Consider the following 49,560-nt stretch of genomic DNA (forward strand, 5'->3'; position numbering starts at 1 on the left):
CCAGCAGCAGCGATGGCCTCGCCGACCAGGATGGCACTGCCCAGCAAGGGCTCCAGCAGCAGGCCGCGGCCGATTTCTTCAAACACCACGGCGATGTCGAAACCGCCACCGCCGTAGCCGCCATCTTCCTCGCGGAAGAGCGCGCCGATCACGCCCATCTCTGCCAGCTGCGACCACATGTCGCGGCTCATGCCAGGTGCGGATTGCAGCAGGTGCTTGCGGGCTTCAAAACCATACTGTTCGGTAATGAGACGGCGCAGGCTGTCGGCCAGCATGCGCCGTTCTTCGGTGTGCTCGAAATTCATGGGCGTTTCCTCACAGGCCAAGGATCATCTTGGAGATGATGTTCTTCTGGATTTCATTGGAGCCGCCGAAGATCGACAGCTTGCGATTGTTGAAGTAATGCGCGGCCGCACCGGCAGCGGCTTGCGGACCCAGCGTGCCGCCGTCGTGACCTTCTTCCAGCGAATGCCACTGATACGGGCGCGCATAGGGGCCCATGGCGCGGCGGGTGAGGGCGGTGATTTCCTGGCGGATCTCGGTGCCGCGTATCTTGAGCATGGAGCTTTCCGCACCGGGCGCACCACCGCCGGCGACCGCCGAGATGACGCGCAGGTTGGTGGTCTTCATGTTCTCCAGATCGATTTCCACCCGGGCCATGCGGGACGCGAAGAGCGGATCTTCAGCCAGCGGACGGCCATGGCTGCGTTGCGTGGCGGCGATGTTCTTCAAGCGTTGCAGTGCGGCCACCGAGAAGCCGATGCCGGCGATGTTGGTGCGCTCATAGGTCAGCAGGTACTTGGCGCAACTCCAGCCGCGATCTTCCTCGCCGACCAGGTTTTGTACCGGCACGCGCACATCGGTGAAGAAGACCTCGTTGACTTCGTGCTCGCCGTCCAGCGTGATGATGGGGCGCACTTCCACACCCGGCGCGTTCATGTCGATCAGCAGGAAGCTGATGCCTTCCTGTTTCTTGGCTTCGCGGTTGGTTCGCACCAGGCAGAAGATCATGTTGGCGTAGTGGCCCAGCGTGGTCCAGGTCTTCTGGCCGTTGACGACGTAATGATCGCCGTCGCGTACCGCATGCGTCTTCACGGCCGCCAGATCGGAACCCGCGCCCGGTTCCGAATAGCCCTGGCACCACCAGTCCTCGCCATTGAGGATGCGCGGCAGCCAATACTGCTTCTGCGCTTCGTTGCCGTATTTGATCAGCACCGGCCCCAGCATGTTGACGCCGAAGGGCACCACGCGCGGCGCATGCGCCAGGCAACACTCATGTTCGAAGATGAATTTCTCGATCACGGTCCAGCCGGTGCCGCCATATTCCTTGGGCCAGTGATTGGCCAGCCAGCCGCGCTCGTTGAGGATGGCATGCCATTGTTCCATCTCGTCGCGGCTCAGGTGCTTGCCGCTGGCCACCTTGTCAGACAAGGCCTTGGGCAGCTTCTCGGCGAGGAAGGCGCGCACGCTGTCGCGGAAGGCTTCTTCGGCCGGGGTGAAATTCAGATCCATTCCAGTCTCCTTGGGGATGCAGCGAAGCGACGCTGCGCTTCAATAGATTTCAAACAGGCCGGCCGCGCCCATGCCGCCGGCGATGCACATGGTCACCACGGCGTAGCGCGCACCGCGCCGCTTGCCCTCGATGAGCACGTGGCCGGCCAGACGGGCCCCGGTCATGCCGAAGGGATGGCCGATGGAAATGGCGCCGCCGTTGACGTTGAGCAGTTCTTCCGGAATGCCCAGGCGGCGCTGGCAGTACAGGGCTTGCGAGGCGAAGGCTTCGTTGAGTTCCCACAGGCCGATGTCTTCCATGCGCAGGCCGTGCCGCTGCAGCAGGCGCGGCACCGCAAAGACCGGGCCGATGCCCATTTCATCGGGCTCGCAACCGGCCACGGCAAGACCACGGAATGCGCCCAGCACCGGCAATCCCGCACGTTCTGCGGCACGCGCTTCCATCATCACGCAGGCCGAGGCCCCGTCGGAGAGCTGCGAGGAATTGCCTGCGGTGATGAACTTGTCCGCGCCCATCACCGGGGCCAGCTTGGCCAGCGCCTCATGGGTGGTACCGGGGCGGTTGCAGTTGTCGGCCTCCACCGTCACCTCGCGCAGACTGGTCTGGCCGCTGGCCTTGTCGGTCACTTGCATGGTGGTGGTGCAGGCCACGATCTCGTCGCGGTAGCGTCCGGCTTCCTGCGCTTCGGCGGTCTTGCGCTGGCTGGCTTCGGAGAAGCGGTCCTGGTCTTCGCGCGAGATGCCGTAGCGCGCGGCCACGATGTCGGCGGTCTCGATCATGGGCAGGTAGAGGCCGGGCTTGTGCTCGACGATCCACGGGTCCATGCCGCTGTCGCCGCTGTCGGTGGCGCTGCGGCTGCGGATCTGCGAGATGCTTTCCACACCGCCTGCGATCATGGCATCGGCGCCATCGACCACGATGCGGCCGGCGGCCATCGCAATGGCTTGCAGGCCCGAGGCACAGAAACGATTGACGGTGGTGCCGGCGATGCTGATGGGCAGCCCTGCGCGCACGATGGCCTGGCGCGCGATGTTGCGGCCGGTGGTGCCTTCCGGATAGCCGCAGCCGAGGATGGCATCCTCGATCTGGCCCGGATCGATGCGCGCACGTTCGACGGCGGCGCGCACGGCGAAGGCCGCCAGGGTCGGGCCGGGCGTGACGTTGAATTCGCCGCGATGGGCCTTGGTCAAGGGAGTACGCGCAGTGGATACGATGACGGCTTCCCGCATCATGGAATTCTCCTGGAAGGATGGTGCAAGGGGGAGACCGGCAATACGCGCGGTCTCCGGTGAGTGCGGTCGAACGTTCAGCCGGCCTGGTTCAGCGATTCAAAATTGGCGCCGCGTTCGACCAGTTCCACCAGCAGCGGCGAGGGCGTCCAGAACAGCGGGTCTTCTGCAGCAAAGGCGCGGATGTCGGCCAGCACATTGGGCAGGCCGACCATGTCGGCGTATTTCATGGGACCGCCACGATGGCGCGGGAAACCGTAGCCATAGAGGAAGGTGACATCCACATCCAGCGGGCGCAGCGCAATGCGCTGGTGCACGACATTGGCACCTTCATTGATCATGGCCGCCAGGTAGCGGCGCTGGATGTCTTCCTTGCTGAAGCTGCGCGGGGTGATGCCGGCACGCGCACGTTCTTCGTCGATGAGCGCGAGCACTTCCGGGTCCGGCGCGCCGCTACGCGGTCCATCCGGATAGCGATAGAAACCGCGTCCGCTCTTCTGGCCGAACCAGCCGCGCTCGCACAGGCGGTCGGCAATGTGGACGTAGCGCGCACGCGGATCGCGCGTGGCGGCGCGGCGCTTGCGGGTGGCCCAGCCAATGTCGCCACCGGCCAGGTCCACCACCTGGTACGGCCCCATGGCAAAACCGAAGTCGCGCACCGCGGCATCGATCTCATAGGGCGACGCGCCATCTTCCATCAGGGCATCGGCCGCCTGGCGATACACGGCCAGGATGCGATTGCCGATGAAGCCATCGCAGACCCCGGCGCGCACCGGCACCTTGCGCAGGCGCTTGGCCAGTTCGAAAGCGGTGGCCACCACGTCGCCTGCGACCTGGCGCGGCACCACGATTTCCAGCAGCTTCATCACATTGGCCGGGGAGAAGAAATGCAGGCCGATCACGTCCTCAGGACGGGAGATGCTGGTGGCAATCGCATCGATGTCGAGGTAGGAAGTGTTGGTCGCCAGCACGGCGCCGGGTTTGCAGACGCGGTCCAGTTCGGCGAAGACGGCTTGCTTCACCGTCAGATCTTCGAAGACGGCTTCGATCACTACATCGGCGGCGGACAAGTCTTCATAACGGGTGCTGCCCTGCAAGCGCGCTAGTACGGCATCGCGGGCTTCTTGCGTGAGACGGCCCTTGGCCACCTGGGCGTCGTAAGTTTTTTCCACATGGCCGCGTCCACGTGCGAGCGCTTCGTCGTCGCGTTCGATCATGGTCACCGGCAAACCGGCATCGAGCACCGCCACGGCAATGCCCGCACCCATGGTGCCGCCGCCGACCACGCCGATCTGTTCGATGCGGCGTGGCTGGGCGTTGCGGGTCTCGGGGGCTTTCTGGACCTCGCGTTCGGCGAAGAAGGCGTGGATCAGGCCGGCGCGTTGCGGGCTGTCCAGGCATTGCAGGAAGAACTGGCGTTCCAGTGCGAGTCCTTCGTCGAAGGGGAGAGTGGTGGCGGCTTCCACCGCATCGATGATCTTGTGCGGGGAGAACAGGCCGCGCGATTTCTTGCCGGCCTCGGCGCGTGCGGCCGCAATGGCCGCTTGCGTGGCGGCGGTATCGACCAGCCCTTTGCCATCGCGGCTGCGGCGTACCGGGGCGTGCGTGTCGAGCAGGGCCTGCAGTTCGCGCAGGCCGGCCGCGCGTGCCTGGTCGGCGCTGTCGCCCTCGGCCAGCTGGTCTACCAGACCGAGCGAAAGGGCTTCCTTGGCGCTGAGATGGCGTCCGGTCAGCATCATGTCCAGCGCGGCCTGCGCACCGATCAGGCGCGGCGTGCGCTGGGTGCCGCCGGCACCGGGCAGCAGGCCCAGTTGTACTTCGGGCAGTCCCAGGCGGGCGTTGCCGAGGGCCACGCGGTAATGCGCAGCCAGCGCCACTTCCAGCCCGCCGCCCAAGGCCGCACCGTGGATGGCCGCCAGCACCGGCTTGTTGCAGGCTTCGATGCGATTGCACAGTTCGGTCAGCAGGGGCGATTGCGGCGGCTTGCCGAATTCGCGGATGTCGGCCCCGCCGATGAAGTTGCGGCCCGCGCCGGTCACCAGGATGGCGGCCACGCCTGCATCGGCCTCGCCCTCCTCGATGGCGGACATCAGGCCCCGACGCACCGCCACCCCCAGCGCATTGACCGGCGGGTTGTCGATGGTCACCACCAGGATGGCGCCTTCACGCGCCAGATGGACCGGGGGCGTTTCGCCCGCCGCCGTGGATTGCTTGGACATGCAGCAGTCTCCTGTTCTAGTCGGTTCGCATAGCGAAACTCAAGTTCGCAAATGGCTTTTGTCGGCAACGATACCGCATTTGCGCCGGATGTGTAAACCGTGCATACCGCAGCGGCCCGATCTGCACAATTGTCAGCAAGGGTCAGGCGGGGCGGGCGTTTGCGGCCGATGGCGAAAAAGGCAGGTTGAGCCGGGGGCCTCTGTTGGCGCTGTTGAAACGCCACATCCGGACTGCTTGTTTTGCACAGCGGAACACGCGTTCGCAAATAATTGACACTGCGATTTCAGGTGTGTACATTCCACAGCCAATGAGGGGCGACGTGACCATGCGGCACGGCCCTGCCACGCGGAGATGTGACGGATGGATGAGATTGTGTCGTTCAAGGGTGAGGATGAGAGCCACGACCGGCAGTTCGTCAATGCTCTGGCGCGTGGATTGGAGATCCTGCGGTGTTTCCGCCCCGGGGAGATCTACCTCACCAACACCGAACTGGCCAAGCGCACCGGCCTGCCCAAGCCGACCATCTCGCGCCTCACGCACACCCTGACCCGGCTGGGCTATCTCGAATATTCCGAAGACCAGGGCCGCTATCAGCTCGGCTCCGGCGTGCTCGCGCTGGGCTACTCGCTGCTCTCCGGCATGGATGTGCGCAAGCTGGCGCGTCCGGCCATGCAGGAGCTGGCCGACTATTCGCAGTGCAATGTGGCGCTGGGCATCCGCGATCGCCTGAGCATGGTCTACATCGAAGCCACGCGCGGCCAGTCCGCCGTGACCTTGCGCCGCGACGTCGGCTCGCGCATTCCGCTGGCCACCACCTCCATGGGCCGCGCGCTGCTGTGCGCCTTGCCCCAGAACGAACGCGATTTCCTGATGGACCACATCCGCCTGCGCAATGAAGAGCAATGGCCCAAGGTCAAGGCCGGCATCGAGCAGGCCTTCAAGGATTACCAGGATCATGGTTTCTGCATTTCCGTCGGCGAATGGGAAAAGACCATCAGCGCCGTGGGCGTGCCCATGATCGATGCCAACGAAGAAAAGATCATGGCCTTCAATTGCGGCGGCCCGGCCTTCATGCTGACGCGCGAGATGCTGATGGAAGACCTCGGCCCGCGCCTGGTGAACGTGGTGCGCACGGTGGAAGCGAGCATGGGCCGCCATTGAGCGGCAGGCAGCAACGAACAAGTCACAACGAGCAACAACGAGCACGGAGACAGACGCGCCGCCATGCCGCAGGCATGAGCGGTGCGCAGCAAGGCAGTACCGCAGTTCCATCACAACAAAAAACAGAAGTCAGCGCCATCGGGGTCATGCAGACCCGTTTCAGCCATGGGTGTCCGGTGCCGTCCGGCCGGGATGCGCACGTTCGCAGGCAGCATCGTGCGCCTGGCATCCATCGCTGAAGCGGGACGTCCCCGGCCAGGACAGACATCAACATCACTCAGATTCACTCAGAGGAAAAAGGTGGAGACAATGACGAACAAGCATCAAGGCATCAAGCGACTGGCCCTGCTGGCCTGTGTGGCCTCGGCACTGGCCGGTGGCGCGGGCAGCGCGGCCGCCGACGAACTCAAGGTCGGGGTGGAAATTCCGCTGACCGGCAGCCTGGCACGCGTGGGCTCGGGCATGCAGGAGGGCATCAACGTGGCGGCCGATGTCTTCAACAAGACCAACGGCAAGCACAAGATCAAGCTGGTCACCATCGATGACGAATCGGCCCCGGCCAAGGCCATTGCCGCCGTCGAGAAGCTGGCTGGCGAAGGCGTGCTGGCCATCACCGGTGGCTACGGCTCCAACAACATCGCACCGGCCGCCGATGCGGCGGGCAAGGCCGGACTGGTCTACATGACCTCCGGCGGCGTGGACGACAACCTGGTCAACAGCGGCCGCAAGAACTTCTTCCGCATCAACAACGTGGCCGGCTACCAGAAGGCCATGGTGGGCCTGCTGGACGACATGAATGCACGCTCGGTCTCCATTGTCTATTCCACCAAGGAAGCCACGGCTGCGCTGGCCAAGGACCTGGAAAAAGCCTGGGGTGCCAAGGGACTGAAGGTGACCGCGCACGCCTTTGATCCGGCCATCAGCGACTTCAAGCCCATCGTCAACAAGATCAAGCTGCAGGACAAGCCGGAAGTCATCGCCATGATCGGCTACGAGAATGACTACGTCGGCATCCTGCGTGCAGCGCGCGTGTTGAAGCCGGCGGTCAAGGCCATGGTCGGCGTGTGGTCGCTGGCCACCCCGAAGATGGCGCAGGACTTCCCGGACCTGGTGCCCAATGTGTATGGCACGGCGCTGCTGCCGTATCCGGCGCAGTTCACCACGGCCGATGGCAAGCTCTTTGAAGAAACCTATCGCCGCCTCTACAAGAAGGACCCTGACTACCTGGGCCAGTTCGGTTACGTGCAATCGATGCTGCTGTTCGAAGCCATCGCCCGCGCCGCCGACAAGGGCACGCTCAAGAAGGATGGCGTGGCCGAAGAAATGCGCAAGACCGATCGTGAAACCCTGATCGGCCGCGTGCAGTTCGGTGCCAATGGCGACAACCTGAACTTCACCCACCACATGGGCCAGCACCAGGGCGACAAGGTCGCCATCGTCTGGCCCAAGGCGGCTGCTACCAACAAGATGAATTATCCGGCCGTGCCTTGGTAATGTCCGGGCGGCGCGCACGCTGCACGGGCGTGCGCGCCGTTGCCCACTCCAACGGAATGCAGACATGAATGAACTGATACTGCAAGCCCTGTACTCCGGGCTGCTGCAGGGGGGCTCCTACGCTCTCATTGCCCTGGGCCTGGCGCTGGTGTTCGGCGCCATGCGGGTCATCAACCTGGCGCAGGGCGAGCTGGTCTTGCTGGCGGCCTATATCGCCTACTCGGTGGAATCGGGCCTGGGCCTGAACCCGGTACTGGCCATCCCCATCGCGCTGGTGGTGGTGTGCCTGACCTCGGCCATCGTGTATTTCGTGGTCAGCCGCATCAAGAAGGACCGCGAGATCAATTCGCTCATCCTCACCTATGGCATCGGCGTCATCCTCACCAACGGCATGCTGCTGATCTGGAAGGCCGACATCCGTTCCACCAGTTCCGAATGGCTGCAGGAAGCCTTCGTGCTCGGCCCCTTCTACAGCATGCGCAGCGAAGTGCTGTTCTTCGGCGTGAGCCTGCTGATGATGGCCGCGCTCTGGTGGTGGCTCTCGCGCAGCTGGTATGGCCGCGCGGTGCGCGCCGTCTCCAGCAACCGCGATGCGGCCAAGCTCATGGGCATCAATCCCGGTTATACCGAACTGGTGTCCTTCATCGTGGCGGGCATCCTGGCGTCCTTCGCCGGGGTGGCCTTGTTCAGTTACGGTGTTATCAGCCCAGCTTATGGCGGGGTGCTCACGGTCAAGGCTTTCATTATTACTGTATTGGCCGGTGTGGGCTCGATTCCGGGCGTGCTGATCGGCGCGATCCTGCTGGGCGTGGCCGAGGCGCTGACCGTGACCCTGGCCAGCTCGGCCCTGCAGGAACTGGCGGGCATGGGGCTGTTCCTGCTGGTGCTGTTCATCATGCCCAACGGCTTGTTCGGCGTGCGCGCAAGAAGGGGATGAGATCATGACGATGAACAAGAACAAGCTGCCCGCATTGCTGCTGCCCTTGCTGCTGATCGGCGCACCGCTGCTGCTGGCGCAGGACCATTACGTGATGAGCCTGCTGGTGGCCGCGATGGTGATCGGCGGCATCGCGCTGTCGTGGGCGCTGTTGGGCAACCTGGGCGGCATGATCAGTTTCGGTCACGCGGCTTTCTTTGGTGTGGGGGCTTATACCTCGGCGGTATTGAGCATGAAATTCGGCGTGCCGGTATTGCTGGGGATGCTGCTGGGCGGCGTCGGCGCACTGGTCGCGGCGCTGGCGATGTTGCCGGTATTACGACTGCGCGGTCCGTATTTCGCGCTGGCGATCCTGGCGTATGCACACATCTTCCGCATCCTGGCCACCGAGTGGACCTCGATGACCGGCGGCTCGGGCGGGCTCTCCAACATTGCGCGCCTGCCGACGGTGATGGGCGTCGACCTGTCGAGCAAGATCGGCGCGTATTTCGTGATCCTGCTGATCGTGGCGGTATTCGCGTTGGTATATGCGCGAGTGCGCGAGAGCCACTATGGATTGGCCCTGCGCGCCATGCACGAGAGCGAGGACGCGACCCGCGTGGTGGGCGTCAACAGCACCGTGCTCAAGGGCATGATGCTGCTGCTCTCGGCCTTCATGTGCGGCGTGGTCGGTGCCTTCAATGCGCACTACATCAGCTTCCTGGAACCGGACTATGCCTTCAGCGCCCTGTGGGTCACCATCCCCATCGTGGCTGCCATCTTCGGAGGTTATCGCAGCATCACCGGACCGGTGGTCGGGGCGGTGGTGGTCTACCTGCTGGATCAGCTGGTGTTCAAGAACATCATTCCTTCCGGCCATCAGCTGGTGCTGGGGGCCTTGCTCGTGGCGATGATCGTCTTCAGTCCGGACGGCTTGCTGCCGCTGCTGCGCAAGCTGGGCAAAGGCAAATCCGCAGGAGGCAAGCATGCTGCAACTTGAAAAAGTCTCGGTGCGCTTCGGCGGCCTGACGGCGGTCGATGAAGTCACGCTGCAGGTCGGCACCGGCGACGTGGTCGGACTGGTCGGCGCCAATGGCGCGGGCAAGACCACGCTCTTCAATGCCATCTCCGGACTGGTGCGTCCGACCAGCGGCAGCATCCGCTTCAATGGCGCCGATATCCTGCATGCGCCGCTGCACCGCCGTGCGCGGCTGGGCATCGGCCGCACCTTCCAGATTCCGCAGCCCATGCATGAACTGACGGTGCGGCAGAACCTGATCGTGGCGCAGCGCTTTGCCACCGGCAAGGTGGATGCGGCCAGGATCGACGAAGTGCTGGCCTTCACGGGCCTGGCCGAAAAGGCCGAGCGCGATGCCGCCACCGAACTGGCGCTGACCGAACTGAAAGCGCTGGAAGTGGCCAAGGCGCTCGCCACCCAGCCCAAGCTGCTGCTGCTCGATGAAGTGCTGGCCGGGCTGGAGACCAATGGCAAGCGCCGCTTCATGCAGATGCTCAAGGGCCTGCATGAGGCCTTTGCGGTGGGCATCGTCATCATCGAACACGACATCGAGACCATCAGCAACCTGTGCCCGCGCGTGGCCGTGCTCAATTTCGGCCAGCTCATCGCCGAGGGCGCGCCGGCGCGGGTGTTCAATGATCCTGCAGTCATCAAGAGTTATACGGGAGCGTGAATGCTTGAAGTCACCAACCTGCGCGCCGGCTACGGTGCCATCAATGTGCTGTGGGATGTCTCCCTGACGGTGGGGCAGGGCCAGCTGACCACCATCATCGGGCCCAACGGTGCCGGCAAAACCACGCTGCTGCGCGCCATCATGGGCCTGATTCCGATCGGGCAGGGCCAGGTCACGCTGGATGGCAAAGTGCTCAATGGCATGCCGACCTGGGAAATGTCCAAGGTCTCGATGGCGATGATCCCGGAAGGGCGCATGATCTTCCGCGCCATGAGCATCGAGGAAAACCTCATCGTCGGTGCCTTCGCCCCGCAGCACCGCGCGCGCGTGAAGGACAACCTGGAGCGCGCCTACACCATGTTCCCAAAGCTGCGCGAACGTCGCCGCCAGCTGGCCGGGTCACTCTCGGGTGGCGAGGCGCAGATGCTGGCGATGGCGCGCGGGCTGATGTCTGAACCCAAGCTGCTCATCATCGATGAACCCTCATTGGGATTGGCCCCGGTGGTGGTCAACGAACTCTTCGAGATCCTGGCGCGATTGAAGGCAGAGGGCCGCACCATCATCCTGGTGGAGCAGAACACCGAACGCGCCGTGGGCGTGGCTGATCACGTCTACCTGATGCAGGGCGGCAAGGTGATCCTGTCGCAGAAGGCCAGCGAGGTGGCGCTGGATCATCTGCATGATCTTTACTTCGCACGATGAGGCCATGACGGCGCGCTGCGGCTGACCGGTGTGCGCCAGCGTGAAGTTTTGTCCCAAAACAAAACGCCCCGCTATCTCACGACAGCGGGGCGTTGTTCATGCTACCTGCGGGACTCAGGCCTTGGACTTGCCGTCCTGTGCCTTGGCCGCTGCCAGCGCGGTCATGTTGATGACACGGCGCACGGTGCTCGACGGGGTCAGCACGTGCACGGGGGCCGCCGCACCCAGCAGGATCGGGCCGATGGTGGTGCCCTGGCCGCTGCTGGTCTTCAAGACGTTGAAGAGAATGTTGGCGGCATCCAGGTTGGGGCAGACCAGCACGTTGGCGGCACCCGTCAGGCCGCTGTCGGCCAGGCCCGCATTGTTGCGGATCTTTTCCGACAGGGCGGCGTCGCCGTGCAGTTCACCGGCGGATTCGACCTCCGGTGCCAGCTTCTTGAAGGCTTCATGCGCGGCGGCCATCTTGCGGGCCGAGGGACGCGAGGAGCTACCATGGTTGGAGTGCGACAGGAAGGCCACCTTCGGCGGCACACCAAAGCGCGCCACTTCTTCGGCGGCTGCCTTGGCGATGCGCGCCAGCTGCTCGGCGTCCGGAGTGTCGTTGACGTAGGTGTCGGTGATGAAGAGCGTCTGTTCCGGCAGCAGCACCGCGTTCAGGGCGGCGAATTCCTGCGCGCCGTCCTTCAGGCCAATCACCTTTTCCACATGGGCCAGGTGGCCGTCGTAGTTGCCATCCAGGCCGCACAGCATGGCGTCGGCGTCACCGGCCTTGACCATCAGCGCCGCCAGCAGGCTGCCGCTGGCACGCACGTCGGCTTCGCTGCCGTCCTTGTACTGGGCGGCGTACTGCGCCACGCGGGCGTCGCTGGCTGGGTCGATCACTTGCACGTTCTGGCCGATCTTGATGCGCAGGCCGGCCTTCTTGATGCCGGCTTCGATGGCGGCGGGCTGGCCGACCAGGATCGGTGCGGCCAGGCCTTCGTCGGCCACGAACTGCACGGCGCGCAGCACGCGCTCATCCTGGCCATCGGCGTAGACCACGCGTTGCGGCGCGACCTTGGCGGTGTTGAAGACGGGCTGCATGAACATGCCGGTCTGGTAGATGAAGCGGGTCAGTTCTTCGCGGTAGGCGGCGTAGTCCTTGATGGGACGCGTCGCCACGCCGGACTCGGCAGCCGCCTTGGCCACGGCCGGGGCGATCTTCAGGATCAGGCGCGAATCGAACGGGGTCGGGATCAGGTAGTCGGCACCGAACACCAGTTCCTTGCCGGGATAGGCGGCGCTGACTTCGGCGCTGGTCTCGGCCTTGGCCAGGTCGGCGATCTCGCGCACGCAGGCCAGCTTCATGGCTTCGGTGATCTTGGTGGCACCGCAGTCCAGCGCGCCACGGAAGATGTAGGGGAAGCACAGCACGTTGTTGACCTGGTTCGGGTAGTCCGAACGGCCGGTGGCGATGATGCAGTCCGGACGGACCGACTTGGCCAGCTCGGGGCGGATTTCCGGTTCCGGGTTGGCCAGCGCCAGGATGATGGGCTTGTCGGCCATGGTCTTGACCATCTCGGCGGTCAGCACGCCAGGGGCCGAGCAGCCCAGGAAGACGTCGGCGCCATTGACCACGTCGGCCAGGGTGCGCGCCTCGGTCTTGATGGCGTAGCGCTGCTTGGAGGCGTCCAGTCCACCGGGGCGGCCTTCGTAGATGACGCCCTTGCTGTCGACCATGTAGACGTTCTCGCGCTTCACACCCAGGCCGATCATCACTTCCACGCAGGCGATGGCGGCTGCGCCCGCGCCGGAGACGGCGATCTTGACGGCGCCGATGTCCTTGCCGACCAGTTCCAGGCCGTTCAGCAGGGCGGCCGAGGAGATGATGGCGGTACCGTGCTGGTCATCGTGGAAGACCGGGATGTTCATGCGGGCCGAGAGCTTCTGTTCGATGTAGAAGCATTCCGGGGCCTTGATGTCTTCCAGGTTGATGCCGCCCAGGGTCGGCTCCAGTGCGGCGATGATCTCGACCAGCTTGTCCGGGTCGTTCTCGGCCAGTTCGATGTCGAACACGTCGACGCCGGCAAATTTCTTGAACAGGCAGCCCTTGCCTTCCATCACCGGCTTGGAGGCCAGCGGACCGATGTTGCCCAGGCCCAGCACGGCGGTGCCGTTGCTGATGACGGCCACCAGATTGCCGCGCGAGGTGTAGTCGAAGGCCTTCAGCGGATCGGCTTCGATGTCCAGGCAGGGATAGGCCACGCCCGGCGAATAGGCCAGCGACAGGTCGCGCTGGTTAGACAGCGGCTTGGTGGGGCGGACTTCGATCTTGCCGCGCGACGGGGTGCGGTGGTATTCGCGGGCGGCGTCACGCAGGAGTTGCTCGGCGGCAGAAATTTGTTGGGTCATGGTCTGGTTGAGGGATGAAAAACGGTCTTGAAAAAGCGGTCTGCGCAACGACTTGCGTTGCTGCGGCCAGCTTGTACTGTTCTGGTTTCCTGGTCTTGAATGCGGCGGGCCGATCGGGAAGGATGGTGTTTCTCGTCGGTCCGGAGTGGGGTACGGAAAGCGGCCTCCAGTGATGGTGGCCGATAGTCCGCGCCTGCCTCCGCCTGCTCCGGGCTTGTGGCCGCCGGAACGGGTGCGGGGAGGGGGATATTACCTAAAAATTCACGCTTCGGGTTTTTTGCGGCGATGCCGTTTGATATCAAGGGGGCGCCGGTGGCTGTTACAAGCTGTTTCCAAGTTGACGATTGTTGACACAAATCTGCAAGCAAGGCGCGCGCATAATGCCATTGAGCCTGCTGATGAGTCTGATGCCAGTCATCGGTGGGAGCGGTTGGACGCGTTGTGTCTACAGTCTGCGTTTCAATCGCGATTCAAGCGTGTTCATCGTTTTTTGATTTTTCATTTTCGTTGGGAGCGTCATCATGAGTCCGCAAGAAACCCAAGCCCTTCAGGATTTTCTCCAGCAACTGACGCAGGTGCAGGGCATCAGCAAGGATGCCCAGGCCGATGCCATGATCCAGGCGGCGGTGGCGCGCCAGCCGGATGCGGCGTATCTGCTGGTGCAACGGGCCTTGTTGATGGAACAGGCCCTCAACGCGACCAAGGCCCAGGTGGCGGCCCTGCAGAACCAGGTGCAGTCGTTGCAGGCCAATGCTGCAGGTGGCGCGCGGAGCTCGGGCTTTCTCGATGGCAACGCCTGGGGCAATGCGCCCGCGGCAGCCTCGGCACGCCCGCAGCCTGCGGTCCCGGCTTATATGCCGGCCCCTGCACAGCCCTATCCCGCGCCCCAGCAGGCCGTGCCTGCCTATCAGGCAGCCCCGGCGGCAGCGCCTTCATCCGGGTTCTTTGGCGGCGGCATGGGCAGCATGCTCGGCACCGTGGCGGCGACCGCAGCGGGCGTGGCCGGTGGCGCCTTCCTGTATCAAGGCATCGAGCACCTCTTCAATGGCAACAGCGGATCGGGACTGGCGCATCAGAACGGCTTGAGCGCGCCGGTGGAAAATATCGAGAACACTACCGTCAACAACTATTACGGCAGTGATGGGGATCGCAAATCGGATTTCGCCAGCAATGACAGTGGCAGCGACTCCGGTAGCAGCAGCGATCTTGCCGATCTGAGCAATTTCGATGTGGATGACGGCGGGGGATACGACGATACGCTGGTGTAAGCCGCAATCCCCCTCGGAGAAGCCTGCGCGAGCAGGCTTTTTTTATGGCCCGCTGTTGCGCACGTGCATTCCCGTGCCGTGGAGATGCCCTGGTCTCGCTTGACTTCACTCAGTGCACTCCCTATGATGCGCATACATCGATGCATATGCATTGTTTTGTGCGATCCCCGGCGCGGCCTCGTTGACGCCGGATTGTCATCCCTCGCCAACCGGATTCCCCATGAGCAAGGACATCTGCACCTGCGCCCCCCTGCGTCGTCTCACCCGCAGGATCACCATCATCTATGACCATCACCTGCAGGACAGCGAACTGAGCATCACCCAGTATTCGTTGTTGAGCCGCATCGGCCGCAAGGGACCGATCGCCAATATCGTGCTGGCGCAGGACATGGGCATGGACCGCAGCACCCTGAGCCGCACCCTGAAACCCCTGGTGGCCGCCGGCTGGATCGAGACCGTCGACCTGCCCGACGATGCCCTGCTGGACAAGCGCTCTTTCGCCCTGCAACTCTCCCGCACCGGCCGCGCCAAGCTGGAGGAAGCCCGGCCGCGTTGGCGGCGTGCCCAGGACGAGATCGACCGCCGTCTCGGTCCCAAGCTCGCGCGCGAATTCAATGACCTCATCGAAGACGCCTATGCCCGCCTGCAGGACGCGTGACGCGCCCGCAGGCCCGGTTTAAGGGGGCAATGAACCTTGCTTCACCCGACGATTCGCTCCCACCCATCCAACAAGCTCGCACTGCCCTCCCGACAGGATCGCCATGAACAAACTGACCCAATCGCTGGCCAACGCCGTCACGCCCCGCTTCCACTATGCCTGGGTGGTGGTGGGCGTGATCTTCCTCGTGCTGCTGTGTTCGGCCGGCATCCGCGCCACGCCTTCGGTGATGATCCTGCCGCTGGAACAGGAGTTCGGCTGGAACCGCTCCACCATCTCGGTGGTGATCTCGGTCAACATCGCCTTGTATGGCCTGATCGGCCCGTTCTCGGCGGCAGCCATGCAGCGCTTCGGCATCCGCCGCGTGGTGCTGGGGGCGCTGGTGCTGCTGGCCAGCGGCACGGCCCTGTCGACCCTCATGCACATGCCCTGGCACATGCTGCTGTCGTGGGGTTTGCTGGTCGGTGCCGGTACCGGCGTGGCGGCCAACACCCTGGGGGCCACCATCGTCAGCCGCTGGTTCGAGACCCGGCGCGGCCTGGCCATGGGCTTGCTCACCGCCAGTGCGGCCACCGGGCAGATGGTGTTCCTGCCGCTGATGGCCTCCATGGTGGGCAGCTACGGCTGGCGCTCGGTGGCTTTCCTGGTGTCGGCGGTGGCGCTGCTGGCCATTCCGCTGGTGTGGCTGCTGCTGCCGGAAGGCCCGGCGGCCATCGGCCAGAAGATGCTCGGCCAGACCAGCGAGACCGCCGATGATGGCCGCTCCAGGCGCAATCCGTTGGCCATCGCCTTCGATGCGTTGCGCACGTCGGTGCGCATGCCGGACTTCTGGCTGCTGTTCATGAGCTTCTTCGTCTGCGGGCTCTCCACCAATGGCTACATCGGCACGCAGTTCATCGCCATGTGCAATGACTACGGCATCAATGAAGTCAAAGGCGCTTCCATCCTGGCGGCCATGGGCATGCTGGACCTGGTCGGTACCACGCTCTCGGGCTGGCTCTCGGACCGCTACAATCCGCGCGTGCTGCTGTTCTGGTATTACGGCCTGCGCGGACTGGCGCTGATCTTCCTGCCGTATGCCTTCGGCTTGCAGTATTACGGACTGGCCATCTTCGCGATTTTCTATGGCCTGGACTGGATCGCCACCGTGCCGCCGACCGTGCGCCTGGCCAATGACGTCTTCGGCCGCCTGGCCGCGCCCATCGTGTTCGGCTGGATCGTGGCCGGGCACCAGCTCGGCGCCGCTACTGCCACCACGGTGGCCGGCTACATGCGGGCGACGCTGGGCAATTACACGCTGTCGTCGATCATGATGGGCGTGGCCTGTCTGATCGGCGCGGTGCTGGTGTTGCGCATCAAGGGACATCAGGGATCGCAGCCGCAACCGGCCAGCGCGTAAATCATTTCACCTGTGTCTTTTGGAGAAGGCCAGCTTTCTTGTGGAAGCTGGCCTTTTTTTCCTATATCGGGCATTTGGGACAATCGCGGAGACCGTCGGCAGCATGCCAGAATGCGCTCTTTCGCCAGCCGGGGCGCTGGCCCATTTTCCTAGCTCGATGATGAACAAGACTCTCCGGCTGCTCCTGCAGCGCCGTCTGGCGCGGCTGCCTCTTCAGCTCGCGCTGTTCGCTTGCACTCTCTCCCTGATGCGTGGCGTGCAGGCCGCCGAAGCGATCATGCCCACCGTCGAAGACAAGACCCCGCTGCTGATGCCGCGGCAAGCCGCCGCGCGGCCAGCCTACCTCGCGGCTGCGCAGCGCCGCTTCGAGCAGGGCAGCCAGGGCAACCAGATCATCGGGCAACTGCAGGGCGGGCTGTTCTGTACCCGCAGGAACGAGATCGTCTGGAACCAGAACAGTGCCGAAGTGATGTTGCCGACCAATGCGCTGTTCCTGCGCTTTCGCAGCGAGCTGCAGCAGCACGGCTATCCGGTGCCGGCGTCCCCGGCCGAACCGCTGTTCCGGGAACAAGACGCTGCCCGCGAACGCGCCCGGCCGGCCGACTTCAACCTCCAGGTAGGCGTGATCATCAGCCAGTTCCAGACCAATCTCTGCGCCAAGGGCGGCGACAGCTGGACCGGCGAGGCCTATCTCCGCCTGGAATGGCAGGTGTTCGCGCCGGAGCAGCGCAAGGTGATCTATCGCGGCATGAGCGAAGGCGTATTCCGTTCGCGTGAGCGCAGTCTTGATGGCAGCGTGCCGCCGATTCCGATGGAAGCCTTCGGCGCGGCGGTCCGCAATCTGCTGGCCGATCCCCGCTTTGCGCTGGCGCTGCAATCGCCCTATGACAGCCTGGCCGCGGCTGCAATTGGCGGTGCCGGCAGCGACGTTGCGCGCGCACCGGAGGCCATGCCGGCAGGCAGCCCGCTGGCCATCGACAACCAGCCCGCCGAACGGGGCAATGGCGAAATTGCCAGGGTGATGCCGGAGTTGCGTTCGGCGGTGGTCACGGTGCTGACCGAGCGCGGCTCCGGTACCGGTTTCTACATCGGCAGTTCCGGCTGGCTGCTGACCAACCAGCATGTGATCGGGCAGGCGCGCGCGGTACGGGTGCGCCTGCCGACCGGACGAGAACTGCTTGCTGAAGTCGTGCGGGTGGATGCGGCGCGTGACATCGCGCTGCTCAAGACCGAAGCGCCGGGTGTGCGGCCAATGCCGCTGCGCATGGGCGAGCCGGGCATCGGCGAGGATGTGTATGCGCTGGGTTCTCCGCTGGGCGATGCCTTCAATACCACGCTCACGCGCGGCATCCTCAGTGGCGTGCGCAAGGTGCGCGATCTGGATTTCCTGCAGAGCGATGTGGCGATCCTGCCGGGCAGCAGCGGCGGTCCCTTGCTGGACAAGTCAGGCCAGGTGATCGGCATCACCGTGGCCGGGCTGGGGGCCAAGGGACTGGCCGGGATGAACTTCTTCATCCCGGTCGGCAGTGCCATCGAGCGCCTGCAATTGCAGTTGCAGAACCGCGATCAGCGCAAGCCCTGATCCGTTCTGCTGCTGCACGCAGCGGGCAGCAGCGTTCAATCCCACTGCGGCGCAAATCCCGGATTGGCAAGCCGCTCGCCGCGGTCGAGCGCAGCGATGGCCTGCATCTCCGCCTCGGAGAGCGTCAACTGTTGCGCCTGCAAATTGGCGGCCAGGTTCTCGCGTCGCGTCGAGGAGGGGATCACCGCAAAGCCCTGCTGCAGCGACCAGGCCAGCGCCACTTGTGCGGCCGACACTCCATGGCGGGCGGCGATCTCCAGCAGCGTCGCGTCCTCCATCACCTTGCCATACGCCAGCGGCATGTAGGCCGTCAGGTGGATGCCCTTGGCACGGGCAAAATCGACCACCTTGCGGTTCTGCAGGAAGGGATGGATCTCGACCTGATTGGTGGCAATGGCTTCCGCACCGACGGCGGCGATGGCCTGCTCCATGTGCGCGATGGTGAAGTTGGAAATGCCGATCAGGCGCGTGAGCCCCTGTGCCTTGGCCTCGGCCAGTGCCTGAAGGTAGTCGGCCACCGGCAGTTCATCCTGGGGGGAAGGCCAGTGGATCAGCGTCAGGTCGAGCTGATCGAGGCGCAGCTTGTGCAGGCTTTCCTTGAGACTGGGGAGGAGCTTGTCGCGGGAGAGGTTCTCGGTCCAGATCTTGGTGGTCACGAAGAGATCATCGCGGGCCACGCCGCTGTCGGCCATGGCTTGGCCGACTTCGGCTTCGTTGCCGTAGATCTGCGCGGTATCGATGTGGCGATAGCCGAGGTCCAGGCCGTTGCGGACCGAATCGATGACCTGCTGGTCCTTGAGACGGAAGGTGCCCAGGCCCAGGGCGGGGAGGGTGGAGGTGTGCATGACTTGTCCTTTGCGTTGATGATGAGGCCCGGCAGGCCAGTGCTGCCGGGGCGATCAGGATCAGAGCGATTGAGTATCGGACAATTCCTTTTTCGCTTGAAGTGCCGCACGGACAAATCATTGTTGAATTCAAGTCAATAATGCATGCGCGGCATTTGCCGGTCTGCCTCGCTCTTCCCTGCGACGGGTGAGGCGATGCGCATCGTCCACTGCGTCTTTCCGAGACGCTGTCCGAGGCAACTGCCAAAGCTGACGCCCAGCTTGCCAGCTTGGTAACGCTACCAGCCGCAATGCTAGAATGCCGCCATGTCCGAAAAGCGTATGCCTCCTCCAGATTCTCCGATGCAAATCACCAGTGCCGAGCGCGACGACGACAGCGCCGAACCGCGCCGCCGTGCTGCCCGCAAGAGCGCCGGTGGCATCACGCTGCGCGATGTGGCGCAGCTGGCGGGCGTGGCACCGATCACCGCATCGCGTGCGCTCAATACACCGTCGGCAGTCTCGCCCAAGGTCTTGCAGAAGGTGCGTGAGGCGGTCGAGAAAACCGGTTACGTGCCCAACCTGCTGGCCGGCGGACTGGCCTCCAACAAGAGCCGGCTGGTGGCGGTGGTGGTGCCGACCGTCATCGGTCCGGTGTTCCAGGAAATCGTCCATACCCTGACCGAAACGCTGGCTGCGGCCGGCTACCAGGTCATGCTGGGCCAGAGCGGCTACGAGAATTCGCGCGAAGATGCGCTGCTGGAAGCCATCATCGGGCGCCGTCCCGATGGCGTGGTGCTGACCGGCATCATGCGCTCGGCAGAAGCGCGCAAGCGGCTGCTGGCCAGCGGTATCCCGGTGGTGGAGACCTGGGACCTGACACCGACCCCCATCGACATGCTGGTGGGCTTCTCGCACGAAGCCATCGGCCGTGAGGTGGCGCGCTACCTGCATGCGCGCGGACGCCGCAAGGTGGCCGTGGTGGGCGGACGCGATGAGCGCAGCCAGCGGCGCATGAATGCCTTCGCGCAGGAGTGCGCGGCGCTGGGCATGCAGCAGGGCAGGGGCGAGGTTCCCATGTATCACGTCGTCGCCCCGACTACGCTGGGGCAAGGCCGCCAAGGCTTGGCCGAACTGCTGCAGGCGCAGCCTGATCTGGATGCCATCTTCTGCAGCTCCGACCTGCTGGCGCTGGGCGTGATGATCGAAGCGCAGAGCCGCGGCATCGCCATTCCCGGCCAACTGGCCGTGGTCGGTTTCGGCGATCTGGAATTCTCGCGCGACCTGCAGCCGCGTCTGACCACGGTGCGCATCGATGGCACCGGCATCGGGCAGCGCGCCGCGCGCTTCATCATCGAGCGCGCCTCGGGCGGCGAAGTCAGCGAGCGTATTGTCGATGTCGGCTTCTCCATCATCGCGCGCGACAGCGCCTGAGTTTTCGCCGAAGCGCCTCATCTTTTCTGATCTTTCCTCATCCTTCCTGATGTGCTGATGCCTTGAGGCAATCAACGCTTCCCCATTGACAGTCAAAATTGGTACCGCTACCATGCATTCAATTCAAATTTGGTACCGCTACCAATTTGCAGTCTGATCGTTTCCGTTTCCGGAGAAAACCCGCCATGACCCAGAACCCAGCTTCCGCATCGTCCCCGACATCGTCGTCATCCCAGCACAAGGGCGCGCCGCGCGTGACCGACATGCGCGTCATCCCGGTGGCCGGGCATGACAGCATGCTCTTGAACCTCTCGGGGGCGCATGGTCCGTATTTCACGCGCAATATCGTCATCCTCACCGACAGTGCCGGCAACACCGGCGTGGGCGAAGTGCCGGGCGGGGAGGGTATCCGCCAGACGCTCGACGATGCGCGCTCGCTGGTGGTGGGCCAGTCCATCGGCAATGTGCAGGCCATCCTCAATCGTGCGCGTACCGCTTTCGCCGACCGCGATGTGGGTGGACGCGGCCTGCAGACCTTTGACCTGCGCATCGCCATCCACGCCGTCACCGCGCTGGAGGCGGCCCTGCTGGATCTGCTGGGCAAGTGCCTCGACGTGCCGGTGGCGGCCTTGCTGGGCGAGGGCCAGCAGCGCGATGAGGTGGAGATGCTGGGGTATCTGTTCTACGTGGCCGATCGCCGCAAGACTGACCTGCCGTACCTGGCCGCGGCGGATGCGGACGATGACTGGCTGCGCCTGCGCCACGAAGCCGCGCTCACGCCGGAGGCGGTGGTGCGCCTGGCCGAGGCGGCCTATGCGCGCTACGGTTTCAATGACTTCAAGCTCAAGGGGGGCGTGATGCGCGGCGAGGAGGAGATCGCCGCCGTCACCGCCCTGGCCGAGCGCTTCCCCAAGGCACGCATCACGCTCGATCCGAATGGCGGCTGGCTGCTCAAGGATGCCATTCGCCTGTGCCGCGACCAGCATGATGTACTGGCCTATGCGGAAGATCCCTGTGGTGCTGAGGACGGCTACTCGGGCCGCGAAGTGATGGCCGAATTCCGCCGTGCCACCGGCCTGCAGACCGCTACCAACATGGTAGCGACCGATTGGCGCCAGATGGGCCATGCGATCTCGCTGCAATCGGTGGATATCCCGCTGGCCGATCCGCATTTCTGGACCATGCAGGGTTCGGTGCGGGTGGCGCAGATGTGCCATGAATGGGGGCTGACCTGGGGTTCGCATTCGAACAACCACTTCGATATTTCCCTGGCCATGTTCACTCACGTGGCTGCGGCCGCACCCGGCAAGATCACCGCCATCGATACCCACTGGATCTGGCAGGACGGCCAGCGCCTTACGCGCGAACCGCTGCAGATCGTGGGCGGCAAGGTCAAGGTGCCGGCCAAGCCGGGGCTGGGCGTGGAGCTGGATATGGAGCAGGTCGAGGCGGCGCACCAGACCTACCGCAACATGGGGCTGGGCGCGCGCGATGATGCGGTGGCCATGCAATACCTGATCCCTGGCTGGAAATTCGATCCCAAGAAACCTTGCCTGGTGCGTTGAGCAAGGGTCTTCATCTGTTTTGACGAGGCTGCGAGAAGAGCGCGATCGACGCGTCGGCGGCCTGCACTTTCTTTCATCAACCGGCAGTACGGGCTCATACGAGGAGACAACCCGTGAATCCATCCCAGTCCTCCCCCGCAACGAACCAGGTCCTCACCTCGGCGGTGAGCAAGATCAAGTGGCGCATCCTGCCGCTGTTCGTGGCCATGTTCATCATCAACTACATCGACCGCGTCAACATCGGTTTCGTGCGCAGTCATCTCGCGACCGATCTCGGCATCGGCGCAGCAGCCTTTGGCCTGGGCGCGGGGCTGTTCTTCGTCGGCTATGCCATCTTCGAAGTCCCTTCCAACATGCTGCTGCAACGCTATGGGGCCCGCGCCTGGCTCACGCGGATCATGTTCACCTGGGGCCTGGTGGCGGCTTGCATGGCCTTCGTGCATAGCGAGACCAGCTTTTATTTCATGCGCTTTTTGCTGGGCGTGACCGAGGCCGGTTTCTTCCCCGGCGTGGTGTATTACTTCACGCAATGGCTGCCCAATCATGAGCGTGGCCGGGCCATGGCGGTGTTCCTGTCGGGCTCGGCGATTGCATCGATTCTCTCCGGTCCGATCACCGGCGCGCTGCTGTTGATTGAAGGTGGCGGACTGCATGGATGGCAATGGATGTTCCTCATCGAGGGCGGTGCGTCGATGCTGTTCTGCGTGGTGGTGTGGAAGGTGCTGGACTCCACGCCGCGCGATGCCAAGTGGCTCTCGCCGGAACAACGCGAGGCGCTGGCCACGGTCATCGCGGCCGAACAGGAGCAGCGTGCGGCCAATCGTCCGCCGCACGTCTCGGCGCTGAGCTTGTTGCGTGATCCGCAGATCGTGCTGTTCTGCCTGATCTATTTCGCCATCCAGCTGACCATCTATGGCGCCACCTTCTGGCTGCCGACCATCATCAAGAAGATGGGCCATTTCAATGATTTCCAGGTCGGCCTGTTCAACTCGATTCCGTGGATCGTGGCGATTGCGGCGATGTATGTCTTTGCCGTGCTGGCCGCGCGCTACAAGAAGCCGCAGTTCTGGGTGGCGACCACACTGGTGATTTCGGCCATCGGCATGGCGGTCTCGGCTTCGGCCGGTCCGGTGATCGGCTTCGTGGCGGTGTGCTTTGCGGGCATCGGTTTCAAGGCGGCTTCGTCCTTGTTCTGGCCCATTCCGCAGGCCTATCTGGATGCGCGCATTGCGGCAGCGGTGCTGGCGTTGATCAATTCGCTGGGCAACCTGGGCGGCTTCTTCGCACCGGCTACCTTCGGTTACCTGGAGCAGAAGACCGGTTCCATCCAGGGCGGCTTGTATGCATTGTCGGCGGCTTCGCTGGTGGCGGCAGTGCTGGTATTTCTGGCACGGACCCGGCCGTCGGTGCAGGACGGCGGCGGTTCGGCTGAAGGCCGCACAGAACCGGTGGCCAAGCACGCGGTGTGAGCACGGCGCGCGATTGATTTCTCCGAGGTCTTCCTCGTTTGCGTCCGCCCGCCCGTGATCTCACGGTGCGCCGGGCGCATTTTTACGCGGGTGGAGCGCGCCGGTTTTGTCCAAGCAGAGGGGCCGGCCACACGCCTATAATGGCAGCCTGCACACCGCCATCACGGCGGAACAGTCGCCGCCTCCCAGGCGGCGAGACATCAAGGCAGCCCGTCCATGGAAACCCTCTACCACCTGATCGAGCAATACGGTCTGATCCTCGTTTTCGTCAACGTGCTGGTCGAGCAACTGGGCGCGCCGGTGCCGGCCTATCCCACGCTGATCATCACCGGTGCGCTCTCGGCGACCGGACGCTACTCGCCGGCGCTGTTGCTGCTGCTGGCGGTGAGTGCGGCACTCATTGCCGACTATTGCTGGTATCTTGCCGGCCGCCGCTACGGCCGCCAGATCATGTCGCGCCTGTGCCGTATTTCGCTCTCGCCGGACTCCTGTGTGCGTCAGACCGAATCGATCTACCTGCGCTGGGGCGCGCGTTCGCTCTTGCTGGCCAAGTTCATTCCGGGCTTCGCCTCGATTGCCAGTGCGCTCTCCGGCACCATGGGCACGCGCCGCATCAGCTTCCTGCTGTGGGATGCGGCGGGCAGCGCCCTGTGGGCGGGACTGGGGATTTTCCTCGGTTCGCTCTTCAGCTCGGCCGTGGATGACCTGCTCAATGTGCTGGCGCAATTGGGCCATTACGGCATGCTCCTGATCGCCGTGGCGCTGGCAGCCTTCGTGGCCAACAAATGGTGGCAGCGCCGGCGTTTCCGCAAGTCGCTGGAGATGGCGCGTATTTCAGTGGATGAATTGAATACCATGCTCGAAGAGGGCAATGCGCCCACCATCATCGATGTGCGTTCGCCGATGTCGCAGCAGGATGGCCGCATTCCGGGTGCGGTCACGATTTCCAACCAGGAGATCCAGACCTTCGTCTTCGATGGCCCCGTCGAGGGTGAGGTGGTGGTGTATTGCGCCTGTCCCAACGAGGCCTCGGCGGCCATGGTGGCGCGCCAGCTGATGCGGCGCGGCTATACGCGCGTGCGGCCGCTCACGGGCGGCATCGATGCCTGGCGCGCCGCAGGTTACGCCATCGATGTCTGAATCGCGGTGCCCTGGCGGATGGTCTTGGTGACCGGGGTCTTTTCGCAGATCTCGGCCAGGCGCGTGAGCTGTTCTTGCGACAGGGCATTGCCGAAGCTGATCTTGCGGGTGATGGTTTCCAGGCCGCTGTCGTCGCGCCCGAAGTGGGCGTCCACCGAGATGCTGCCCAGATCCCAGCCCTTGCGGTCGGCGTACATGCGCAACGTGAGCGAGGTGCAGGAGGCCAGCGCGGCCAGCAGCAATTCATAGGGGGCCGGACCGGTGTCCTTGCCACCATTGCTCTCGGGTTCGTCGGACTTGATCTGGTGGATGCGCGCCTTGATGTCCTGGGCGTAGCCGGCGGCGTTGTGCAGGGTGACGTGGGCCATGAGGGTCTCCTTATAAGTGCAGTCAGGGAAGCGGTGATTGTGGCACAGCCACGCACGCACTTGCTGAGCACTTAACGCGATAGCTACGGAAACACGCGATAGCCGTCTGAGATCACACGGCAATTGGGTTGTTGTTCGCTCTCGCAACGCTGCAGTGCTCTAACGGCAGGTGGATCTTGGTCGGCAGTCTGTCCGGAGGCATAAAAATACCGGTTGCCGCCGACCACGAAAGCCTTCGGTGAAATCATCTTCTTGAAATTGGCGAAGCCCTCCAGTTGCCCCGGCGTCAGTGGTGGAGATTTCTTGTTGCCATTCGTGATCGGTTCGTGCCTGGATGCCAGAATCAGGTCAGAGAAAAGATGGTCTGTATTCATCGCCTCGGCGATGTTGCCTGCCACGATTTTACCGAGATTCTCTGTAAGAATTGTGGAACTACCGCCTACGAATATATTACCGGCCCAGATGGGGTCATTGCTGGTGAGCTCGGTCAGTTCCAGTGCGAAGAAGGCGCCACTGCCGGAGGTGCCAACGAATCCACTCTTGAAACTGACTTTGAGCAGGTAGTCCCCAGGGGTGACTGGTCGCAAGCGCAGTTCGTCCTCCATGTGGAGGAGGCGCGCTTCTACACCGTAGGCACTGAAGGCCGGTGCGAGCGCCTCCTCGAATCCGGATTGCTCTACATGCGGCCAAGTATTGGAAACTCTGAGGCCGCGCGCGGCTGAGGTATCGATATAAAGAGTCTTGATGCGCTCGGAGGAATGTCTTATGACCAAGCTGTTTCTGACTTTTGGGTGAGAGCACGCCGATATCAGACAGGCAAGGGAGACGACAAGAAATATCTGCCAGCCCTTTCCCAGTTTGCTTCCGATTAAATATAGCACTGCCGGACTCCATCGAATGCCGCCCTCAGGCGCAGTAGGTATGCGAAAAATTGGTCTTCACATTGTGCCTGATACGAGCGGCGGCAGGCTGACACAGACCTGACCAAGTTCTAACATGGGACCGAAGCCTGACCATGCCAGATATCGGTAGTGGATGGCCTGCGGGGCAAGGAGCAGAAAATCTCACAGACAAGAAAAAGCTTGTTGATAAAAGAAAAAACCACGCTCGCGCGTGGTTTTTTCTTGCCGGGAGGCAGGGTGATCAAGCGAAGTTCTTGGCCACGAAGTCCCAGTTGATGATGCCCCAGTAGTTCTCGACGTACTTGGCGCGTGCATTGCGGTAGTCGATGTAATACGCGTGTTCCCACACGTCCACGGTCAGCAGCGGCTTGCTGTCGGTGGTCAGCGGGGTGCCGGCACCGGTGGTGTTGACGATGTCCAGGGAACCGTCAGCCTTCTTGACCAGCCAGGTCCAGCCGGAACCGAAGTTGGCCAGGCCTTGCTTGGTGAACTCGGCCTTGAAGGCGTCGAAGGAACCCCACTTGGCATTGATGGCGTCAGCCAGCGCGCCGCTCGGAGCGCCTTGGCCCTTCGGGGTCAGGCCGTTCCAGTAGAAGGTGTGGTTCCACACCTGGGCAGCGTTGTTGAAGATGCCGCCGGAGGATTTCTTGATGATCTCTTCCAGGGACAGGTGTTCGAATTCGGTACCCGGGATCAGGTTGTTCAGGTTGGTCACATAGGTCTGATGGTGCTTGCCATAGTGATATTCCAGGGTTTCCTTGGAAATCGTGGGCGCCAGCGCGTCCAGATCGTAAGGCAGTGCCGGAAGGGTATGTGCCATGATGAATCCTTTCAGTCTTGTTGGTTTGCTACGAAGGGGTCTTTTCCGAACCTGCGATTCTAAAGCGGAAGACAATTCTTTGCACTCGGTCAAATCTGGCGCGCGTCAGTCGCGCATCGGCCTCCAGTGCGGCAATGCGAATGGTTCCCAATGGGAGACGCTGGTCGCCAGCGCAGGCAAGACCGTAGATGCCAGTCCCCGCAAGACGTTCCAGCTCATCCGCGCACTGGCTTCCGATGGTCCCACCCGTAATACGGCGCGCCGCGCTGTATTGCGCCGGAAAATGCTTATGCCAAAAAAGTCTGCCACAGCTGTCAAGCAGGGCGACAGCATCGCCTCAATCCAGCCGTGGCTGCACGCTGGCAATGCCGACCTCGGCACTGCCTTCGGCCAGGCGGATGGTGACCTCACTGCGCGCGGCCAGCTCGGCCGGGGCGTGCAATACACGGCCCTGGCGGTCGCTGACGATGGCGTAGCCGCGCTCCAGCGTGCGCTGCGGATTGAGTAATTCCAGCTGCGTACTCAGCCCGGCCAGCGCCTGCCGCTGGCGCAACTGCCGTGCGGCCTGCGCTCCTTGCAGGCGCCGCGTCAGGTCCAGCAGGTCGCGCCGGGCGTGGGCAGTGTCGGGAATCTGGTGCGACAGGTGGGTGGCGAGTTGCTGCAGGCGATGGCGCATGCGGGTCAGCGGCACGCGGGTGGCGTGGGCGAGCCGGGTCTGCAGTGCGGCCAGTTTGACGCGCTCATGCTGTATATACGCACTCGGGTTGACCAGGCGGCGCGAGAGCCAGTCCACGGTCTGCGCTTTTTCGGTGAGGCTGCGGCGCAGGGCGCGCGTGAGGTCATTGGCGTGGCCGTGCAGTTCAGCCAGCCAGTCCTCGCGCGCAGTGGCGGCCAGCTCGGCGGCGGCCGTGGGGGTGGGCGCGCGCAGGTCGGCGGCGAAGTCGGCGATGGTGAAGTCGGTTTCATGGCCGACACCGGAAATCACCGGCATGCTGGCCTCCACGATGGCGCGCGCCACCACTTCTTCATTGAAGGACCACAGGTCCTCGATGCTGCCGCCGCCACGGCACACCAGCAGCACATCGCATTCGGCGCGCGCGGAGGCGGTGCGGATGGCATTGGCGATGCGCTGGGCTGCGCCTTCGCCCTGCACGGGCGTGGGGTAGAGGATCACTTCCACATGCGGGGCGCGGCGGCGCAGGGTGGTCAGCACATCGCGCAAGGCGGCGGCCTGCGGGCTGGTGACGATGCCGATGCGGCGCGGGAAGCCCGGCAGGGGGCGCTTGCGGTCGCGGTCGAACAGGCCTTCGCGTTCCAGTCTTTCCTTCAGCTGCACGAAGGCGGCGTAGAGGTCGCCCACGCCGGAGCGACGGATGGCTTCCACGTTGAGCTGGTAATCGCCGCGCGGCGCGTAGAGCGTCACCAGGGTGCGCACTTCGACCTTGTCGCCTTCGCGCGGCATGAAGCCGGCGTATTGCGCGCGGCCCTTGAACATGACCGCACGCACCTGCGCCCCGTCATCCTTGAGGTTGAAATACCAGTGGCCGGAGGCCGCACGGGTGAAATTGGAAATCTCGCCCTTGACCCAGATCAGCGGGAAATTGCGCTCCAGCATGCGTGCCACCGCCTGGTTCAGGCCGGAGACGGTCAGGATGGGCGGGCCGCCGTCGGTAGTGGCGGCGGCCGGCATGGCCTCCGGACGCGGGCGGGCAGCGGGGAAGGGCGGGAACTTGTCGGCAGGCATGGGACGCGGGGACTCCAGGGGCGATACAATGCCGCATTGTAAAGCCAAGCTGGCTGCGCTTGCCGAGCCGCGCGCAACCGGCTACATTCTGCACCGCAGAAACGGGCGTGCCGGAAAGGCCGTCGGCTGCACCAGATTCACCGCTCATCCGCATTTCTTAGGAGTACGTTTTGCTCGCCATCATCCTCGCCGCCGGCTGGCCGATCTGGCCCTTGCTGATCGCTTCCATCATCGGCCTGGCGCTGGTCATCGAAAGACTGGCCTACCTGCGCCGCGCGCGCATCCTGCCGCCGGACCTGCTGGGCGAAGTGGTCCGGGTCTACCAGAGCGGACGCGTCAACGAGGACGTCATCGACAAGCTGGAACAGAATTCGCCGCTGGGCCAGGTGCTGGCTGCCGGCCTGCGCAACGTCGATGCCCCGCGCGAAGTGATGAAGGAAGCCATCGAAGAAGCCGGCCAGGCCGCCGCGCATCGCCTGGAGCGCTTCCTGACCACGCTGGGGACGATCGCTTCGCTGGCGCCGCTCATGGGACTGTTTGGCACGGTGGTCGGGATGATCGAGATCTTTGCGTCGCAGAACGCCGCCGGGACCAATCCGGCGCAGCTGGCGCACGGTATCTCCATTGCGCTCTACAACACCGGTTTCGGCCTGGCCATTGCAATGCCGGCGCTGGTGTTCTATCGCCACTTCCGCGCCCAGGTCGACGGCTTCGTGGTTGACATGGAGCAGCAGGCCGTCAAGTTCGTGGACATCGTCCACGATGTGCGCCGCTGATCCTTCACGCCGGAGAACCGCATGAACTTCCGCAAGGGCCGTCCCCGCGAAGACCTGGAGATCAACCTGATCCCTTTCATCGACGTGCTGCTGGTGATCGTGATCTTCCTGATGGTGACCACCACCTACAGCAAGTTCACCGCCCTGCAGGTCACGTTGCCCACGGCCGATGCCCAGAAGGCGCTGGAACAGCCCTTCGAGATCAACATCGCCATCGACGCCAATGGCCGCTACGCCATCAACAACAAGCGCATCGCCGCGCGCGATGCGCAGGGGCTGTCGGAAGAGATGCTGGCTGCGGTGCGCAGCAGCGGCAGCAAGGCTGATCCGGTCATCATCATCAATGCCGACGCGCTGGCCACGCACCAGACCGTGGTCAACGTGATGGAGGCGGCACGCATGGCGGGTTATCCCAAGCTGACCTTCGCGGCGCAGTCGAGCAGCAAGTAGCCGGCCGCGAGCCGCACTGAAAATTTGCCAATAGCTTCATGTCATCCAGCAGCGATGGCGCGCCGGCCAGGTCCCGCCTGGCCCGCGTTTTTTTTATTCACTGGAACCCGAAAATGGCCGAATCCAGGCCCACTGCCGAAGCCATCCTGACCCGCGCCTGGCAACAGCGCGGTCCGCTGGCCTGCCTGCTGTGGCCGCTGTCGCTGCTCTTCGGCGCACTGGCGGCGCTGCGCCGCGCGCTCTTCGCGCTGGGCATCAAGCGCGCCGAACGGCTGCCGGTGCCGGTGATCGTGGTGGGCAACGTCTTCGTCGGCGGCACCGGCAAGACCCCGTTTGCGATCTGGCTCATCGAGGCCTTGCGTGCGGCAGGCCTGCATCCCGGCGTGATTTCGCGCGGCTATGGCGGCGGTGCCGGGCAGACGCTGGAGGTCACGGCCGATGCGGCGGCAGCCCAGGTGGGAGACGAACCCTTGCTGATCGTCCAGCGCACCGGCGTGCCGCTGGTGGTCGGACGGCGTCGGGCCGAGGCCGGGCGCGCCTTGCTGGCGGCGCATCCCGAGGTGGATGTGATCATTTCCGACGATGGCTTGCAGCATTACGCGCTGGCGCGCGACATCGAGATCGTGCTGTCCGATGCGCGCGGTGTCGGCAACGGCTGGCTGCTGCCGGCCGGACCGCTGCGGGAGCCGGCTTCGCGCCGACGGGATTTCTCGGTGGTCAATGTCGGCGCGCAGGGCAGCGCATCCGGCGGCGCGCATGCCATGCGGCTGCAGGCGGACCAGGCCGTGCAACTGGCCCCGCCCGCTGCGCACAAGCCGCTGGACCGGATGGGCGAGGGTGGCGTGCGGCTGGCGGCGGTGGCGGGGATTGGCAATCCCGGGCGGTTTTTTGCGACGCTGGAAGCGGCGGGTCTGTCCTTTGCGCGCCATCCCTTGCCCGACCATTTTGATTTCGCCATCGATCCTTTTGCAGGCCTTGCGGCCGATGTCATCCTGATCACGGAAAAGGATGCAGTAAAATGCAGGGCTATCGAGGCCATCCGAAACGACCCGCGCATCTGGGTCGTGCCTGTCTCGGCGCGCATTGACGGCGCGCTGGCTGAACATATAGTGGAGAAACTCCGTGAACGCCCGACTGCTTGATATCCTGGTTTGCCCCATCTGCAAGGGCCCGCTGGACTACGACAAAAAAGCCCAGGAACTGATCTGCAAGGCAGACAAGCTGGCTTATCCCATCCGCGATGGCATCCCCATCATGTGGGCCGATGAAGCGCGCGAACTGACGGCCGTGCCGGCAGCGCCTGCGGCCTGACGCGAGTCCCCGGTCTCTTGATTCCTGATTTCTGCCTTCCTGCTGCGGTTGATTCCATGACCTTTACCGTCATCATCCCTGCGCGCCTGGCTTCCACGCGCCTGCCCAACAAGCCGCTGGCCGACCTCGGCGGCAAGCCCATGATCGTGCGCGTGGCCGAGCGGGCCGCGCTGTCCGGGGCCACCCGCATCATCGTGGCCACCGACCACCACGACATCCACGCCGCCTGCGAGCAGCATGGCATCGAAGTGGCCATGACCCGCGCCGATCACCCCTCCGGCACCGACCGCATCGCCGAAGTGGCCGCCGCGCTGGGGCTCACCGAGGATGAGGTGGTGGTCAACGTGCAGGGCGATGAACCCCTGATCGATCCGGGCCTGATTGCTGCCACCGCCGCCCACATCAAGGACGGCGTACCCATGGCCACGGCCGCGCACGCCATCGGGACTGCCGAGGATGCCTTCAATCCCAACGTGGTCAAGGTAGTGCTCAACAAGGACGGCTGCGCCATGTATTTCTCGCGCGCCACGATTCCGTGGCATCGCGATGCTTTTGCCAGGTCGCGTGAGTCGCTGCCCGACGCCAGCGGTCCCGATCACGCCAATGAATACGTGCCGCTGCGCCATATCGGCCTGTATGCCTACAGCAACCGTTTCCTGCAGCTCTACCCGACCCTGGCCCCGGCCCCGCTGGAACGCATCGAGGCGCTGGAGCAATTGCGCGTGCTGTGGCATGGCCACGCCATTGCCGTGCACGTGACCTCGATGGTGCCCGAAGCCGGGGTGGATACCCCCGAAGACCTGTTGCGCGTGCGCAAGCATTTCGAGGCGCCGCCGGACAGCCCGCTGGTGCAGACCATCTCCGCGCTCTGATCTCTCGTCTGCGTGGCAGGCATGATCCGGCGCAAGGCTGTGCGGATCGGCTTGCTGTAAGTTCCATGTCAAGCTGACACGACACAATCAGAGTCCGGAGACTGCTTAAAAATCAGGCGTTTGTCATGGTTCGGTAAGATTTTGTGGTAAGTTTCGTCCCAGAGCTGATGCAAACGGCGCGCAAACAAGCTGCATAACCGTCCAGATGGTAGCGATCCTCTGCCATCACGTCGCAAAAGAATTCAAGCATTCATATTCAGAAACCCTCAATTTAGGAAACGACATGCGCCTCATCCTTTTAGGAGCGCCTGGTGCCGGTAAAGGCACGCAAGCCACTTTTATCAAGGAAAAATTCAACATTCCGCAGATCTCCACCGGCGACATGCTGCGCGCGGCCGTGGCTGCGGGCACCGAGCTTGGCATCGCTGCCAAGAAGGTGATGGATGCGGGCGGTCTGGTTTCCGACGACATCATCATTGGCCTCGTCAAGGATCGCCTGAAACAGGCTGACTGTGCCAATGGCTACCTCTTCGACGGCTTCCCGCGCACCACGCGCCAGGCCGATGCGATGAAGGAAGCCGGCGTGGCCATCGACTACGTGCTGGAAATCGACGTGCCCGACAGCGCCATCGTCGAGCGCATGAGCGGCCGCCGCGTGCACCCGGGTTCGGGCCGCACCTATCACGTCAAGTTCAACCCGCCCAAGGTCGAAGGCAAGGATGACCTGACCGGCGAGGCGCTGATCCAGCGTGACGACGACAAGGAAGAAACCGTCAAGAAGCGTCTGGCCGTGTATCACGAGCAGACTGAAGTGCTGGTGGGCTACTACGGTGATTGGGCCAAGTCGGGCCAGCCGGGTGCGCCGAAGTATCGCAAGATCGCCGGCGTCGGTCCGGTGGAAGAAATCAGGGATCGTGCATTTGCCGCCCTGGCGGAGTAAAGTGAAGCGGACTTCGGTCCGCTTTTTTTATGCTGTCGCGCTGGAGGCCATTGGCTCGACAGTCAGCAAAAACTAAGTAAACCGATCACCGGCAGTGACGCCCGCCCGAGGGCGTGGCACCGGCGGCCCGGCAAGACACAACAACTCCAATAAAAAAGGGCGACGCAATTTGCAGGCGCAGTATCGGCCGCGACGAACCGGAACAGCAGCACCCGGACGGCGCGGCGGATGTTCGTGATTGTTGATGAGTCGTGATAACAAAGGAGACGATGATGGCACTTGCCCTGTGGTTTGCCATTGCCTGCGGCTTGGTCGCGGTGATCTATGGCCTGGTTTCTCGACGCTGGATTCTCAAGCAGGACCCCGGCAACCCCCGCATGCAGGAAATCGCCCTGGCCATCCAGCAGGGCGCGGCGGCCTATCTGGCGCGGCAGTACCGTACCATCGCCATGGTGGGGGTGGTGCTGCTGATCCTCATTGCCCTCATTCCCGGTTTGGGCTGGCTGACCGCCATCGGCTTCCTGCTGGGGGCGGTACTGTCCGGCGCCTGCGGTTTCATCGGGATGAACGTGTCCGTGCGCGCCAATGTGCGTACTGCCCAGGCCGCCACGCGCGGCATGAACGAGGCGCTGGGCGTGGCTTTCCGGGGCGGGGCGATCACCGGGATGCTGGTGGTGGGGCTGGGACTGCTGGGGGTGTCGCTGTTCTTCTGGATCCTCTATGTCTATGGACAGGGACGTGCCGCCAGCCTGCACGATGCCATCCAGCCTTTGATCGGACTGGCTTTCGGGGCGTCCCTTATCTCTATCTTTGCGCGGCTGGGCGGGGGCATCTTCACCAAGGGCGCGGATGTGGGAGCCGATCTGGTGGGCAAGGTCGAGGCAGGCATTCCCGAAGATGATCCGCGCAATCCTGCAGTCATCGCCGACAACGTCGGGGACAACGTGGGCGATTGCGCCGGCATGGCCGCCGACCTGTTCGAGACCTATGTCGTTACGCTGGTGGCGACCATGCTCTTGGGCAGCCTCATGCTCAAGGGCCTGGAAACCCTCGCGGTACTCTATCCGCTGGCGCTGGGCGGGGTGTCGATCCTGGCTTCCATCGTCGGTTGCGCGATGGTCAAGGCGCAGCCGGGCAAGAAGATCATGTCGGCACTCTATACCGGGCTGTGGTGGTCGGCTGGCTTGTCGTTGGTCGGCTTTGCGGCGGTCACCTGGCTGCTGTTACCGCCTGAATTGCGCGCGCCCCTGATGGGCGCAGCCGTGGTGGGCATCGTGCTCACCGGTCTCATGGTCTACATCACCGAGTACTACACCGGCACCGACTTCAAGCCGGTGCGCCATATCGCCGAAGCCTCCACCACCGGACATGGCACCAATATCATCGCCGGTCTCGGGGTATCGATGAAGTCCACCGCCTATCCCGTGCTGGCGGTGTGCGCGGCGATCCTGGCGTCGTACTGGCTGGCAGGCTTGTACGGCATTGCGATTGCGGCGACCTCCATGCTGTCCATGGCCGGTATCGTGGTGGCTTTGGATGCTTACGGGCCCATCACTGACAATGCGGGCGGTATCGCAGAGATGTCGGGGCTGCCCGATTCGGTGCGCGCCATCACCGATCCGCTCGATGCCGTGGGCAATACCACCAAGGCGGTCACCAAGGGCTATGCGATCGGCTCGGCAGGACTGGCCGCACTGGTGCTTTTTGCCGATTACACGCATGCGCTGGAGTCCGTGGGCAAGACCGCCAGCTTCGACTTGTCCAGCCCGGCGGTGATCATCGGGCTCTTCATCGGCGGGCTGATTCCTTATCTGTTCGGTGCCATGGCGATGGAAGCGGTGGGACGCGCGGCCGGTGCAGTGGTGGTGGAAGTGCGTCGCCAGTTCCGCGACATCGCCGGCATCATGGACGGCAGCGGGCGTCCCAAATATGACCGCGCGGTGGACATGCTGACCTCGTCGGCCATCCGGGAAATGATCCTGCCGTCGCTGCTGCCGGTGATCGTGCCTATCTTGGTCGGGTTGCTGCTGGGGCCGTCGGCGCTGGGTGGGCTGCTGATGGGGACGATCGTCACCGGGCTCTTCGTGGCCATCTCGATGACCACCGGCGGCGGCGCCTGGGACAACGCCAAGAAATACATCGAGGACGGCCACCACGGCGGCAAGGGCTCGGACGCCCACAAGGCCGCCGTCACGGGCGACACCGTGGGCGATCCCTACAAGGATACGGCCGGGCCGGCGGTCAATCCGCTCATCAAGATCATCAACATCGTGGCGCTGCTGCTGGTGCCCTTGCTGCCGACGGTGTCCTGACCCGATCTGACTGCAGCCCTGATTGTCGCCGCACGGATAGTCTGCCGTGCGGCGACCTGCGCATAATCCCCGCACCGCGAAGGGAAAGCCTGCATTGCCAGGCTGGCCGATTCGTCAAATAATGCCCCCTGATGTATCCCATCATCATTGGCTCGCCGGCCAGGCCATCCGCCTGGCTGCGCGCAGATAAAAAACAGGAGACTCCATGCGTATCGAAGGAAATGTATTCATCGTCACCGGCGCAGCATCCGGTCTGGGTGCGGCCACTGCCCGCATGATCGCCGCCGCTGGTGGCAAGCCGGTGCTGGCCGATCTCAACGAGGAGGCTGGCAGTGCGCTGGCCCGCGAACTGGGCGGCGTCTTCGTGCGCTGCGATGTCAGTTCGGAAGACGATGCCCAGGCCGTGGTGCGTGCCGCGCAAGCGGCCGGCAGCCTGCGCGGACTGGTCAATTGCGCCGGCATCGCCCCGGCCGAGAAGCTGGTCGGCAAGAACGGCCCGCACAGCATGGCGCTGTTCATGAAGACGCTCAACATCAACCTGGTCGGCAGCTTCAACATGGCCCGCTTTGCGGCCGATGCCATGGCCAAGACCGAGGCGCAGGAAGAGGGCGAGCGCGGCATCATCATCCACACCGCCTCGGTGGCCGCCTACGATGGCCAGATCGGGCAGACGGCCTATTCGGCTTCCAAGGGGGCCATCGTCGCGATGACCCTGCCGATGGCGCGGGACCTCTCGCGCAGCGGCATCCGCGTCATGACCATCGCCCCGGGTATCTTCGAGACCCCCATGATGCTGGCCATGCCGCAGGAAGTGCGCGATTCGCTGGGGCAGGCCGTCCCTTTCCCGCCGCGCCTGGGCCGTGCCACCGAATACGCACAGCTGGCCCGGACCATCATCGAGAACGTGATGTTGAACGGCGAGACCATCCGCCTCGATGGTGCCATCCGCATGCAGCCCAAATAGACGGCATTTGCCTGCCAATTCTCTTGTCCACGGTGAGGGGGCTACTGATAAGCTCCCCTCATGGAGACCATGGAACACAAAACAGGCTTGATCCTGACCGGCGGTGGCGCACGGGCGGCTTACCAGGTGGGTGTGCTCAACGCCCTCTCGATGATCCTGCTCGAAGCCGGCTGGCCGGTACACAGCAATCCATTCCCCATCATCTGCGGCACCTCGGCCGGGGCCATCAACGGCACCGCCCTGGCCTGCCGGGCGGACGACTTCGGCGAAGCCGTGCGCGAGCTGATGGCGGTGTGGAGCAATTTCCAGGTGGAGCAGGTGTACCGCGCCGATTCGCTGGGCGTGATCCGCTCGGGGGCGCGCTGGCTGTCGCTGTTTTCCTTCGGCTGGCTGCTGCGCAAGTGGCGCGCCAATCCGCCCAATTCCCTGCTGGACAACACCCCGCTGGTGAGCATGCTGCATCGCCTGCTGGACCTGCCACGGCTGGATGCTGCCCTGGCCGAAGGACAGTTGCATGCGCTGGCGGTGACTGCCTCGTCCTACACCAGCGGCCAGCACATCACCTTCTACCAGTGTGCGCAAGAGATCGAACCGTGGCGGCGCACCCAGCGCCTGGCCATGCGGGATCAGATCGGCATCGATCACCTGCTGGCCTCTTCTGCCATTCCCTTCATCTTTCCGGCCATTCCGGTGTACATCGACGGCCGCTGCGAGTATTGCGGCGATGGCTCGATGCGCCAGATCGCCCCGATTTCCCCGGCCATCCACCTCGGTGCCACCAAGGTCCTCATCATCGGTGCCGGACGCATGGGCGAGAAGGGCGAGCAGGCCCCTACCAATACGCCGCATTACCCCAGCCTGGCGCAGGTGGCCGGACATGCGATGTCGGGCATTTTCCTCGACGGCTTGTCGGCCGACATCGAACGCATCAACCGGGTCAACCAGACCTTGTCGGTCCTGAACGAGGAGCAGCGCCGGCATACGCCCCTGAAACCCATCCGTACCCTGGTGATCTCGCCCTCGCAGCGCATCGACAGCATCGCCAGCCGCCACGTCGGCAGTCTGCCGCGCCCGATCCGCACCATGCTGGGTGGCATCGGGGCCACCGAGGCGCGCGGTTCGGCACTGGCGTCCTATCTGCTGTTTGAACAAAGCTTCACACGCGAGCTGATCGCTCTGGGCGAAAGTGATACCTACGCCAAGCGCGAGGAGGTGCTGGCCTTTTTTGAACCGGATACCGCCCAGCTGCTCCAAGCCTCTGCCTGATTTGCTGCCGGTCAAGTTCCTGGCCTGCCGTGGTTGCCTAGCCGAAAGCAACGCGTTAATCTACCGAGTGCTGTTGCCATTAATTGACAAAATTGCAATTAACAGAATCAATGCAGACGATGCAGATGCGAGCCCGCTTCATTTCTTCCTTCTTCACCCGTTACTGGCTGGTGCTGCTGACGGCGTTGATGCTGTCCGTGCCGGTGCAAGCCAAGGGGCCGGTGCCGGGCAACTTGCCGGAGGTCAACCTTGACCAGCTGCCGCGCGAAGCCCAGCAGACCATGGCCCTGATCCGTCAGGGTGGGCCCTTCCCGTATGAAAAGGATGGCGCGGTCTTCGGCAACTATGAAGGGGTTTTGCCCAAGCAAAAGCGCGGGTATTATCGCGAATACACGGTCAAGACGCCGCGCGCCCGCAATCGCGGGGCCCGTCGCATCGTCAGCGGGGGAGAACCGGCCACGTCGGGCGAATACTATTACACCAGTGACCATTACAAGACCTTCCGCCGGATACGCGACTGATCTTGTACAGCGCAGGGCAGGGCGCGCGAGTCCTGTTGCAGCAAGCCACACAGCAGGCCAGCCATCACCATCACGACAATTACGACAACCACGACAGCCACACAGCCCCGCCTATGAATACTGAAGGCAAAATGAGTTTGTTCAAAACGGTGCCGCCCAATATCGTGCAATCGATCCGCGCCTTCCGCGTGACCGAGCTGCAGCAGGAGGCCGCGCACCTGCAGCAGCACTTTCTCTATGCCTATTGCGCCGAGGCCGTGACCAAGCAGCAGGTGCTGACCACCATCGCCACTGCCTTCCAGTTTCCCCGGCACTTCGGCAAGAACTTCGATGCCCTGCATGACTGCCTGACCGACCTGACCCACAAGGCCGGCAAGCAGATCGGTTTCGTCGTGGTGCTGGAGCAACTGCCCAACACCCAGAAATTCGACAAGGAAGCGCGCGAGACCTTGCTCGACGTCTTCCGCGATGCGGCCGATTACTGGGCTGAGAAGAAGGTGCCGTTCCGCGTTTTTTATTCCTTCCAGTAAATTTTCTTCACATTTTGATAAACCTTTTACGCCACGCCGGACCTTTCACATCGTGAAAACCGGCGGCGGAGGGGCCGTCAGCAGGTACAATGCGCACACCATGAGAAGCATTGTCATCCTGATTTCCGGACGAGGCAGCAATATGGAAGCCATCGTCCGCGCTGCACAGGCCGAGCGGTGGCCTGCCCGAATCGCCGCCGTCATCAGCAACCGCGCCGACGCCAGCGGCCTCGAATTCGCCGCCAGCCACGGCATTGCCACGGCCGTCGTGGCCAACCGCGACTATCCCACGCGCGACCAGTTCGATGCCGCCCTGCGCGAGCAGATCGACGCGTTCGCGCCGGACCTGGTGGTGCTGGCCGGCTTCATGCGGATCCTGACGGCGCCGTTCGTCAATCATTACCAGGGCCGCATGCTCAATATCCACCCGTCGCTCTTGCCCAGTTTCCCCGGGTTGGCGACGCACCGGCAGGCACTGGCGGCCGGCGTCAAGCTGCACGGCGCGACCGTGCACTTCGTCACGCCCGACCTCGACCACGGCCCCATCGTGGCCCAGGCCGCCGTGCCGGTGCTGGAAGAGGATAGCGAGGAGACGCTCGCCGAGCGTGTCCTGGAACAGGAGCATGTGATCTATCCGCGCGCCGTGCGCTGGTTCGTGCAAGGCCGTCTGGCACTGGACGGCGCGCGCGCGCGCCTGGCCGCCGAAGCCTGAGGCGCAACGAGCCAACGCTGCCGCGCAACCCTTATCTTGAATTGAATTGAATCTGAAGGACCTAGCATGAGATTGCCTCCCGCGATCATCCCCCATACCGAAGAACTGCTGCGCGAAGTGCTGCGCTTCACCGGCCCGGCCGACGTCACCCTGTCGCGCTACTTCCGCGACAATCCGCGCCTGGGCAGTCGTGAGCGCGGCGTGATCGCTGAAGCGGTTTACGGGCTGCTGCGCAACAAGACGGTCCTGACCAACTTCGCCGAATCCGGCAGTGGCCCGATGATGCGCCGCCTGGCCCTGCTGGGCCTGGCCGATGCGGTCGGTGCCGAATCCATCGCCGGCCTGCAGGAAGGCGAAGCCGAGTGGCTGGAGCGTGTGGCCCAGATCGACCGCACCCAGCTGGCCCCCCAGATGCGCAGCAATCTGCCGCCCTGGCTGTGGGAAAAGCTGGTCGCCCGCATGGGCGAGGAAGCCACCCTGCAACTGGCTGATGCCATGAACCGTCCGGCTCCGCTGGACCTGCGCGTCAATGCCCTCAAGGCCGACCGCGATACCGTCATCGCCGAACTGGCCAAGGCCCCGGTGGCCTGCGAGCCGACCCCGTATTCTCCGCTGGGCCTGCGCGTGTTCAAGAAGCCGGCCCTGCAGAACCTGCCGCTGTTCAAGGACGGTGCCATCGAAGTGCAGGATGAAGGCAGCCAGCTGCTGGCCCAGATCGTCGGTGCCAAGCGCGGCGAGATGGTGGTCGATTTCTGTGCCGGTGCCGGTGGCAAGACCCTGGCACTGGGCGCGCTGATGCGCAATACCGGCCGCCTGTATGCCTTCGACGTGTCCGAAAAGCGCCTGGCCAAGCTGAAACCTCGCCTGGCGCGCAGTGGCCTGTCCAACGTGCATCCGGTGGTGATCGCCCATGAGAACGACGCCAAGGTCAAGCGCCTGGCTGGCAAGCTCGATCGCGTGCTGGTGGATGCCCCTTGCAGCGGCCTGGGCACCCTGCGCCGCAATCCCGACATGAAGTGGCGCCAGAGCGTGGAAACGCTGACCGAGATGCGCGCCAAGCAAGGCTCGATTCTCGCCAGCGCCGCGCGCCTGGTGCGTCCGGGCGGCCGTCTGGTGTATGGCACCTGCAGCTTCCTGGAAGAAGAGAACGATGAAGTCATCGCTGACTTCCTGGCTTCGCATCCCGACTTCACGCTGCGTCCCATGAGCGAAGTGCTGGCCGAGCAGAAGATTGCGCTGGATACCGGCGACTACCTGAAACTGTTGCCGCACCAGCACCAGACGGACGGTTTCTTCGCTGCCGTCCTGGAGCGCCGCGCCGCTGCATGATGCGCCGGCGCTTGCTGCCTTGCCTCGCCGCCGCCCTGCTGGCAGCGGCCGCTCCTGGCCTGCAGGCCAGGGAGGCGCTGCCGCCACCGCCGGTGATGGCAGCGCAGGGCACGGTGCAAACCGCCTTTGCGCCCTGGGATGACATCGAAGCGCTGATCGTCGGCCAGCTTCACTCTGCGCAGCGCCAGATCCTGATGCAAGCCTATCTGCTCACCAGTCGTCCGATTACGGATGAACTGGTGGCGGCCCGCAAGCGCGGCATCGATGTGCGCGTGCTGATGGATGCCGGCCAGCTCGACAAGAATTCCGAAGACCGCCTGCGCCAGCTGCGCGCGGCCGGCATTCCGGTCTGGCTGGAAACCGATTACCGCAATGCCCACAACAAGGTCATCATCATCGATGCGGCCTTGCCGACGGCCACCGTCATCACGGGCAGCTACAACTTCACCTGGTCGGCCCAGCACAAGAACGCCGAGAACGTGCTCATCCTGGGCAAGAACCCGCCACTGGCTGCGCGCTACGCCAGCAACTGGCAGCGCCACCGCCAGGATGCCCAGGCGGCACCCTGATTTGCCCTGATTCTTCACCCGGCCAGCCATGACCGATCATTTCCTTTCCCTCTTCACCGATATCAGCACCGTCGACCTGCTGCGCCAGCTGGTGGTGATTGCACTTTCGCTGGTGGGCGGCATCGGCCTCTCGCGCTGGCTGCGTGCGCGTTTCGTGCTGCCGGGCGATGGCGAGGCGCAGTCGCTGGTCATGCAAATCGGCGTCAAGAGCTTCGCCCGCGTGCTCTCGCCGCTGCTGGCCCTGGGCCTGTTGACGGGAGCCTATTACATTCTCAAGCGCGGCCACCATGCCGTCACGCTCTGGGAAATCATGTTCCCCCTGACCATCGCCCAGGTGGCGATGCGTTTCGTTTTCTACGTATTGCGCGGCATCTTCGTGAAGGATGCGACCGTGGGCGCGCTGCTGCACCTGTCGGAAAAGGTGATCGCGCTGCTGGTCTGGCTGTGCGTGGTGCTGTGGATTACCGGCCTGTGGCCGGATTTCGTCGACTATCTGGATACCACGACCTTCCCGCTGGCGCGCCACAAGGTGTCCTTGTTGACGATGTTGCAAGGTGCGGCCTCCGTGCTGGTGACGCTCATCATTGCCCTGTGGATAGGCACGGTGGTGGAAAACCGCCTCATGAAGTTCAGCGGCATGCATTCCTCCCTGCGCACGGTGGTGGCGCGCATGATGCGGGCCTTGCTGATCCTGATTGCCTTCCTGGTCAGCCTGTCGCTGGTCGGCATCGACCTGACCGTGCTGTCTGTCTTCGGTGGTGCGCTGGGCGTGGGTATCGGCCTGGGTTTGCAGAAGATTGCCAGCAGCTATGTCTCCGGCTTCGTGATCCTGCTGGAGCGCAGTATGGTCATCGGCGACATGGTTGCCGTGGATAAATATTTTGGCAAGGTCACCCAGATCAATACCCGCTACACCATCCTGGAAGGGCTGGACGGGATCGAATCGGTGTTGCCAAATGAACTATTTGTCTCCAATCCGGTACAAAACTATTCCTTGACCCATCGCATTGTACGTTTGGCTACACAGCTTACAATTCTGTACCAGGACGATGTGGAAACGGTCTTGTCCATCATGGAACAGGCCGCACTTGGGGTACAACGGGTCTCCCAGCAGACCGCCCCGCAAGCCCTGCTGATCAAGATCGGGGCCGACGGACTGGATCTGGAACTGGGGTTCTGGATCACCGACCCGGAAAATGGACGGCTCAATGTGCTGTCCGACGTCAACCGGGCCATCTGGGCCGCCTTCAAACAGCATGGCATTCAGGTGGCACATCCCAAGCGCGACATTCGTATCATGGATGAGCGCAGCTTCCGCCAAAGTACGCGCCAGGAAATTCCTGATGTCCCAGAGGCACAGAATTCGCGTACAATGCCCGGCAATTAAAAGAAAATAAAACCATTTTCGCGGAACAAGTAATAATCCTGTTTTGTAGTCCGATAGTTGTTTTCTATTTGGAGTTGTACTGATGACCCTTGATGCGATCCTCGACTTTGTTGCCAACGGCCTGCTGCACGCGTCCGGTTGGCAGATTGTCATTTACACACTGGTGATGACCCACATCACCATCGTGGGCGTGACTCTCTACCTGCATCGTTGCCAGGCGCATCGCGCGCTCGAACTGCACGCGATCCCCAGCCACTTCTTCCGTCTCTGGCTGTGGATGACCACCGGCATGGTGACCAAGGAATGGGCCGCCATCCACCGCAAGCACCACGCCAAGTGCGAGACCGAAGAAGATCCGCACAGCCCGCAGACCCGCGGCATCCACAAGGTGATGTGGCAGGGTGCCGAGCTGTACCGCAGTGAGTCCAAGAACGCCGAGACCATGGAGAAGTTCGGTCACGGCACTCCGGATGACTGGATTGAACACAACATCTACAGCAAGTACGGCTGGCAGGGTGTGGGCATCATGCTGATCATCGACGTGCTGCTGTTCGGCGCCATCGGTCTGACCGTGTGGGCCGTGCAGATGGCCTGGATCCCGTTCTGGGCGGCTGGCGTGGTCAACGGCCTGGGCCACTTCTGGGGCTATCGCAACTACGATTGCAACGATGCAGCGACCAACCTGTTCCCGATCGGCATCATCATCGGCGGCGAGGAAATGCACAACAATCACCACACCTTCGGCACCTCGGCCAAGTTCTCGGCCAAGTGGTATGAATTTGACATCGGCTGGATGTACATCCGCATCCTGGAGACCTTCGGCCTGGCCAAGGTCAAGAAGGTGGCACCGGTGCCCAAGTTCGACAGCCAGAAATCGGTGATCGACTTCGATACCCTGCAGTCCGTGATCGCCAACCGTTACGACGTGACCGCCAAGTACGCCCGTTCGCTCAAGAGCGCCTGGAAGGACGAGCTGGATCACCTGATCGAGAAGGCCCAGCTGGAATCGCGCTTCCTGAAGTCCTCCAGGAAGCTGCTGCAGCGTGAGCCGGCCCGTCTGGAAGATGGCCAGAAGCAGCAACTGTCGGAACTGTTCGCCCACAGCAAGGCGCTGCAGACCATGCATGAGATGCGCATCGAACTGAGCGCCATCTGGGAGCGTTCGCACTCGACCCGCGAACAGCTGCTGCAGCAACTGCAGGACTGGTGCACCCGCGCCGAGGCATCCGGCGTGAAGGCCTTGCGTGACTTCGCCCTGCGCCTGCGCAGCTACGCCTGATCGGCTTTGACCAGGCCGCTGCTCCGGGGTAAAAGCCGGAAGTGAAGGAAAAGCATGAAGACATCCCCGCAGAGCGATCTGCGGGGATTTTTTTCGTCATCGGCCAGTACAGGCCTGAAGGTTTTTGTCAAAAAACCGAAACGGGAGGGGAGGGCTGCGGTGCGCAGCGGGCTGACCGGCGCAATGCGTTCAACGTGAGCAGGCAATAAAAAACCCGCAGAGTATTCTGCGGGTCTTTCATCGGGAGACCGGGATCAATTACTTGATCTTGGTTTCCTTGTATTCGACGTGCTTGCGCGCCTTGGGATCGAACTTCATGATGCTGATCTTTTCGGGCGTAGTACGCTTGTTCTTGGTGGTGGTGTAGAAGTGACCAGTACCTGCGGTCGACTCCAGTTTGATTTTGTCGCGGCCGGATTTCGCCATGATAGATTTCCTTTACTCTGCTAATTAGACTTTTTCGCCACGAGCACGCAGATCGGCCAGAACGGCATCGATGCCGATCTTGTCGATCACGCGCAGGCCGGCGTTGGACAAACGCAGCGAAACCCAGCGGTTCTCGGATTCGACGAAAATGCGGCGGTTCTGCAGGTTGGGCAGAAAACGACGCTTGGTCTTGTTGTTTGCATGGGAAACGTTGTTGCCGACCATCGGCCCCTTCCCGGTGACTTGGCAGACACGTGCCATGTGAGACTCCTTAAAAATTTCCGAATTTGGGAAAAACGAGAGTATATGGAAAAAACTCTGCTTTTTCAATGACTTGCGAAAAACAATTGTGTCTTGATGTGGCTCATTGATTTAACAATTGAAGAAACATGGTTTTTCCGCTGTCACCCTCAATGGCGCAATCCCCGTCCTGTACAGGCTTTGCGGCCGATCTGGCTGGTTACGGTTCACACCTTACCGTGGTCGGCAAAGGAATACAGGCGTGTTCCGGCCACCACGATGTGGTCCAGCAATTCCACCTCGATGAGCTCCAGGGCTTGCTTGAGTGTCTTGGTCAGGCGCAGATCGGAGTCACTGGGCCGCGGGTCGCCTGAAGGGTGGTTGTGGGCAACGATGACCGAAGCGGCGTTGTAACGCAGCGCCATCTTGACCACTTCCCGGGGATGGACCGTGGTCTGATTCAGCGAGCCCCTGAACAATTCTTCCGTCCCGAGCAGGTTGTTGCGCATGTTCAGGAAGAGAGCGACGAAACATTCGTGTTCCTTGCCGAAGAAGGTCAGCTTCAGGTATTCGCCCACGACGCGCGTGGAATTGAGGGCCGATGCCTGCTTCAGATCGCTGTGGATGGCGCGCTTGGCCAACTCCAGAGAGGCCGATAGCTGGGCGCATTTGGCCGGGCCGAGGCCGTTGCCCAGACTGGGTTCGCGCTGAACGGCCTTGCACAGGCCTTCGAGCGAGCCGAAGCGGTGCAGCAGATCCATTGCCAGTTCCATGACGCTCTTGCCCGGTGTGCCCACGCGCAGAAAGATGGCCAGCAATTCCGCATCGGAGAGGCAGGCCGGGCCCAGCTCCAACAGACGTTCGCGTGGCCGCTGTGCGGCGGGCCAATCGACAATGGACATGGTCATGAGATGAATCTCCTTTCATATTGCGTTCGAGAGGAAAGACGGCAGCCGGTCCCGCCGCAACCGTCCAACAGAAGCCCGGCACCGCCGCAGTGCGCTTGCGCCGCCGCAAGGAAGTGTCCGATGCGCCCGCCGCCAGCGCAGCCGGATGCAGCTGACAGCGGCAGAGCGGGCCAACGTGGCTTACAATAGCGGGCTCTTGTGCACCTTCCCGCTTCCAAGCCCGTTCCCAGCCATGTCCAGCCCAACCGTCCCAGTCGTCACCGAAAACGCCTATCTCACCTTGCATTACCGCCTGGCCTCGCTGGACGGCGAAGACATCGTCAGCACCTTCAACGAAAATCCGGCCACCCTGCAGTTCGGCCAGGGCCAGTTGGCTCCCTTCCTCGAAGCCTGCCTGCTGGGCCTGCCCGAAGGCACGCAGCAGACCTTTGAACTGAGCCCGGCCCAGGCTTTCGGCGAGCGCAGCGAAGAGCTGATCCAGCGTATCTCGCGCGCCACGCTGGAAGAGAATTCCTCCATGGATGAGGACTATCGCGTGGGCGACCTGGTCGATTTCGCTGCCCCCGGTGGCGGCCGCTTTGCCGGTATCCTGCGAGCGATCGATGATGATGGCGCAATTTTCGACTTCAATCACCCGCTGGCCGGGCAAACGCTGAAGTTCGAAGTAAAAATCATCGGAATCCTGTAAGAGCCTCGTCATTTGGCGAGTTGGCCCTCGCAATGTTTTGAAGAATCAAGGAAATGACCATGACCATGACCATGGAACAAGCCGAATCTGAAATCCTGCTGGCCCAGCCCCGTGGTTTCTGTGCGGGCGTGGACCGCGCCATCGAGATCGTCGAACGTGCGCTGGCGCAGTTCGGCGCACCCATCTACGTGCGCCATGAAATCGTGCACAACGCCTACGTGGTCAACGACCTGCGGGCCAAGGGCGCGGTCTTCATCGAGGAGCTGGCCGACGTGCCGGCCGGCAATACGGTCATCTTCTCGGCCCATGGCGTGTCCAAGGCGATCCAGGCCGAGGCGGCCGAGCGCGGCCTGACGGTGTTCGATGCCACCTGCCCGCTGGTCACGAAAGTGCATATGGAAGTGGCCAAGATGCGCCGCGAGGGCCGCGAGATCATCATGATCGGTCACGCCGGCCACCCCGAGGTGGAAGGCACCATGGGCCAGACCGAGGCCGGCATGCATCTGGTGGAGACGGTGGAAGACGTCCAGCGCCTGCAGGTGGCCGATCCCGAACTGCTGGCCTATGTCTCCCAGACCACGCTGTCGGTGGATGACACGGCCGACATCATCGCCGCCCTGCGCGCGCGCTTCCCGGCCATTGCCGAACCCAAGAAGGGCGACATCTGCTACGCCACCACCAACCGCCAGGAAGCCGTGAAGTTCATGGCCCCGCAGGTGGAAGTAGTGATCGTGGTCGGCAGCCCCAACAGCTCCAACTCCAACCGCCTGCGCGAACTGGCCGAGAAGAAGGGCGTGCCCGCCTTCATGGTCGACAACGCCGCCCTGATCGACCCGCAATGGGTACAAGGCCGCCAGCGCATCGGCGTCACGGCCGGTGCATCGGCACCGGAAGTGCTGGTGCAGGCCGTGATCGATCGCATCAAGGAAATCGGTGCGCGCAGCGTGCGCGTCCTGGACGGTATTGAAGAAAACGTCACCTTCCCCTTGCCCAAGGGCTTGGGTACCCGCACGCCCTCGGCCGAATCGGCATGAGCCTGAATCAGCCCTGCGACAAAGGGTGAATATTCGGACGAAAATCACGTCTGGCGTTTGCGCAAAGAGGCCTGCTGATGCAGGCCTTCTTCATTTCCGCGACAGGTGTTGTGAAGTCGCCGACAATTCATTGGTCTTACCGCACTTTCTTCTGTAACAGGCGATTGTTTGTGCTCGATTGTTGGAATCTTCTGCGTATAATTCCGCACCATTATCGACGGACCGCCCAAAAGGCGGCCGAGCGCTAGCCCTCACAAAGAGGGCAGGGCGTCGCCAACGCGACGTCAACCAGAGACGGGAGACATCCATATGTACGAGCATCTGCCCACCGGCCTCGCCCGGTGCCTCCGGCGAAGACCTCCCGGGCGCCCGCCCAGTCGATGCGCCAGCCCCGGCCCAAGCAGCCCGCACGGCTACTGCGGCTGAATTTCCCTCCATTCCCTCCGTCAGCGAGCCCTGCTCGCCGGGAACGCGTGCACCCTTTTTATGAAGAGTGATAACGCGATCCCGGGTTTCGGGAACGGATTTTGCTAATCGACATGCTTTCGCGCGGTGTCCGCTTTGGTGCAGAGCCACGTGTTTTTCTTGTTTCCATTTAGATCGAAGAGTTATTCATGGACATTTTCATCCAGCAGATCATCAACGGATTGGTGCTAGGCAGCATGTACGCACTGATCGCCCTGGGCTACACCATGGTGTACGGGGTGCTGAACCTGATCAACTTTGCCCACGGCGACATCCTGATGGTGGGCGCCATGGTCGGCCTGTCGATCCTCAAATTGGTGCAGCAGGTCGCGCCTGACCTGCCTGGCATCGTCAAGCTGATCATCGCCATCGTCGGAGCCATTCCGGTGTGCGTGATCGTCAGCCTGCTGATCGAGCGCATCGCTTACCGTCCGCTGCGCAACGCGCCGCGCCTGGCACCGCTGATCACCGCCATCGGCGTATCGATCCTGCTGCAGACCTTCGCCATGATGATCTGGGGCCGCAGCCCGCTGCCGTTCCCGCAGATCATGCCCTCGACCCCGGTCAACATCGCCGGTGCCCTGATCTCGCCGACCCAGATCATGCTGCTGATCCTGGCCCTGGCCGCGATGATCGGCCTGGTGCTGATCGTGGAGAAGACCAAGATGGGCCGCGCCATGCGCGCCACTGCCGAGAACCCGCGCATCGCCGGTTTGATGGGCGTGGATGCCAACCGCGTCATCATCGTCACCTTCGCCATCGGCGCCGCACTGGCCGCGATTGCCGGCGTGATGTGGGCCGCCAACTATTCCACCGCGCAATTCGCCATGGGCTTCGTGCCGGGCCTGAAAGCCTTCTCGGCGGCCGTGCTGGGCGGTATCGGCAACATCTACGGTGCCATGCTGGGCGGCATCCTGCTGGGCCTGATCGAGAGCCTGGGTGCGGGTTACATCGGCGACCTGACCGGCAACTTCCTGGGCAGCAACTACCAGGACATCTTCGCCTTCATCGTGCTGATCATCGTGCTGACCCTGCGTCCGTCCGGGATCATGGGTGAGCGTGTGGCGGACCGTGCCTGAGTTTCTAAGTTATTTCAATCTTGAAACTTAGTAACGAAAACTTAGAAATTTAGAAATCAGAACTTAGAAAATCGGAAGAGAACACTATGGCTCTCATGACCTTCGACATGAAGCGCAACCCCCAGCAGGCGCGGTTCAGCCTGCTGGCGCTGTTGGCGCTGATGATCATCTTCCCCATGATCGCCCAGCATTTCGGCAATTCGTGGGTGCGCATCATGGATATGGCGCTGCTCTACATCATGCTGGCCTTGGGCCTGAACGTGGTGGTGGGTTTTGCCGGCCTGCTGGACCTGGGCTACATCGCCTTCTATGCCATCGGTGCCTACACCGCCGGCCTGCTGGCCTCGCCGCAGTTTGCGCAGGTGATCGAGTCCTTCATCAACACCTATCCGGCCATCGGCAATTTCCTGGTCTGGCTGTGCGGTCCGCAGATCGTGCAGAACGGCATCCATTTGTCGCTCTGGCTGATCGTGCCGATCTCGGGCGTGCTGGCGGCGCTCTTCGGTGCGCTGCTGGGTGCGCCGACACTGAAGCTGCGCGGTGACTACCTGGCCATCGTGACGCTGGGCTTCGGCGAAATCATCCGTATCTTCATGAACAACCTCAACGCGCCGGTGAACATCACCAACGGTCCGCAGGGCATCAACCTGATCGACCCGATCCGCGTGTTCGGCGTCTCGCTGGCCGGTGAACCGGGTTCGGGTTCGATGCTGAAGGTCTTCGGCATGAACCTGCCCTCGGTGAACGCGTACTACTACCTGTTCCTGGTGCTGTGCATCTTCGTGATCTTCTTCTCGAGCCGTCTGCAGGATTCGCGCCTGGGCCGTGCCTGGGTGGCGATCCGCGAAGATGAAATCGCCGCCAAGGCGATGGGCATCAACACCCGCAACGTCAAGCTGCTGGCCTTCGCCATGGGCGCGTCCTTCGGTGGCGTGGCCGGTGCCATGTTCGGTGCCTTCCAGGGCTTCGTCTCGCCGGAATCCTTCTCCCTGACCGAATCCATCGCCGTGCT

The 49,560-nt window shown here is 63.2% G+C and carries 48 protein-coding genes (1 of these 48 only partly in view); 35 read left to right on the forward strand and 13 right to left on the reverse strand.

The genetic code is table 11. The features are described 5' to 3' along the window. The 4 genes from J2X56_RS16495 to J2X56_RS16510 form a co-directional block, all read right to left on the reverse strand. On the reverse strand, positions 1–305 hold the beginning of the coding sequence (locus J2X56_RS16495) for an acyl-CoA dehydrogenase (protein ID WP_310160929.1). It extends 841 nt beyond the left edge of the window; 305 of the gene's 1,146 nt are visible here — the first part of the coding sequence; it begins with the start codon at positions 303–305; the stop codon falls past the left edge of the window. 10 nt (positions 306–315) lie between these two features. Further along, the gene (locus J2X56_RS16500) at positions 316–1,512 is read right to left on the reverse strand and encodes an acyl-CoA dehydrogenase family protein (RefSeq protein ID WP_310160931.1); all 1,197 of its coding nucleotides are present in this window, start codon (positions 1,510–1,512) and stop codon (positions 316–318) included. A gap of 39 nt (positions 1,513–1,551) precedes the next feature. Continuing rightward, entirely contained in the window at positions 1,552–2,742 is a 1,191-nt protein-coding gene (locus tag J2X56_RS16505) for an acetyl-CoA C-acyltransferase (RefSeq protein ID WP_310161004.1), read from the reverse strand. Positions 2,743–2,819: 77 nt separating this feature from the next. After that, positions 2,820–4,961 carry a 3-hydroxyacyl-CoA dehydrogenase NAD-binding domain-containing protein gene (locus J2X56_RS16510; protein WP_310160934.1) on the reverse strand — a complete coding sequence of 714 codons (2,142 nt, stop codon included), beginning with the start codon at positions 4,959–4,961 and terminating at the stop codon, positions 2,820–2,822. Positions 4,962–5,322: 361 nt separating this feature from the next. Between J2X56_RS16510 and J2X56_RS16515 the strand changes: the two genes are divergently transcribed. The 6 genes from J2X56_RS16515 to J2X56_RS16540 all read left to right on the forward strand — a co-directional run bounded on the left by J2X56_RS16515 (position 5,323) and on the right by J2X56_RS16540 (position 10,926). Beyond that, positions 5,323–6,123, forward strand: coding sequence for an IclR family transcriptional regulator (locus J2X56_RS16515; protein ID WP_008326330.1), 801 nt, complete (start codon positions 5,323–5,325; stop codon positions 6,121–6,123). A gap of 309 nt (positions 6,124–6,432) precedes the next feature. Further along, positions 6,433–7,617 carry an ABC transporter substrate-binding protein gene (locus J2X56_RS16520; RefSeq protein WP_121044095.1) on the forward strand — a complete coding sequence of 395 codons (1,185 nt, stop codon included), beginning with the start codon at positions 6,433–6,435 and terminating at the stop codon, positions 7,615–7,617. Positions 7,618–7,681: 64 nt separating this feature from the next. Further along, a complete protein-coding gene (locus J2X56_RS16525) occupies positions 7,682–8,554 on the forward strand; it encodes a branched-chain amino acid ABC transporter permease (RefSeq protein ID WP_034340218.1) in 873 nt (290 codons plus the stop codon). A gap of 4 nt (positions 8,555–8,558) precedes the next feature. Continuing rightward, complete coding sequence (locus tag J2X56_RS16530; RefSeq protein WP_134137131.1) at positions 8,559–9,533, forward strand: branched-chain amino acid ABC transporter permease; 975 nt, start codon at positions 8,559–8,561, stop codon at positions 9,531–9,533. Further along, positions 9,520–10,224 carry an ABC transporter ATP-binding protein gene (locus tag J2X56_RS16535; RefSeq protein ID WP_310160941.1) on the forward strand — a complete coding sequence of 235 codons (705 nt, stop codon included), beginning with the start codon at positions 9,520–9,522 and terminating at the stop codon, positions 10,222–10,224. The genes J2X56_RS16530 and J2X56_RS16535 overlap by 14 nt, the downstream gene beginning before the upstream one ends. Next, positions 10,225–10,926 (forward strand): ABC transporter ATP-binding protein, encoded by a 702-nt coding sequence (locus J2X56_RS16540; protein WP_134137130.1) that lies wholly within the window; start codon positions 10,225–10,227, stop codon positions 10,924–10,926. A 114-nt stretch (positions 10,927–11,040) separates the two neighbouring features. On the opposite strand, the gene J2X56_RS16545 is transcribed toward J2X56_RS16540, so the two are convergent. After that, positions 11,041–13,317 (reverse strand): NADP-dependent malic enzyme, encoded by a 2,277-nt coding sequence (locus tag J2X56_RS16545; protein WP_209567743.1) that lies wholly within the window; start codon positions 13,315–13,317, stop codon positions 11,041–11,043. A gap of 521 nt (positions 13,318–13,838) precedes the next feature. On the opposite strand from J2X56_RS16545, the gene J2X56_RS16550 reads away from it, so the two are divergent. The 4 genes from J2X56_RS16550 (at position 13,839) to J2X56_RS16565 (ending at position 18,224) form a co-directional block, all read left to right on the forward strand. Next, positions 13,839–14,585 (forward strand): DUF2076 domain-containing protein, encoded by a 747-nt coding sequence (locus J2X56_RS16550; protein ID WP_209567741.1) that lies wholly within the window; start codon positions 13,839–13,841, stop codon positions 14,583–14,585. Positions 14,586–14,805: 220 nt separating this feature from the next. After that, the gene (locus J2X56_RS16555) at positions 14,806–15,243 is read left to right on the forward strand and encodes a MarR family winged helix-turn-helix transcriptional regulator (RefSeq protein WP_134221608.1); all 438 of its coding nucleotides are present in this window, start codon (positions 14,806–14,808) and stop codon (positions 15,241–15,243) included. A 103-nt stretch (positions 15,244–15,346) separates the two neighbouring features. Further along, complete coding sequence (locus tag J2X56_RS16560) at positions 15,347–16,642, forward strand: MFS transporter (protein WP_310160946.1); 1,296 nt, start codon at positions 15,347–15,349, stop codon at positions 16,640–16,642. 160 nt (positions 16,643–16,802) lie between these two features. Further along, complete coding sequence (locus J2X56_RS16565) at positions 16,803–18,224, forward strand: S1C family serine protease (RefSeq protein ID WP_245202104.1); 1,422 nt, start codon at positions 16,803–16,805, stop codon at positions 18,222–18,224. Positions 18,225–18,259: 35 nt separating this feature from the next. Here the strand turns inward: J2X56_RS16565 and dkgB are convergent, their stop codons facing one another. Beyond that, complete coding sequence (dkgB, locus tag J2X56_RS16570; RefSeq protein WP_310160952.1) at positions 18,260–19,069, reverse strand: 2,5-didehydrogluconate reductase DkgB; 810 nt, start codon at positions 19,067–19,069, stop codon at positions 18,260–18,262. A gap of 342 nt (positions 19,070–19,411) precedes the next feature. Between dkgB and J2X56_RS16575 the strand changes: the two genes are divergently transcribed. From J2X56_RS16575 to J2X56_RS16590, 4 genes are all read left to right on the forward strand, one after another. Beyond that, on the forward strand, positions 19,412–20,482 hold the full coding sequence (locus J2X56_RS16575; RefSeq protein ID WP_209567735.1) for a LacI family DNA-binding transcriptional regulator: 1,071 nt from the start codon (positions 19,412–19,414) through the stop codon (positions 20,480–20,482). Between the two features lie 185 nt (positions 20,483–20,667). Beyond that, positions 20,668–22,047 (forward strand): glucarate dehydratase, encoded by a 1,380-nt coding sequence (gudD, locus tag J2X56_RS16580; RefSeq protein WP_209567733.1) that lies wholly within the window; start codon positions 20,668–20,670, stop codon positions 22,045–22,047. 113 nt (positions 22,048–22,160) lie between these two features. Further along, positions 22,161–23,516 carry an MFS transporter gene (locus tag J2X56_RS16585; RefSeq protein ID WP_121044052.1) on the forward strand — a complete coding sequence of 452 codons (1,356 nt, stop codon included), beginning with the start codon at positions 22,161–22,163 and terminating at the stop codon, positions 23,514–23,516. A 216-nt stretch (positions 23,517–23,732) separates the two neighbouring features. After that, positions 23,733–24,656, forward strand: coding sequence for a DedA family protein/thiosulfate sulfurtransferase GlpE (locus tag J2X56_RS16590; RefSeq protein WP_121044049.1), 924 nt, complete (start codon positions 23,733–23,735; stop codon positions 24,654–24,656). On the opposite strand, the gene J2X56_RS16595 is transcribed toward J2X56_RS16590, so the two are convergent. The 4 genes from J2X56_RS16595 to xseA form a co-directional block, all read right to left on the reverse strand. After that, a complete protein-coding gene (locus J2X56_RS16595; protein ID WP_121044046.1) occupies positions 24,638–25,024 on the reverse strand; it encodes an OsmC family protein in 387 nt (128 codons plus the stop codon). The genes J2X56_RS16590 and J2X56_RS16595 overlap by 19 nt on opposite strands. A gap of 83 nt (positions 25,025–25,107) precedes the next feature. Next, entirely contained in the window at positions 25,108–25,905 is a 798-nt protein-coding gene (locus J2X56_RS16600) for a hypothetical protein (protein WP_134040328.1), read from the reverse strand. 262 nt (positions 25,906–26,167) lie between these two features. Further along, positions 26,168–26,746, reverse strand: coding sequence for a superoxide dismutase [Fe] (gene sodB / locus J2X56_RS16605; RefSeq protein WP_034339352.1), 579 nt, complete (start codon positions 26,744–26,746; stop codon positions 26,168–26,170). A 337-nt stretch (positions 26,747–27,083) separates the two neighbouring features. Then, positions 27,084–28,436: an exodeoxyribonuclease VII large subunit gene (gene xseA, locus J2X56_RS16610; protein WP_409025219.1), complete on the reverse strand. Its 1,353-nt coding sequence runs from the start codon at positions 28,434–28,436 to the stop codon at positions 27,084–27,086. A 224-nt stretch (positions 28,437–28,660) separates the two neighbouring features. Between xseA and J2X56_RS16615 the strand changes: the two genes are divergently transcribed. The 17 genes from J2X56_RS16615 (at position 28,661) to J2X56_RS16695 (ending at position 43,906) form a co-directional block, all read left to right on the forward strand. After that, positions 28,661–29,266: a MotA/TolQ/ExbB proton channel family protein gene (locus tag J2X56_RS16615; RefSeq protein ID WP_034339345.1), complete on the forward strand. Its 606-nt coding sequence runs from the start codon at positions 28,661–28,663 to the stop codon at positions 29,264–29,266. A 21-nt stretch (positions 29,267–29,287) separates the two neighbouring features. Further along, a complete protein-coding gene (locus tag J2X56_RS16620; protein ID WP_310160965.1) occupies positions 29,288–29,716 on the forward strand; it encodes a biopolymer transporter ExbD in 429 nt (142 codons plus the stop codon). Positions 29,717–29,829: 113 nt separating this feature from the next. Further along, complete coding sequence (gene lpxK / locus J2X56_RS16625) at positions 29,830–30,858, forward strand: tetraacyldisaccharide 4'-kinase (protein WP_209579469.1); 1,029 nt, start codon at positions 29,830–29,832, stop codon at positions 30,856–30,858. Continuing rightward, positions 30,839–31,027 carry a Trm112 family protein gene (locus J2X56_RS16630; protein ID WP_034339340.1) on the forward strand — a complete coding sequence of 63 codons (189 nt, stop codon included), beginning with the start codon at positions 30,839–30,841 and terminating at the stop codon, positions 31,025–31,027. The genes lpxK and J2X56_RS16630 overlap by 20 nt, the downstream gene beginning before the upstream one ends. Positions 31,028–31,083: 56 nt before the next feature. Then, positions 31,084–31,899 carry a 3-deoxy-manno-octulosonate cytidylyltransferase gene (kdsB, locus tag J2X56_RS16635; RefSeq protein ID WP_134221618.1) on the forward strand — a complete coding sequence of 272 codons (816 nt, stop codon included), beginning with the start codon at positions 31,084–31,086 and terminating at the stop codon, positions 31,897–31,899. A 283-nt stretch (positions 31,900–32,182) separates the two neighbouring features. Further along, complete coding sequence (gene adk, locus J2X56_RS16640) at positions 32,183–32,839, forward strand: adenylate kinase (protein ID WP_034339334.1); 657 nt, start codon at positions 32,183–32,185, stop codon at positions 32,837–32,839. A gap of 272 nt (positions 32,840–33,111) precedes the next feature. Then, entirely contained in the window at positions 33,112–35,151 is a 2,040-nt protein-coding gene (locus J2X56_RS16645) for a sodium-translocating pyrophosphatase (protein ID WP_310160976.1), read from the forward strand. Between the two features lie 205 nt (positions 35,152–35,356). Then, positions 35,357–36,115 (forward strand): SDR family NAD(P)-dependent oxidoreductase, encoded by a 759-nt coding sequence (locus J2X56_RS16650; RefSeq protein ID WP_259434349.1) that lies wholly within the window; start codon positions 35,357–35,359, stop codon positions 36,113–36,115. 60 nt (positions 36,116–36,175) lie between these two features. Then, positions 36,176–37,381 carry a patatin-like phospholipase family protein gene (locus J2X56_RS16655; protein WP_034339323.1) on the forward strand — a complete coding sequence of 402 codons (1,206 nt, stop codon included), beginning with the start codon at positions 36,176–36,178 and terminating at the stop codon, positions 37,379–37,381. A 125-nt stretch (positions 37,382–37,506) separates the two neighbouring features. Beyond that, positions 37,507–37,902 (forward strand): ribonuclease domain-containing protein, encoded by a 396-nt coding sequence (locus J2X56_RS16660; RefSeq protein WP_121044780.1) that lies wholly within the window; start codon positions 37,507–37,509, stop codon positions 37,900–37,902. A gap of 2 nt (positions 37,903–37,904) precedes the next feature. Next, positions 37,905–38,432 carry a barstar family protein gene (locus tag J2X56_RS16665; RefSeq protein WP_370516341.1) on the forward strand — a complete coding sequence of 176 codons (528 nt, stop codon included), beginning with the start codon at positions 37,905–37,907 and terminating at the stop codon, positions 38,430–38,432. A 100-nt stretch (positions 38,433–38,532) separates the two neighbouring features. Then, positions 38,533–39,144 carry a phosphoribosylglycinamide formyltransferase gene (gene purN / locus J2X56_RS16670; RefSeq protein WP_199725111.1) on the forward strand — a complete coding sequence of 204 codons (612 nt, stop codon included), beginning with the start codon at positions 38,533–38,535 and terminating at the stop codon, positions 39,142–39,144. Between the two features lie 66 nt (positions 39,145–39,210). After that, a complete protein-coding gene (locus J2X56_RS16675) occupies positions 39,211–40,473 on the forward strand; it encodes an RsmB/NOP family class I SAM-dependent RNA methyltransferase (RefSeq protein ID WP_034332736.1) in 1,263 nt (420 codons plus the stop codon). Then, positions 40,470–41,042, forward strand: coding sequence for a phospholipase D family protein (locus J2X56_RS16680; protein WP_034332738.1), 573 nt, complete (start codon positions 40,470–40,472; stop codon positions 41,040–41,042). Before J2X56_RS16675 ends, J2X56_RS16680 begins: the two co-directional genes overlap by 4 nt. A 28-nt stretch (positions 41,043–41,070) precedes the next feature. Beyond that, positions 41,071–42,429, forward strand: a complete 1,359-nt coding sequence (locus tag J2X56_RS16685; RefSeq protein WP_034332740.1) for a mechanosensitive ion channel family protein — start codon at positions 41,071–41,073, stop codon at positions 42,427–42,429. A gap of 82 nt (positions 42,430–42,511) precedes the next feature. Then, on the forward strand, positions 42,512–43,708 hold the full coding sequence (locus J2X56_RS16690; protein WP_121044028.1) for an acyl-CoA desaturase: 1,197 nt from the start codon (positions 42,512–42,514) through the stop codon (positions 43,706–43,708). Between the two features lie 54 nt (positions 43,709–43,762). Next, a complete protein-coding gene (locus J2X56_RS16695) occupies positions 43,763–43,906 on the forward strand; it encodes a hypothetical protein (protein WP_166675601.1) in 144 nt (47 codons plus the stop codon). A gap of 60 nt (positions 43,907–43,966) precedes the next feature. Here J2X56_RS16695 and rpmG read toward each other — a convergent pair whose 3' ends face one another. The 3 genes from rpmG to radC form a co-directional block, all read right to left on the reverse strand. Further along, positions 43,967–44,134: a 50S ribosomal protein L33 gene (gene rpmG / locus J2X56_RS16700; RefSeq protein WP_006463731.1), complete on the reverse strand. Its 168-nt coding sequence runs from the start codon at positions 44,132–44,134 to the stop codon at positions 43,967–43,969. A gap of 24 nt (positions 44,135–44,158) precedes the next feature. Then, positions 44,159–44,395, reverse strand: coding sequence for a 50S ribosomal protein L28 (gene rpmB / locus J2X56_RS16705; protein ID WP_006463730.1), 237 nt, complete (start codon positions 44,393–44,395; stop codon positions 44,159–44,161). A gap of 206 nt (positions 44,396–44,601) precedes the next feature. After that, positions 44,602–45,276: a RadC family protein gene (gene radC / locus J2X56_RS16710; protein ID WP_034338236.1), complete on the reverse strand. Its 675-nt coding sequence runs from the start codon at positions 45,274–45,276 to the stop codon at positions 44,602–44,604. A gap of 238 nt (positions 45,277–45,514) precedes the next feature. Between radC and J2X56_RS16715 the strand changes: the two genes are divergently transcribed. From J2X56_RS16715 to J2X56_RS16730, 4 genes are all read left to right on the forward strand, one after another. Further along, complete coding sequence (locus J2X56_RS16715) at positions 45,515–45,970, forward strand: peptidylprolyl isomerase (RefSeq protein WP_039785208.1); 456 nt, start codon at positions 45,515–45,517, stop codon at positions 45,968–45,970. 65 nt (positions 45,971–46,035) lie between these two features. Then, on the forward strand, positions 46,036–47,004 hold the full coding sequence (ispH, locus tag J2X56_RS16720) for a 4-hydroxy-3-methylbut-2-enyl diphosphate reductase (protein ID WP_034338194.1): 969 nt from the start codon (positions 46,036–46,038) through the stop codon (positions 47,002–47,004). 614 nt (positions 47,005–47,618) lie between these two features. Continuing rightward, a complete protein-coding gene (locus tag J2X56_RS16725; protein ID WP_034338197.1) occupies positions 47,619–48,548 on the forward strand; it encodes a branched-chain amino acid ABC transporter permease in 930 nt (309 codons plus the stop codon). A gap of 86 nt (positions 48,549–48,634) precedes the next feature. Continuing rightward, positions 48,635–49,560 (forward strand): ABC transporter permease subunit (locus J2X56_RS16730; RefSeq protein ID WP_310160993.1); only part of this gene is annotated, 926 nt, incomplete at its 3' end.

Source organism: Herbaspirillum sp. 1173, assembly GCF_031455335.1.
Taxonomy (GTDB): Bacteria; Pseudomonadota; Gammaproteobacteria; order Burkholderiales; family Burkholderiaceae_D; genus Herbaspirillum; species Herbaspirillum huttiense.

Coding starts and splice junctions, on each gene's coding strand:
- J2X56_RS16510 (WP_310160934.1), bottom strand. CDS start 4,961: ATGTCCAAGCAATCCACGGCGGCGGGCGAAACGCCCCCGGTCCATCTG.
- J2X56_RS16690 (WP_121044028.1), top strand. CDS start 42,512: ATGACCCTTGATGCGATCCTCGACTTTGTTGCCAACGGCCTGCTGCAC.
- J2X56_RS16565 (WP_245202104.1), top strand. CDS start 16,803: ATGAACAAGACTCTCCGGCTGCTCCTGCAGCGCCGTCTGGCGCGGCTG.
- sodB (WP_034339352.1), bottom strand. CDS start 26,746: ATGGCACATACCCTTCCGGCACTGCCTTACGATCTGGACGCGCTGGCG.
- gudD (WP_209567733.1), top strand. CDS start 20,668: ATGACCCAGAACCCAGCTTCCGCATCGTCCCCGACATCGTCGTCATCC.
- J2X56_RS16680 (WP_034332738.1), top strand. CDS start 40,470: ATGATGCGCCGGCGCTTGCTGCCTTGCCTCGCCGCCGCCCTGCTGGCA.
- J2X56_RS16535 (WP_310160941.1), top strand. CDS start 9,520: ATGCTGCAACTTGAAAAAGTCTCGGTGCGCTTCGGCGGCCTGACGGCG.
- J2X56_RS16500 (WP_310160931.1), bottom strand. CDS start 1,512: ATGGATCTGAATTTCACCCCGGCCGAAGAAGCCTTCCGCGACAGCGTG.
- kdsB (WP_134221618.1), top strand. CDS start 31,084: ATGACCTTTACCGTCATCATCCCTGCGCGCCTGGCTTCCACGCGCCTG.
- J2X56_RS16515 (WP_008326330.1), top strand. CDS start 5,323: ATGGATGAGATTGTGTCGTTCAAGGGTGAGGATGAGAGCCACGACCGG.
- J2X56_RS16555 (WP_134221608.1), top strand. CDS start 14,806: ATGAGCAAGGACATCTGCACCTGCGCCCCCCTGCGTCGTCTCACCCGC.
- J2X56_RS16505 (WP_310161004.1), bottom strand. CDS start 2,742: ATGCGGGAAGCCGTCATCGTATCCACTGCGCGTACTCCCTTGACCAAG.
- J2X56_RS16545 (WP_209567743.1), bottom strand. CDS start 13,317: ATGACCCAACAAATTTCTGCCGCCGAGCAACTCCTGCGTGACGCCGCC.
- J2X56_RS16675 (WP_034332736.1), top strand. CDS start 39,211: ATGAGATTGCCTCCCGCGATCATCCCCCATACCGAAGAACTGCTGCGC.
- J2X56_RS16725 (WP_034338197.1), top strand. CDS start 47,619: ATGGACATTTTCATCCAGCAGATCATCAACGGATTGGTGCTAGGCAGC.
- J2X56_RS16550 (WP_209567741.1), top strand. CDS start 13,839: ATGAGTCCGCAAGAAACCCAAGCCCTTCAGGATTTTCTCCAGCAACTG.
- lpxK (WP_209579469.1), top strand. CDS start 29,830: ATGGCCGAATCCAGGCCCACTGCCGAAGCCATCCTGACCCGCGCCTGG.
- rpmB (WP_006463730.1), bottom strand. CDS start 44,395: ATGGCACGTGTCTGCCAAGTCACCGGGAAGGGGCCGATGGTCGGCAAC.
- radC (WP_034338236.1), bottom strand. CDS start 45,276: ATGTCCATTGTCGATTGGCCCGCCGCACAGCGGCCACGCGAACGTCTG.
- xseA (WP_409025219.1), bottom strand. CDS start 28,436: ATGCCGGCCGCCGCCACTACCGACGGCGGCCCGCCCATCCTGACCGTC.
- J2X56_RS16560 (WP_310160946.1), top strand. CDS start 15,347: ATGAACAAACTGACCCAATCGCTGGCCAACGCCGTCACGCCCCGCTTC.
- purN (WP_199725111.1), top strand. CDS start 38,533: ATGAGAAGCATTGTCATCCTGATTTCCGGACGAGGCAGCAATATGGAA.
- J2X56_RS16620 (WP_310160965.1), top strand. CDS start 29,288: ATGAACTTCCGCAAGGGCCGTCCCCGCGAAGACCTGGAGATCAACCTG.
- ispH (WP_034338194.1), top strand. CDS start 46,036: ATGACCATGGAACAAGCCGAATCTGAAATCCTGCTGGCCCAGCCCCGT.
- rpmG (WP_006463731.1), bottom strand. CDS start 44,134: ATGGCGAAATCCGGCCGCGACAAAATCAAACTGGAGTCGACCGCAGGT.
- J2X56_RS16595 (WP_121044046.1), bottom strand. CDS start 25,024: ATGGCCCACGTCACCCTGCACAACGCCGCCGGCTACGCCCAGGACATC.
- J2X56_RS16525 (WP_034340218.1), top strand. CDS start 7,682: ATGAATGAACTGATACTGCAAGCCCTGTACTCCGGGCTGCTGCAGGGG.
- adk (WP_034339334.1), top strand. CDS start 32,183: ATGCGCCTCATCCTTTTAGGAGCGCCTGGTGCCGGTAAAGGCACGCAA.
- J2X56_RS16715 (WP_039785208.1), top strand. CDS start 45,515: ATGTCCAGCCCAACCGTCCCAGTCGTCACCGAAAACGCCTATCTCACC.
- J2X56_RS16530 (WP_134137131.1), top strand. CDS start 8,559: ATGACGATGAACAAGAACAAGCTGCCCGCATTGCTGCTGCCCTTGCTG.
- J2X56_RS16660 (WP_121044780.1), top strand. CDS start 37,507: ATGCGAGCCCGCTTCATTTCTTCCTTCTTCACCCGTTACTGGCTGGTG.
- J2X56_RS16695 (WP_166675601.1), top strand. CDS start 43,763: ATGAAGACATCCCCGCAGAGCGATCTGCGGGGATTTTTTTCGTCATCG.
- J2X56_RS16655 (WP_034339323.1), top strand. CDS start 36,176: ATGGAGACCATGGAACACAAAACAGGCTTGATCCTGACCGGCGGTGGC.
- J2X56_RS16540 (WP_134137130.1), top strand. CDS start 10,225: ATGCTTGAAGTCACCAACCTGCGCGCCGGCTACGGTGCCATCAATGTG.
- J2X56_RS16575 (WP_209567735.1), top strand. CDS start 19,412: ATGCAAATCACCAGTGCCGAGCGCGACGACGACAGCGCCGAACCGCGC.
- J2X56_RS16520 (WP_121044095.1), top strand. CDS start 6,433: ATGACGAACAAGCATCAAGGCATCAAGCGACTGGCCCTGCTGGCCTGT.
- J2X56_RS16590 (WP_121044049.1), top strand. CDS start 23,733: ATGGAAACCCTCTACCACCTGATCGAGCAATACGGTCTGATCCTCGTT.
- J2X56_RS16650 (WP_259434349.1), top strand. CDS start 35,357: ATGCGTATCGAAGGAAATGTATTCATCGTCACCGGCGCAGCATCCGGT.
- J2X56_RS16685 (WP_034332740.1), top strand. CDS start 41,071: ATGACCGATCATTTCCTTTCCCTCTTCACCGATATCAGCACCGTCGAC.
- J2X56_RS16645 (WP_310160976.1), top strand. CDS start 33,112: ATGGCACTTGCCCTGTGGTTTGCCATTGCCTGCGGCTTGGTCGCGGTG.
- dkgB (WP_310160952.1), bottom strand. CDS start 19,069: ATGCACACCTCCACCCTCCCCGCCCTGGGCCTGGGCACCTTCCGTCTC.